The sequence below is a fragment of the Amycolatopsis sp. NPDC049159 genome (genome assembly GCF_040648295.1).
Lineage (GTDB): Bacteria > Actinomycetota > Actinomycetes > Mycobacteriales > Pseudonocardiaceae > Amycolatopsis > Amycolatopsis pretoriensis_A.
This window is the reverse complement of the sequence record NZ_JBEZDL010000019.1, coordinates 167,684-221,515: the sequence shown is the minus strand read 5'-3', so window position 1 is coordinate 221,515 and position 53,832 is coordinate 167,684. Positions and strand designations below refer to the sequence as shown.

At 73.4% G+C, this 53,832-nt stretch carries 60 protein-coding genes (1 of these 60 running past the window's edge); 34 read left to right on the top strand and 26 right to left on the bottom strand.

The annotated features are described in order from the left end of the window. From AB0B33_RS32425 to AB0B33_RS32390, 8 genes are all read left to right on the top strand, one after another. Nucleotides 1–90 carry the final stretch of an Asp23/Gls24 family envelope stress response protein gene (locus AB0B33_RS32425; protein WP_247022141.1) on the top strand. 378 nt of this gene lie to the left of the window's left edge, so the window shows 90 of its 468 coding nt (coding positions 379–468); its start codon lies off the left edge, out of view; it ends in the stop codon at nt 88–90. Beyond that, entirely contained in the window at nt 87–395 is a 309-nt protein-coding gene (locus AB0B33_RS32420) for a hypothetical protein (protein ID WP_360778667.1), read from the top strand. The genes AB0B33_RS32425 and AB0B33_RS32420 overlap by 4 nt, the downstream gene beginning before the upstream one ends. After that, on the top strand, nt 392–568 hold the full coding sequence (locus tag AB0B33_RS32415; protein WP_247022143.1) for a hypothetical protein: 177 nt from the start codon (nt 392–394) through the stop codon (nt 566–568). The genes AB0B33_RS32420 and AB0B33_RS32415 overlap by 4 nt, the downstream gene beginning before the upstream one ends. Nucleotides 569–573: 5 nt before the next feature. Further along, on the top strand, nt 574–954 hold the full coding sequence (locus AB0B33_RS32410) for an Asp23/Gls24 family envelope stress response protein (RefSeq protein WP_247022145.1): 381 nt from the start codon (nt 574–576) through the stop codon (nt 952–954). After that, entirely contained in the window at nt 951–1,481 is a 531-nt protein-coding gene (locus tag AB0B33_RS32405) for a DUF6286 domain-containing protein (protein WP_360778663.1), read from the top strand. Before AB0B33_RS32410 ends, AB0B33_RS32405 begins: the two co-directional genes overlap by 4 nt. Beyond that, nucleotides 1,478–2,050, top strand: a complete 573-nt coding sequence (locus AB0B33_RS32400) for an alkaline shock response membrane anchor protein AmaP (protein WP_360778660.1) — start codon at nt 1,478–1,480, stop codon at nt 2,048–2,050. The genes AB0B33_RS32405 and AB0B33_RS32400 overlap by 4 nt, the downstream gene beginning before the upstream one ends. A 362-nt stretch (nt 2,051–2,412) precedes the next feature. Continuing rightward, nucleotides 2,413–6,495 (top strand): CshA/CshB family fibrillar adhesin-related protein, encoded by a 4,083-nt coding sequence (locus tag AB0B33_RS32395; RefSeq protein ID WP_360778657.1) that lies wholly within the window; start codon nt 2,413–2,415, stop codon nt 6,493–6,495. A 406-nt stretch (nt 6,496–6,901) separates the two neighbouring features. Beyond that, nucleotides 6,902–7,201, top strand: a complete 300-nt coding sequence (locus tag AB0B33_RS32390) for a hypothetical protein (RefSeq protein WP_360778654.1) — start codon at nt 6,902–6,904, stop codon at nt 7,199–7,201. Between the two features lie 307 nt (nt 7,202–7,508). Here AB0B33_RS32390 and AB0B33_RS32385 read toward each other — a convergent pair whose 3' ends face one another. Together AB0B33_RS32385 and AB0B33_RS32380 are read right to left on the bottom strand one after the other, a co-directional pair. Continuing rightward, complete coding sequence (locus tag AB0B33_RS32385; protein WP_360778651.1) at nt 7,509–8,111, bottom strand: DUF305 domain-containing protein; 603 nt, start codon at nt 8,109–8,111, stop codon at nt 7,509–7,511. A 54-nt stretch (nt 8,112–8,165) separates the two neighbouring features. Next, nucleotides 8,166–8,549, bottom strand: a complete 384-nt coding sequence (locus AB0B33_RS32380; protein ID WP_360778648.1) for a hypothetical protein — start codon at nt 8,547–8,549, stop codon at nt 8,166–8,168. Between the two features lie 120 nt (nt 8,550–8,669). Here AB0B33_RS32380 and AB0B33_RS32375 point away from each other — a divergent pair, with 120 nt between their 5' ends. The 4 genes from AB0B33_RS32375 to AB0B33_RS32360 all read left to right on the top strand — a co-directional run bounded on the left by AB0B33_RS32375 (nt 8,670) and on the right by AB0B33_RS32360 (nt 12,263). Then, on the top strand, nt 8,670–8,918 hold the full coding sequence (locus AB0B33_RS32375; protein WP_360778645.1) for a hypothetical protein: 249 nt from the start codon (nt 8,670–8,672) through the stop codon (nt 8,916–8,918). Nucleotides 8,919–9,259: 341 nt separating this feature from the next. Beyond that, entirely contained in the window at nt 9,260–10,465 is a 1,206-nt protein-coding gene (locus tag AB0B33_RS32370) for a cation:proton antiporter (protein ID WP_360778642.1), read from the top strand. A 39-nt stretch (nt 10,466–10,504) separates the two neighbouring features. Continuing rightward, the gene (locus AB0B33_RS32365; RefSeq protein WP_360778639.1) at nt 10,505–10,951 is read left to right on the top strand and encodes a CBS domain-containing protein; all 447 of its coding nucleotides are present in this window, start codon (nt 10,505–10,507) and stop codon (nt 10,949–10,951) included. A 16-nt stretch (nt 10,952–10,967) separates the two neighbouring features. Further along, nucleotides 10,968–12,263 carry an ArsB/NhaD family transporter gene (locus tag AB0B33_RS32360; protein ID WP_360778636.1) on the top strand — a complete coding sequence of 432 codons (1,296 nt, stop codon included), beginning with the start codon at nt 10,968–10,970 and terminating at the stop codon, nt 12,261–12,263. A gap of 138 nt (nt 12,264–12,401) precedes the next feature. On the opposite strand, the gene AB0B33_RS32355 is transcribed toward AB0B33_RS32360, so the two are convergent. Genes AB0B33_RS32355 through AB0B33_RS32330 form a run of 6 tightly spaced genes read right to left on the bottom strand, consistent with a single transcriptional unit; the run spans nt 12,402 to nt 17,712 of the window. Then, complete coding sequence (locus tag AB0B33_RS32355) at nt 12,402–12,938, bottom strand: DUF2231 domain-containing protein (RefSeq protein WP_360778633.1); 537 nt, start codon at nt 12,936–12,938, stop codon at nt 12,402–12,404. 45 nt (nt 12,939–12,983) lie between these two features. Beyond that, nucleotides 12,984–13,679: an FAD:protein FMN transferase gene (locus AB0B33_RS32350; protein WP_360778630.1), complete on the bottom strand. Its 696-nt coding sequence runs from the start codon at nt 13,677–13,679 to the stop codon at nt 12,984–12,986. Between the two features lie 41 nt (nt 13,680–13,720). Then, nucleotides 13,721–14,194 carry an FMN-binding protein gene (locus AB0B33_RS32345; RefSeq protein WP_360778627.1) on the bottom strand — a complete coding sequence of 158 codons (474 nt, stop codon included), beginning with the start codon at nt 14,192–14,194 and terminating at the stop codon, nt 13,721–13,723. 13 nt (nt 14,195–14,207) lie between these two features. Beyond that, nucleotides 14,208–15,590, bottom strand: coding sequence for a ferredoxin reductase family protein (locus AB0B33_RS32340; RefSeq protein WP_360778624.1), 1,383 nt, complete (start codon nt 15,588–15,590; stop codon nt 14,208–14,210). A 47-nt stretch (nt 15,591–15,637) separates the two neighbouring features. Beyond that, nucleotides 15,638–17,017 (bottom strand): HAMP domain-containing sensor histidine kinase, encoded by a 1,380-nt coding sequence (locus AB0B33_RS32335; protein ID WP_360778622.1) that lies wholly within the window; start codon nt 17,015–17,017, stop codon nt 15,638–15,640. Then, entirely contained in the window at nt 17,014–17,712 is a 699-nt protein-coding gene (locus AB0B33_RS32330; RefSeq protein ID WP_281506326.1) for a response regulator transcription factor, read from the bottom strand. Before AB0B33_RS32330 ends, AB0B33_RS32335 begins: the two co-directional genes overlap by 4 nt. Nucleotides 17,713–17,823: 111 nt before the next feature. Here AB0B33_RS32330 and AB0B33_RS32325 point away from each other — a divergent pair, with 111 nt between their 5' ends. Both AB0B33_RS32325 and AB0B33_RS32320 read left to right on the top strand, forming a co-directional pair. Continuing rightward, nucleotides 17,824–18,255, top strand: a complete 432-nt coding sequence (locus tag AB0B33_RS32325; RefSeq protein WP_360778619.1) for an HPF/RaiA family ribosome-associated protein — start codon at nt 17,824–17,826, stop codon at nt 18,253–18,255. A 63-nt stretch (nt 18,256–18,318) separates the two neighbouring features. Then, nucleotides 18,319–18,618: a DUF2267 domain-containing protein gene (locus AB0B33_RS32320; protein ID WP_360778616.1), complete on the top strand. Its 300-nt coding sequence runs from the start codon at nt 18,319–18,321 to the stop codon at nt 18,616–18,618. Nucleotides 18,619–18,803: 185 nt separating this feature from the next. Here AB0B33_RS32320 and AB0B33_RS32315 read toward each other — a convergent pair whose 3' ends face one another. The 7 genes from AB0B33_RS32315 to AB0B33_RS32285 form a co-directional block, all read right to left on the bottom strand. Continuing rightward, nucleotides 18,804–19,436 carry a DUF4232 domain-containing protein gene (locus tag AB0B33_RS32315; RefSeq protein ID WP_360778613.1) on the bottom strand — a complete coding sequence of 211 codons (633 nt, stop codon included), beginning with the start codon at nt 19,434–19,436 and terminating at the stop codon, nt 18,804–18,806. Then, nucleotides 19,385–19,666 (bottom strand): hypothetical protein, encoded by a 282-nt coding sequence (locus tag AB0B33_RS32310; RefSeq protein WP_360778610.1) that lies wholly within the window; start codon nt 19,664–19,666, stop codon nt 19,385–19,387. Before AB0B33_RS32310 ends, AB0B33_RS32315 begins: the two co-directional genes overlap by 52 nt. A gap of 12 nt (nt 19,667–19,678) precedes the next feature. Further along, entirely contained in the window at nt 19,679–19,903 is a 225-nt protein-coding gene (locus AB0B33_RS32305) for a hypothetical protein (protein ID WP_360778607.1), read from the bottom strand. Between the two features lie 158 nt (nt 19,904–20,061). Continuing rightward, complete coding sequence (locus tag AB0B33_RS32300) at nt 20,062–20,967, bottom strand: NAD(P)H nitroreductase (RefSeq protein ID WP_360778604.1); 906 nt, start codon at nt 20,965–20,967, stop codon at nt 20,062–20,064. Nucleotides 20,968–20,996: 29 nt separating this feature from the next. Further along, the gene (locus AB0B33_RS32295) at nt 20,997–21,329 is read right to left on the bottom strand and encodes a hypothetical protein (RefSeq protein ID WP_360778601.1); all 333 of its coding nucleotides are present in this window, start codon (nt 21,327–21,329) and stop codon (nt 20,997–20,999) included. Continuing rightward, nucleotides 21,326–21,763: a pyridoxamine 5'-phosphate oxidase family protein gene (locus AB0B33_RS32290; protein ID WP_360778598.1), complete on the bottom strand. Its 438-nt coding sequence runs from the start codon at nt 21,761–21,763 to the stop codon at nt 21,326–21,328. Before AB0B33_RS32290 ends, AB0B33_RS32295 begins: the two co-directional genes overlap by 4 nt. Before the next feature lie 153 nt (nt 21,764–21,916). Further along, nucleotides 21,917–22,558, bottom strand: coding sequence for a phosphoribosyltransferase family protein (locus tag AB0B33_RS32285; RefSeq protein WP_360778595.1), 642 nt, complete (start codon nt 22,556–22,558; stop codon nt 21,917–21,919). Between the two features lie 405 nt (nt 22,559–22,963). Between AB0B33_RS32285 and AB0B33_RS32280 the strand changes: the two genes are divergently transcribed. Together AB0B33_RS32280 and AB0B33_RS32275 are read left to right on the top strand one after the other, a co-directional pair. Then, a complete protein-coding gene (locus AB0B33_RS32280) occupies nt 22,964–23,224 on the top strand; it encodes a hypothetical protein (RefSeq protein ID WP_360778592.1) in 261 nt (86 codons plus the stop codon). Between the two features lie 180 nt (nt 23,225–23,404). Then, nucleotides 23,405–26,035 carry a SpoIIE family protein phosphatase gene (locus AB0B33_RS32275; protein ID WP_360778589.1) on the top strand — a complete coding sequence of 877 codons (2,631 nt, stop codon included), beginning with the start codon at nt 23,405–23,407 and terminating at the stop codon, nt 26,033–26,035. Here the strand turns inward: AB0B33_RS32275 and AB0B33_RS32270 are convergent. After that, nucleotides 26,007–26,258: a hypothetical protein gene (locus AB0B33_RS32270; RefSeq protein ID WP_247022177.1), complete on the bottom strand. Its 252-nt coding sequence runs from the start codon at nt 26,256–26,258 to the stop codon at nt 26,007–26,009. The two genes, AB0B33_RS32275 and AB0B33_RS32270, sit on opposite strands and share 29 nt — an antisense overlap. Nucleotides 26,259–26,681: 423 nt before the next feature. Between AB0B33_RS32270 and AB0B33_RS32265 the strand changes: the two genes are divergently transcribed. Further along, nucleotides 26,682–27,188, top strand: coding sequence for a MarR family transcriptional regulator (locus tag AB0B33_RS32265; protein ID WP_360778586.1), 507 nt, complete (start codon nt 26,682–26,684; stop codon nt 27,186–27,188). Nucleotides 27,189–27,195: 7 nt separating this feature from the next. On the opposite strand, the gene AB0B33_RS32260 is transcribed toward AB0B33_RS32265, so the two are convergent. After that, a complete protein-coding gene (locus tag AB0B33_RS32260) occupies nt 27,196–27,555 on the bottom strand; it encodes a spore germination protein GerW family protein (protein ID WP_360778583.1) in 360 nt (119 codons plus the stop codon). Nucleotides 27,556–27,714: 159 nt separating this feature from the next. On the opposite strand from AB0B33_RS32260, the gene AB0B33_RS32255 reads away from it, so the two are divergent. Genes AB0B33_RS32255 through AB0B33_RS32215 form a run of 9 tightly spaced genes read left to right on the top strand, consistent with a single transcriptional unit; the run spans nt 27,715 to nt 37,620 of the window. Continuing rightward, nucleotides 27,715–28,608, top strand: a complete 894-nt coding sequence (locus tag AB0B33_RS32255; RefSeq protein ID WP_360778580.1) for a fructose-bisphosphate aldolase — start codon at nt 27,715–27,717, stop codon at nt 28,606–28,608. Beyond that, the gene (locus AB0B33_RS32250) at nt 28,605–29,201 is read left to right on the top strand and encodes a 2-oxoacid:acceptor oxidoreductase family protein (RefSeq protein ID WP_360778577.1); all 597 of its coding nucleotides are present in this window, start codon (nt 28,605–28,607) and stop codon (nt 29,199–29,201) included. The genes AB0B33_RS32255 and AB0B33_RS32250 overlap by 4 nt, the downstream gene beginning before the upstream one ends. Continuing rightward, complete coding sequence (locus tag AB0B33_RS32245) at nt 29,185–30,423, top strand: transketolase C-terminal domain-containing protein (protein ID WP_360778573.1); 1,239 nt, start codon at nt 29,185–29,187, stop codon at nt 30,421–30,423. The genes AB0B33_RS32250 and AB0B33_RS32245 overlap by 17 nt, the downstream gene beginning before the upstream one ends. Before the next feature lie 4 nt (nt 30,424–30,427). Continuing rightward, on the top strand, nt 30,428–31,423 hold the full coding sequence (locus AB0B33_RS32240) for a thiamine pyrophosphate-dependent enzyme (protein ID WP_360778571.1): 996 nt from the start codon (nt 30,428–30,430) through the stop codon (nt 31,421–31,423). Between the two features lies 1 nt (nt 31,424). Next, the gene (locus tag AB0B33_RS32235) at nt 31,425–33,047 is read left to right on the top strand and encodes an NAD(P)-binding protein (RefSeq protein ID WP_360778568.1); all 1,623 of its coding nucleotides are present in this window, start codon (nt 31,425–31,427) and stop codon (nt 33,045–33,047) included. A gap of 10 nt (nt 33,048–33,057) precedes the next feature. Further along, on the top strand, nt 33,058–33,327 hold the full coding sequence (locus AB0B33_RS32230; protein ID WP_360778565.1) for a DUF1876 domain-containing protein: 270 nt from the start codon (nt 33,058–33,060) through the stop codon (nt 33,325–33,327). Nucleotides 33,328–33,338: 11 nt separating this feature from the next. After that, a complete protein-coding gene (locus AB0B33_RS32225) occupies nt 33,339–33,845 on the top strand; it encodes a flavodoxin domain-containing protein (protein ID WP_360778563.1) in 507 nt (168 codons plus the stop codon). Between the two features lie 5 nt (nt 33,846–33,850). Further along, on the top strand, nt 33,851–34,960 hold the full coding sequence (locus AB0B33_RS32220; RefSeq protein WP_360778560.1) for a glutamate--cysteine ligase: 1,110 nt from the start codon (nt 33,851–33,853) through the stop codon (nt 34,958–34,960). Beyond that, nucleotides 34,957–37,620: an HAD-IC family P-type ATPase gene (locus AB0B33_RS32215; RefSeq protein ID WP_360778557.1), complete on the top strand. Its 2,664-nt coding sequence runs from the start codon at nt 34,957–34,959 to the stop codon at nt 37,618–37,620. Before AB0B33_RS32220 ends, AB0B33_RS32215 begins: the two co-directional genes overlap by 4 nt. A 109-nt stretch (nt 37,621–37,729) precedes the next feature. Here AB0B33_RS32215 and AB0B33_RS32210 read toward each other — a convergent pair whose 3' ends face one another. From AB0B33_RS32210 to AB0B33_RS32190, 5 genes are all read right to left on the bottom strand, one after another. Then, nucleotides 37,730–39,385: a SulP family inorganic anion transporter gene (locus AB0B33_RS32210; RefSeq protein WP_360778554.1), complete on the bottom strand. Its 1,656-nt coding sequence runs from the start codon at nt 39,383–39,385 to the stop codon at nt 37,730–37,732. Continuing rightward, the gene (locus tag AB0B33_RS32205) at nt 39,382–39,792 is read right to left on the bottom strand and encodes a metalloregulator ArsR/SmtB family transcription factor (protein ID WP_360778552.1); all 411 of its coding nucleotides are present in this window, start codon (nt 39,790–39,792) and stop codon (nt 39,382–39,384) included. Before AB0B33_RS32205 ends, AB0B33_RS32210 begins: the two co-directional genes overlap by 4 nt. A gap of 265 nt (nt 39,793–40,057) precedes the next feature. Beyond that, nucleotides 40,058–41,011 carry a magnesium transporter CorA family protein gene (locus AB0B33_RS32200; RefSeq protein ID WP_247022196.1) on the bottom strand — a complete coding sequence of 318 codons (954 nt, stop codon included), beginning with the start codon at nt 41,009–41,011 and terminating at the stop codon, nt 40,058–40,060. A 7-nt stretch (nt 41,012–41,018) separates the two neighbouring features. Continuing rightward, complete coding sequence (locus AB0B33_RS32195) at nt 41,019–41,450, bottom strand: hypothetical protein (RefSeq protein ID WP_360778549.1); 432 nt, start codon at nt 41,448–41,450, stop codon at nt 41,019–41,021. A 139-nt stretch (nt 41,451–41,589) separates the two neighbouring features. After that, nucleotides 41,590–42,465, bottom strand: coding sequence for a universal stress protein (locus tag AB0B33_RS32190; RefSeq protein ID WP_360778546.1), 876 nt, complete (start codon nt 42,463–42,465; stop codon nt 41,590–41,592). Between the two features lie 170 nt (nt 42,466–42,635). Between AB0B33_RS32190 and AB0B33_RS32185 the strand changes: the two genes are divergently transcribed. After that, nucleotides 42,636–43,637, top strand: coding sequence for a zinc-binding alcohol dehydrogenase family protein (locus AB0B33_RS32185; RefSeq protein ID WP_360778735.1), 1,002 nt, complete (start codon nt 42,636–42,638; stop codon nt 43,635–43,637). 20 nt (nt 43,638–43,657) lie between these two features. Here the strand turns inward: AB0B33_RS32185 and AB0B33_RS32180 are convergent, their stop codons facing one another. Next, nucleotides 43,658–44,005 carry a hypothetical protein gene (locus AB0B33_RS32180; RefSeq protein ID WP_360778544.1) on the bottom strand — a complete coding sequence of 116 codons (348 nt, stop codon included), beginning with the start codon at nt 44,003–44,005 and terminating at the stop codon, nt 43,658–43,660. Nucleotides 44,006–44,154: 149 nt separating this feature from the next. Here AB0B33_RS32180 and AB0B33_RS32175 point away from each other — a divergent pair, with 149 nt between their 5' ends. Continuing rightward, nucleotides 44,155–45,039, top strand: coding sequence for a universal stress protein (locus AB0B33_RS32175; protein ID WP_360778541.1), 885 nt, complete (start codon nt 44,155–44,157; stop codon nt 45,037–45,039). 2 nt (nt 45,040–45,041) lie between these two features. Continuing rightward, nucleotides 45,042–45,674 (top strand): CBS domain-containing protein, encoded by a 633-nt coding sequence (locus AB0B33_RS32170; protein WP_360778538.1) that lies wholly within the window; start codon nt 45,042–45,044, stop codon nt 45,672–45,674. A gap of 119 nt (nt 45,675–45,793) precedes the next feature. Here the strand turns inward: AB0B33_RS32170 and AB0B33_RS32165 are convergent, their stop codons facing one another. Further along, entirely contained in the window at nt 45,794–46,819 is a 1,026-nt protein-coding gene (locus tag AB0B33_RS32165) for a hypothetical protein (protein WP_360778536.1), read from the bottom strand. Between the two features lie 170 nt (nt 46,820–46,989). On the opposite strand from AB0B33_RS32165, the gene AB0B33_RS32160 reads away from it, so the two are divergent. Next, nucleotides 46,990–47,433 carry a DUF2267 domain-containing protein gene (locus AB0B33_RS32160; protein WP_360778534.1) on the top strand — a complete coding sequence of 148 codons (444 nt, stop codon included), beginning with the start codon at nt 46,990–46,992 and terminating at the stop codon, nt 47,431–47,433. Continuing rightward, the gene (locus AB0B33_RS32155) at nt 47,423–49,687 is read left to right on the top strand and encodes a heavy metal translocating P-type ATPase (protein ID WP_360778531.1); all 2,265 of its coding nucleotides are present in this window, start codon (nt 47,423–47,425) and stop codon (nt 49,685–49,687) included. The genes AB0B33_RS32160 and AB0B33_RS32155 overlap by 11 nt, the downstream gene beginning before the upstream one ends. 312 nt (nt 49,688–49,999) lie before the next feature. On the opposite strand, the gene AB0B33_RS32150 is transcribed toward AB0B33_RS32155, so the two are convergent. Continuing rightward, nucleotides 50,000–51,130 carry a site-2 protease family protein gene (locus tag AB0B33_RS32150; RefSeq protein ID WP_360778528.1) on the bottom strand — a complete coding sequence of 377 codons (1,131 nt, stop codon included), beginning with the start codon at nt 51,128–51,130 and terminating at the stop codon, nt 50,000–50,002. Nucleotides 51,131–51,259: 129 nt separating this feature from the next. Here AB0B33_RS32150 and ppk2 point away from each other — a divergent pair, with 129 nt between their 5' ends. Beyond that, entirely contained in the window at nt 51,260–52,066 is an 807-nt protein-coding gene (gene ppk2 / locus AB0B33_RS32145) for a polyphosphate kinase 2 (RefSeq protein WP_360778526.1), read from the top strand. 16 nt (nt 52,067–52,082) lie between these two features. Further along, on the top strand, nt 52,083–52,274 hold the full coding sequence (locus tag AB0B33_RS32140; RefSeq protein WP_360778523.1) for a hypothetical protein: 192 nt from the start codon (nt 52,083–52,085) through the stop codon (nt 52,272–52,274). Here the strand turns inward: AB0B33_RS32140 and AB0B33_RS32135 are convergent. Further along, complete coding sequence (locus AB0B33_RS32135) at nt 52,265–52,882, bottom strand: hypothetical protein (protein WP_360778520.1); 618 nt, start codon at nt 52,880–52,882, stop codon at nt 52,265–52,267. The two genes, AB0B33_RS32140 and AB0B33_RS32135, sit on opposite strands and share 10 nt — an antisense overlap. A 127-nt stretch (nt 52,883–53,009) precedes the next feature. Here AB0B33_RS32135 and AB0B33_RS32130 point away from each other — a divergent pair, with 127 nt between their 5' ends. Beyond that, nucleotides 53,010–53,816 (top strand): universal stress protein, encoded by an 807-nt coding sequence (locus AB0B33_RS32130; protein WP_360778517.1) that lies wholly within the window; start codon nt 53,010–53,012, stop codon nt 53,814–53,816. Nucleotides 53,817–53,832: the final 16 nt, after the last annotated feature.

Below are 53,832 nucleotides of genomic sequence, written 5' to 3'. Positions count from 1 at the left end.
GAGGTGGTCGAGGTCAACATCAACGTCGGCGACCTGCACATCCCATCCGAGGACGAAGACGGGGCCGGCGAGACCGGCCGGGTGCAGTGACGCCCGAACCGGACGCCGTCCGGATCGCCGATGCCGTGCGGGCCGTGCCCGGGGTGAGTGGCCTGCACGGCGGGCGGTTCGGCGAGATCGCCACCCTCCTCCCGCCCCGGCGGGTCACCGGCGTCCGTGTCCGCGACGAGGACGTCACCATCGCGATCGCGGCGCGCTACCCGGTGGTGGTCGCCGACGTGGCCGCGGACGTGCGGGCCGCCGCCGGAGTCGACGGGCGGCCCGTGCACGTCGTCGTCGCCGACCTGGTCGAACCGTCGACCGTGGAAGAACAACCGAAGGAGAAGGTCTCGTGAACTCGACTCAACTCGGTCTGCTCACCGGCCTCGTGCTCGGGCTGGCCGTCGCGATCGGTGGCTTCGGCGCGTTCGCGATCGTCGCCGTGCTCGGCGTCATCGGCTTTCTGGCCGGCCGCTACCTCGATGGCAAGCTCGACCTGTCGCAGCTCAGTGGCCGCGGTCGGGGCTGAGTGCCGTGACCACGACACTGACCGCCCCGAGCGCCGAGCGCGGGGCACTGACCATCGCCGACCAGGTGGTCGAACGACTGGCCGTGCACGCGGTGCGGGAGGTCGAGGACGTCGGCGGCGCGGCCGGGCGCGTCCTCGGGCTGAGCGTCGGCGGGGAGGATCTCGACCGCTCCGCGAAGGTGAGCGTCCGCGTCGACGGCGAGGCCGTCACGCTCGACGTGCGACTCTCGATCGTGTACCCCGCCTCGGTCGCGCGGACCACCGGCCGGGTGCGTGAGCACCTGCGACAGCGGGTGGCCGAGCTGACCGGGTTGACGGTGACGCGCGTCGACATCACCGTCACCGCGCTGCACACCACGGCGGCGACACCCCGGAGGGTGGCGTGAAGCGCCGCCCGCGCCGCAGCCTCGCGGCCACGCTGACCGCGCTCGTGCTGCTGGCCGGGTGCGTGCTCGTCGCGGTGGTCGCCGTCCAGCTGATCCTCGGGAAGCGGCCGTGGATCAGCGTCGAGGCCGTCGCGTCATGGCTGCACGGGCAACGCTGGACGGACCTGCTGCCGGCCGCCGCCGGTGGGATCGCCGCGCTGCTCGGACTGGTTCTGCTGCTGGCCGCCGCACTGCCGGGTGCCGCCACCGTGCTGCCCGTCGAGGGTGGTCCGTTCGAGGCGGGGGTCGCTCGCGCCGGCTACCGCTCGACGCTGCGGGCCGCGGCGGCCGCGGTCGACGGTGCCTCCGCCGCCGCGGTCAAGCTCACCGCTCGCCGAGTCAAGGTCCGCGTCACCACCGCCCGTACCCGGCCGGACGGCCTCGCCGACGCGGTCCGCGAGGCGGTCGGTCACCGGCTCGACCAGATTCGCCCGGCCAATCGGCCCACCGTCTCGGTTCGGGTCCGCGCACCCCGGAGGTCGTCGTGACGAACCTGAACCGCCCGGCCCGGCTCAACCGGCTCCTGCTCGGCCTGTTCGGGCTCGTCCTGCTGGCGGCGGGCGGGTTCGCAGTCGCCACCCACTTCGGGCGGCTGGGCGTCCTCGACCCCGCGTCGCCGCTGGTGCCGGGGACGGCAGGGCCGCCGACCTGGGTGCTGTACGTGGCCGCTGCATCGGCGCTCGTGCTCGGGCTCCTGGTGCTGCGCTGGCTGCTCGCCCAGCTCGCCCGCCGGCCCCGAACGCAGATCTGGCGGTTCGAAACCGACCCGGAGCACGGCCGGACGGAGCTGACGGCCGACGCCGCGGTCGTGCCGTTCGCCGAGGAGCTGCGGGCCTACCCCGGCGTGCACGGCGCTCGCGCGACGCTGGCCGGGCCCCGCACGGATCCCGGCCTGGCGCTGGTGATCTCGGTGGCGCAGGACGGCGATCCCGCGCGGATCCGGGAGCGCGTGGAAACCGAGGGACTGCCGCGGCTGCGCCAGGCCTTGGACTTGGACGAGCTGCCGGTCGCGGTCGAATTCCGCTTCAGCTCGGCGACCGGCCCCCGGGCCCGCTGACGCGACCGGCTCCTCAGCGCCCGCATCCGTGGCCGGGTGGCCCTGGGGTGAACGATCCACGGGCCTGGTCGCGCGAGAACGCCGATCACGAGGGGCCGGTGGGTGGGCCGCAGTGCACGACGTCGCCCGTCGTGTCGAGGGCAAGCACTGGCCCCGGCGCTGTGGTGCTGCGCGGCGAGGGCGTCCCAGCGGAACGGCGGTTCGCGGGCCACCCGATCGGCCCGCAGTGGAATCGGGTGGCAGACCAGTGCGTCTGGCACGGCGCGCCCGGACCAGGCTCGGCCTGGGCGAAGGCATCCGGGTCACCACGATCGATTGAATGATCATCTTTCTGCCAGCTGTTTTCCGCGCGGGCACGCACGATGACCGGAGCAACAGCCGAGGTGGAGGTGTCCGGTTCGATGGGTGGCTGGTCGCGGCGGAAAGTGCCGGTGCTGGTGGTGGTGGCGTTGCTCGTGTGGTGTGTGTCCGCGTTCGGGCCGGCGGCGCGGGCCGCCGCCGCGACCCACGACTGCGGGTTCGCCTCGGCGGGCACCGGTACCTACGCGCGGACGCTGTGCTGGTTCGACCTGTCCGGGTACGACGCCGCGGAGGCCACCTCCGCGGCGGGCCAGCGGCTGACCTTCGCGCTGCCCGGCGGGTACCGCCTCGCGGTCACGCTCAAGGTGTCCGGCGGTCCCGTGGCCGCGAACCGGCTGCCGACGTACTCCGCGGCCTACCTGGGCAACTCCGGGCACTACACGGGGGTTCCGGGGCGGCCGGCGCTGTACCAGACCTCCTTCGGCTCGACGACGGTCGCCGCGCTGACCGACATCGTGGCCACCGACAGCACCGGGGCGGTGGTGCAGGGCTACGCGCTGGTCGGCGCCGACGCCGAATCGACCGACGCCGGCGAGTCGATCGAGTGGACCTCGTCCTCGCGGCTCGAGTCGCTGACCGCCACCGGGACCGATCCGGGGATCGGCAACGCCTGCGGCGGCGCGTACACCGGGATCGGCACGCGGACGGTGCGGTGCACCGGGCGCACGGGCGCCAACAAGACCGGCACCGCGATCATCTCCGCCGAAGACCCCACGTCGTTCAGCCAGCGCATGGTGGGTGGCGGGCGCCAGGCGGTGGGGTTCGGCGTGCTGGTCTCCAGCCTCCAGCTGACCAAGAAGGTCGTGCGGGGCTTCCCCGGCGACTCCTTCGCCGTCTCGGTCGCCGCGCCGGGCGGGAGCGTGCTCGGTGCCGCCGACACCGGCGGCGGCACCTCGGCGAGCACCGGCGAAGTCACGGTGCTGGCCGGTGCCCGCGGGGGCGACTACACCCTGCGGGAGACGGCGACCTCGGGGCTGGAGTCCAATTACGACAGAGCCTGGTCCTGCACGCGCAACGGCGAGTCGGACGGGGAACTGCCCACCGGCGACGCCGGCGGCTCGGCGCGGGTGCACGTCGGCATCGGCGACTTCGTGTCCTGCACGGTCACGAACACGGCGAAACCCGCGACGCTGAAGCTGGAGAAGCACGCCGCCGCACCGGTCGACGTGAACCGCAACGGGATCACCGACGCGGGTGACACCATCGGGTACACCTTCACCGTCACCAACACCGGCGCGCTGGAGCTGCACGACATCACCGTGACCGACGCCAAGGCCGGCTCGGTCGCGTGCCCTCGGCCGAGCCTCGCGCCGGGGGAGTCGCAGACCTGCACCGCGCGTGCCCCGTACGTCGTCAGCCCGGCCGACGAGAACTCCGGGGCGGCGGTCAACACCGCGACGGCCTCCGGGCTCCCCCCGGGCAGCGCCACCCGGGTGACGTCGGACCCCTCGTCGACCCGCACCCCGACCGCGAAGCCGGCGCCGGCCCTGACGCTGAAGAAGTCGGTCTCGCCCGACAACCCGGACGCTTACACCGCCGGCCGGCCGATCACCTACTCGTTCCGGGTGACCAACACGGGCAACGTGCCGCTGAACGAGGTCGGCGTCGACGAGACCGCGTTCTCCGGCAGCGGCGTCCTGTCCACCACGCTGTGCCCGGTCGCTACGCTGGCTCCTGGCGCGAGCACGACCTGCACCGCCACCTACGTGCTGACCCAGGCCGACGTCGATGCGGGCCGGCTGGACAACACCGCCACGGCGCACGGCAAGCAGCCCGGCTCGACGGTCCCGACCACGTCGAACCCCTCGAGCGTCTCGATCCCGACACCCGCGCACCCGGCGATCACCCTGGTCAAGACCGCCGACCCGACCACCGTCGACCGCGCCGGCCAGCCCGTCGGCTACACGTTCCTGGTCACCAACACCGGCGACGTGACGCTGCGCAACGTCGGGGTCGCCGAGACCCGGTTCACCGGCTCCGGCCCGGAGCCCGTCGTGTCCTGCCCGTCCGGGGCCCTCGCTCCCGGTGCCGCGCGGACCTGCCGGGCGACCTACCCGGTCACGCAGGCCGACATCGACGCGGGCGCGGTCGAGAACACCGCCGTCGCGCACGGCACGGCACCGCGCGCGGCGGAACCGACCACGTCGGCGCCGTCGTCGGCGAAGGTGATCGTCACCCGCGCGGCCGCGTTGACCCTGGCGAAGTCCGCGGACCCGGCCACCGTCGCTTCCGTTGGCGAGCCGGTCCGCTACTCGTTCACGCTGCGGAACACCGGCAACGTGACGCTGACCGGGGTGGCGGTCACCGAAGGCGCGTTCAGCGGCCGTGGAACGCTGTCACCCGTCGCCTGCCCGGCCGGGAGCGAGGTGCTGGCCCCCGGTCAGGTCGTCACCTGCACGGCGGACTACGCGGTGACCCAGGCCGACCTCGACGCCGGCCGGATCACCAACAGCGCCACCGCGGCGGGAACCCCGCCCGCAGGGTTGCCGGCCGTGACCACGCCGCCGGCGACCGCGGTCGTCACCGCCGGCGGCGGCCCCGCGCTCACCTTGGTCAAGTCCGCCGAACCGGCCACTGTCGCCGGTGCCGGGGAGGCTGTGACCTACCGGTTCGCCGTGACCAACACCGGGAACCGCACCCTCACCTCGGTGGCCGTGCTCGAGACGGCGTTCAGCGGCTCCGGCCCGGCGCCGGTCGTCGAGTGCCCGTCGCGGACGCTGGCGCCCGGGCAGGCACAGACCTGCACCGCTGCCTACACCCTGACCCAGTCGGACGCCGACGCCGGAGCGGTGACCAACACGGCCGAGGCGACCGGCACCGGTCCCGGCGGCGAACCGGTCACCTCGAGTCCGTCGCAGGCGAAGGTGACCGTGCCCGGAAAGCCGGGACTGTCACTGGTCAAGTCGGCGGATCCAGCCGACGACGGCCACTTCCGGGCCGGGCAGGCGGTCACCTACACCTTCGTGGTCACCAACACCGGGAACCGCACGCTGACCGCGGTCGAGGTGCGCGAGACAGCGTTCTCGGGCACCGGCCGCCTTTCCCCGCCGGCCTGCCCGGGCGGCGGCGCGACGGTGGCCAGGCTGGCGCCGGGGGAGCAGGCGATCTGCACCGCCGGCTACGTGCTCACCCAGTCCGATGTGGACGCCGGGAAGGTCGTCAACACCGCGGTCGCCACCGGTACCCCGCCCGAAGGCGAACCGCCGGTCTCGGATCCGTCGACGGTTGTCGTGCCGACGCCGCCGGACGCCGCGCTCGGCCTGGCGAAGACGGCTTCGCCGGAGACGGTTTCCGCGGCCGGACAGGAGGTCGCCTACTCGTTCGTCGTCACCAACACCGGCAATGTGACGCTCACCGCGCTGTCGGTCCGCGAAACCCACTTCACCGGTAGCGGCGGGCCACCGGCTCCGGTCTGCCCCGCCGGCGCGTTGGCGCCGGGACAACATGTCACGTGCACAGCCACCTACCGCGTCACACAGTCCGATGTGGACGCCGGGCGGATCGACAACACGGCCGTCGCGGCCGGCACCCCGCCCTCGGGCGGGCCACCGGTGGAGTCGGCGCCCGCGAGCGCGGCGGTGCGGATCACCGCGGCCGCGGCCCTCACGATCACCAAGGCGGCCCGGCCGATCGACGTGAACGGCGACGGCTCGATCGGTGCCGGCGACCGGATCGAGTGGACGATCACCATCACCAACACGGGCGCGGTCACCGTCCGGGAGATCCGGGTCGACGACCCGTCGGCGGGCGCGGTGACCTGCCCTGCGAAGGCACTGGCGCCGGGGCAGGCGATGACGTGCACGGTGCCCGCGCACACCGTCACCGCCGCCGACGTGGCCACGGGTCGGGTGCGCAACGTAGCCACCGCGGCCGGCACCGGATCCGACGGATCGGCGGTCCCCGCCGGGCAGGCGGTCGCCGACGTCCCGGTCACTCCCGCACCGGCACCGGCACCGGCCCGGAGCCCGCACCGGCTACCCGACACCGGCATGGACGTGGGCAGGCTGCTCGGCCTGTCGGGCGTGCTGCTCCTGGCCGGAGCGGCGCTGTGCGCGGCCGTCAGGCGACGCGACGCGGGCCGGTGAACCGGTGCGGAGTCGTTCGGGCCGTTCCGTTCTTGCGCCCGACGAAGCCGAGGGTGTTCTGCAACGCCGTGTTCGGGCCGACGCCCGGGGGACCCGGCCGCGGGCGGCTGGGCGGTCGCCCTCGTCGTCGCGCCGGGCATGCCCGCCGCCCGGTTCAGCATCAGCGCCGTGGAACGCGAGAGATCGCCGGCTCGCCTTCGTTTCCTCGCTGGCGTCGCGGCGATGGGGTTGTGGCGCCACGCGGTTCACCCGCGGCGCGGGCAGTGGAACCGGCCGGCGTCGGAACGTGAGCGCTCCCGCCGGGCATCGTCCTGGGCGGCCGAGAGTCCGAAGCCCGGTAATCGTGCGGTAAGGATCATCGGGCGGGAACCGTGTGAGACTGAGGTGATCCGACGAGGAGGTCACCATGACCCGCAGTCACCCGCACGCTGCCTCGACCGGCGGCGCGACCTGGAACCGGTGGAGCCGCACGGGAATCTCGGTCGTGTTCGCACTGATCGTGGCCGGCGGCGCGAAAGTCGCGTTCGACCTCAGCAGCACCATGATGACGCACCTCGCCGCCGTGGGTGCCTGGATGATCCTCGCGCTGGGGCTGGCCTACGCGGGAGTCCGGATTCGGCCTGGCCTCGGCGGCGCGCTCTTGACGGGCTTCGGAATCGGGGCCTTGCTGGTGGTGTTCTTCGGCGGTATGCAGATGTTCGCCTGACCGCCGTACACCCGATACCGGACCGCCCGCAAGGGAACGGTCAGCGGCCCACCGGCGATCGAACGCTCGGGCGTGGACAGTCGCGTCCGCAGGAACGTGTCCGAACACGGAGAAACCCGGCATCGTCATCGGTAACCACGAACATCCATGACGTCTTCGACGAGCTGAACCTGGGTGGGAGTTGCCGCAACTCGCCGAACTGCTGCTCGGCCCCCGGGGCGGCGTGGCCGGGATGGAGCGACGGTCGGGGCGAGTCTGTGCAACTGCGTCACGTAGTTGCACAGACTCGCCCGGCGGCCGGAAAGAATCAGCTCTGCTGCAGCAGGCTCTGCATCTCGGTGATCTCCGCCTGCTGGGCGTCGATGATCTTCTGGGCGAGCGCCTTCGCTTCGGGGTTGCTGCCCTTGCTCAGTTCGTACTCGGCCATGCCGACCGCGCCCTGGTGATGTTTGATCATCATGGCGAGCCACGCCCTATCGAACTCGGTGCCGTTGGCGGCATCGAGCTTCGTCATGTCGTCGGCCGACATCATGCCGGGCATCGACTCGGAGGTCATTCCCGGCATGGTCGACGTCGCGCTCGCGCCCCAAGTGGACAGCCACCCCTGCATCAGCTTGATCTCGGGGTCTTGCGCCTTCTCGATCCGTCCGGCGAGATCGACGACCTTCGGGTTGGTGCTTCGCGTGGGCACCAGTTTCGCCATGTCGAGGGCCTGGCTGTGGTGCGGGATCATCTGCCGGGCGAACGTGACGTCGTCCGCGTTGTGCCCCGCCCGCGGACCGGAGGCGGGTGCTGGAGCCGGCGCGGAGGAATGCGACTCCATGCCGGACATCGAGTCGTTGCTGCTGCACGCGCCGAGGACGGCAGCTGAGGCGACGGCGAGCGCGCCGAGGAACAGTTTTTTGCGCACGACAAAACCTTCTCTGGGAGGTGGGTGTGACAGTGGCCGGTGTGGTCCGGCACATCACACCCGCAACACGCAGAGAACGTTCAGAACGGTCCGCCCAGGTCTGTCCGGTGGTCGCTCCGGAATTGACGAGCCGCGCGGGTAACTCCGTGGGACGGGGTTTCCGGCCTCCGGGCGCCGTACGAACAAAAGCCGGGCCAGCAGGAGCGCGCCGATCGCGGTCAAGACGGCGAGGCACAGGTGGAGCGTGTCGTGCGCGCCATCGGGGCCGGGAGCGTGGTGTTCGCCCGAGCCCGTGCCGGCGCTCATGCTTGTGGAAACGGAGGTTGCCACGGTGTGGGGCTCGTCGTCGGACGCCGACACGTGGTGCATTGCGGTCACGCACAGCGCGAGCAAGCACAGCAGGATGACCTGCTGCACTCGGCCGATGCGCTCCGCCATGTCTCCACTGTACTCAGCTGTGGCTCGCAGCCGCCCGAGGGCGTGCCCGGCGCAGCGAACCTACTCGGTGCCCCGTAGTGCGCGTAGCGCCCGTCTTCCCGCTGTTCTCGAGCAGCAGTGATGCTGCTCTCCGACCTGCCGCCGATCCGGACTCGCGCCGAGGCCCTCGACGCGTTGTGCATTGCGGCCTGGGAGGAGTTCCGCTTGCACGGACTGCGTGTCGTCCAGCTCGGTGAGGGCACCGGTGTCGTCCGCTACGGCATCGCGGCGACGCGCTCCGCGCTGCCGTATTGGGCGCAGGTGAGCAGTGTCTACGCGCGCCGGCCCAGCGGCTGGAAGCTCACCTTCCCCCAGCGGACCCGCCGGTGAGACGTGCGGCCGCCACCGGCGCGTGGCGGTGGTCGCACGAACCTCAGCGGCCGGTGAAGGCCTGGTCGACGAACGCCGTGTGCTGCTCGATGCACTTCTGCGCGGAGACCTGCTCCTGACCCTTGGGCGCCTGCTGGATGGCAAGACGCTTTCGACGACGAGCGCCATCGTCGGACGCAGCAGGGCGAGGTCCCCGCGCAGGGCCCGCAGCGCGGTTTCGATCGCGTCTCCGGTTTGCCCCCGGCCGGTCTTTGCGGCATCTTTACGCGTGGAGTGCCGGGAAGTCTGGTCGGCCCTCCGCCCGGAGCGGGCGGAGGTGGCGACTCGAGGACGGATTTTCCATGGCGCTCGTGCTGGCGTTCGGCGTCGTTCTGCTCATCAGTGTGTCCCTGTCCGGTGTCGCGGCGCGGACGGTGCTGTCGACGGCGTTGTTGTTCCTGCTCGCCGGTGCGCTGATCGGCCAGGGCGGTTTCGGCCTGGTGAAGATCGCGCCGCACGACCCGCTGGTGACCGCGCTGGCCGACATCGCGCTCTTCACGGTGTTGTTCACCGACGGCCAGCGAGCCAACGTCCGGGCGTTGCGGGAGGGCTGGCGGCTGTCGGGCCGGGCGCTGGGCCTGGGCATGCCGCTGACGATGATCGGGATCGCGGTCCCGGCGCACTTCCTGGTCGGCCTGGACTGGCCGACGGCCCTGCTGCTCGGCGCGATCCTCTCGCCGACGGACCCGGTGTTCGCGGCGGCGATCGTCGGCCGCGACGACGTGCCGCTGCGGCTGCGGCGGCTGCTCAACGTCGAGTCCGGGCTCAACGACGGGCTCGCGCTGCCGTTCGTGCTGATCTTCCTGGCCACCGCCGCGCACGCCGACTCCGACCTGGGAAAGGTCGGGATCGAGCTGGTGCTGGGCCTGGTCCTGGGCATCGCCATCCCCGCGCTGGTGACGCTGGCGTGGCGGTTGAAGGTGTTGACCGCCGAGCCGCGGCTGCAGGCGCTCGGTCCGCTGGCGATCGCGGTGATGCTGTACGCGGCGTGCCACCTGACCCACGCCAACCCGTACCTGGCCGCGTTCGCGGCGGGGTCGACGCTGGCCACGATGGACAAGGTGGCCGCCGAGCACTTCGAGCCGCTGGGCGACCTGCTGTCGGAAATCACGAAGTTCGCGGCGCTGCTGGTCTTCGGCGCGCTGGTCACGCCGGAACGCCTGGGGCACCTGAGCGTGGGTGGCTGGGTGCTCGCCGTGCTGGCGATCGTCCTGGTCCGCCCGGCCGCGATGGCGTTGTCGCTGCTGCGGACGAAGATGTCCGGCCGCGAGCGGGCCGCGGCCGCCTGGTTCGGGCCGAAGGGGTTCGCCTCGGTGGTCTACGGGCTGCTGGCCCTGCAGTCGGGCATCCCGGACGCCGAGCTGGTGTTCGACCTGGTCACCGTCACGATCGCGCTGTCGATCGCGCTGCATTCCTCGACCGACGTCCCGGTGGCGAAGGCGCTGAGCTTCGAGCCACCGGACAACCTGCCCACCGGCCGTCAAGAAACCGGAAGGAGCACCGGATAGTGCGCCGCGACCCCGCTCCGCCCGCCGTACGCTGGGTGGATGCACGCTGTGGAGATGGCCGAGGAGTACCCGGTCGTGGACGTCGACTCCGACGCGCTCGCCGCGGCGAAGCTGCTGGCCGAGCGGCGGCTGCCGGGCCTCGTCGTGACCGACGCGTCCGGGTGCCCGTGCTCGATCCTGCCGGCGTCGCAGGTGGTGCAGTTCCTGGTGCCGCGGTACGTGCAGGACGACCCGTCGCTGGCCGGTGTCCTGGACGAGTCGATGGCCGACCGGATCGCGGACAAGCTGGGCGGCAAGACCGTCCGGTCGCTGCTGCCCGAGAAGCCGTCGGAGCTGCCTCGCGTGCAGGGCGACGACACGATCGTGGAGGTCGCGGCGATCATGGCCCGCCTGCGCTGCCCGCTGGTCGCCGTCATGGAGGACAAGCGGCTGCTCGGCGTCATTTCCGCGTCGCGGCTGCTGGAACTGGCACTCTCGCACGGCTGAACCCGGGAGCGGCGCGATGAGCACCGTCCTCGCCGTCGCGGTCTTCGTCGTCGCATACGTCTTCATCGCCACCGAGAAGATCCCGAAGATGGTCGCGGCCCTCGTCGGTGCCGGGGTCGTGCTGGCCTTCGGGGTGACCGGCTCCGAGGACGCGTTCTACTCCCACGACACCGGCATCGACTGGGACGTCGTCTTCCTGCTGCTCGGGATGATGATCATCGTCGGCGTGCTGCGCCGCACCGGCGTGTTCGAGTACGTCGCCATCTGGGCGGCCAAGCGGGCCAAGGGCTCGCCGCTGCGGATCATGGTCCTGCTGGTGCTGATCACCGCCGTCGCGTCGGCGTTCCTCGACAACGTCACCACCGTGCTGTTGATCGCCCCGGTCACGTTGCTGGTGTGCGACCGGCTCGACATCAAGCCCACGCCGTTCCTGATCGCGGAGGTGCTGGCGTCGAACATCGGCGGTGCGGCGACGCTGATCGGTGACCCGCCGAACATCATCATCGGCAGCCGCGCCGGCCTGTCGTTCAACGACTTCCTGCTCAACATGACGCCGATCGTCGCGATCGAACTCGTCGCGTTCACGCTCGCGCTGCGCTGGGTCTTCCGGGGGTCCTTCGCCGTGGACCCGGCGCGGGTGGCCGACGTGATGCGGCTGAACGAACGGGAGGCGATCCGCGACCGCGGCCTGCTGGTCAAGTGCGGGGTCGTGCTGCTGGCGGTGTTCGCCGGGTTCGTGGGTCACTCGCTGTTCCACATCGAGCCGTCCGTGGTGGCCCTGCTGGGTGCCGGCGTCCTCGTGCTGATTTCGCGCGCCGAGCCGAAGGACTTCCTGGCCGGGGTCGAGTGGGAGACGCTGCTGTTCTTCGCCGGCCTGTTCGTGATGATCGGCGCGCTGGTCAAGACCGGCGTGATCGGGGACCTGGCGAAGCTGGCGGCCGACGCCACCGGCGGCAACGCGCTCTTGGCGGTGATGCTGATCCTCGTGGTGTCGACGGTGCTGTCCGGGGTGATCGACAACATCCCGTACGTGGCGACGATGAGCCCGCTGGTGCTGGCGCTGACCCAGGACATCCCGGATCCGGGGCACTCGGAGGCGCTGTGGTGGTCGCTGGCGCTGGGCGCGGACTTCGGCGGCAACATGACGGCGATCGGCGCCAGCGCCAACGTGGTGATGCTCGGCATCGCGGCGCGGTCGGGCAGCCCGATCTCGTTCTGGGAGTTCACCCGCAAGGGTGCACAGGTCACGCTGCTCACCGTGCTGATCGCGGCGCCTTACCTCTGGCTGCGTTACTTCGTGTTCGGCTGGTGAAGCCCTTGGCAGTGGCCGTCGGCGCGGCCAGGGAGCTGCCGGCGTTGCGGCCGCGCCGGCCTCCTCCGTCGTGGTGTGCCTGCCGAAGGTGTCCACTTCGGCCCCGGGATGCTCGGCGAAGGCTGACCGGCGGCTGCGTCAACGTTCGGGACCCCGCGGTGCCGGGGTCGAGCTGTACTGGCCTTGCCAGGTGGCTTGGGCGCCGGAGTCGCCGATGCGGTAGACGTCGTAGACCGCCGCGCCCGCGGCCACCACGGCGAGGGCCGAGAGCACCACCGTCACCGCGGTGGACGCCGGGGCCAGGAACGTGCGGCGGCCGGTCGCGTTCGCGGTGCCGGCGGCTGGGGTCCGCAGGCTCTCGCGGCGGCGCCACCACACCAGGAGTGCGAGCACGGCCACCGGGATCGCGACCCACAGCGCCGTGTCGCCGAGTTCGGTGTGGGTGCGGACCAGCGGGGTCGACGCGACGCGGCGTTCGAGCCATTCGCCGGCGTCGGTGGTGATGGGGACCAGGATCACGACCAGGGCGGCCAGGATCGCGTTGGGGCCGGCCAGTTTGGCGCGCGCCGCGGGCCAGAGTGCGCTCAGCACCAGCAGGAGCGCGGACAACGGCAGCAGGACGACGATGGCGTGCACGAGCAGGATGTGGGCGGGCAGGCCGCTGACGGTGGTCATGGTGTCCTTTGTGGAGTGTGGTGGGATCGGTCGCGGGAGCGGGTTTCAGGGAGCGCGAGCGAGCGCCGCCACCTCGTAGCCCGGAGCACAGGTGGCGACCCACTCTTCGACGTCTTCGCCGCCGCGGGCGAACGCGGCCGTGGCGAAGACGTCGGCCCACAGGAGGCTCGGGCCGGTGACCGTCACGGCGAGCAGATCGCCGGGATGGCGGCCGGTGTGCGGGTCGATGATGTGCTTGCCTCGTTCGGCCGAGCCGGATGTGGCGACGCCGCCGCTGCGCAACTCGAGGATGGTGAGGAAGGCGTTGGTGTTCTGCGGGTCTTGGACGGCGACCTGCCACGCCGGGCACCGGGAGGCCACGCGGCCGGTGACGTCGCCGCCGGCGTTGAGGTAGTGGTCGAACCCGCGCAGGCGGGCGAGCTGGGTGGCGGCGCCTTCGGCCGCCCAGCCCTTCACGAGGCCGGACGGGTCGAATCCGCCGGGGAGCCACGCGTCGAAGTACCCTCCGGTCCGCTGCCGGGCTTTCTCGCACAGCGCCACGACCTCGGTGACCCACGGGTGGGCGTCGCCGGGGGAGAGCTCCCGGCGGCGGATCGCGCTGACCTGGCTGTCCGGGCGGTAGGTGCTGAACAGCTCGTCGGCGGCGCGCAGGTGCCCGAACACCGCGGCCACGGCCGGTTCCACGGCCGGGTCGCTGTCCACCCGGGGGCCGCGCAGGTGCAGGCTCATCTCGGTGCCCATGATCGACCGGGTCCAGGACCGGCGCTGTCGCTGCGGGCTCGTCATCCGTGGGCCGCGTCGATCGCGGACTGCAGGGACTGCTGGTAGCCCTCGGAGGTGTAGGTCGCGCCGCTGACGGTGTCGATCTGCGCGCTCTGCGCCTGCAGCGCCTCCTGGTTCAGCTCGGGCACGGCTTCGGAGTTGATCCGGACGTCGCGGCCGCTTTCCTGGGGGTACTCGATGGCCTGGGCGTCGGTGATCCGGCCGCCGGCGACGGTGATCCGCACCTGCACCGGGCCGTAGCGGGTGTCGGCGGCGTCGCCGGTGAAGGTGCCGTCGCCGCCCGAGGCGCCACCGGACGTCGTCGGGCTGGATGCCGCCGGGCCGGACGTGACCGGGGCGGACGTGCGGGACGGCTGGCCGCCGCCGAGCGGCCGCCCGGCGGCGACCGGGGTCTGGTCGGTGCTGGTGCGGTAGCTGAACAACAGCACGACGATCGAGACGGTCGCGGCGAGGGCGATGGCGATCCTGCGCATCGGAAGTCCTTTCCTACCAGGCGAACCGCTCGGCGTGGACGCGGCCGGCGGGGACGCCGGCGCGGCGGGCGCTCTCGAGCACGGCGGCGGTCCAGGTGTCGGGGCCGCAGACGTAGACGTCGTGGTCGGCGATGTCGGGCACCAGGTGGCGCAGCACCTGCTCGTCGGGCACCGGGGCGTAGCCGGCGGGCAGCCACGACGCGCGGGCGCGGGAGCGGCGGCCGAGCAGGTAGTGGAGCCGGACCCCGCGCCGGGCGGCGAGGTCGTCGAGTTCCTGGCGGAACAGCAGGTCGGCCGCGCGGCCGGCGCGCTGGAACAGCACGGCTTCCCCCGGGTGGTAGGGGAGTTCGTCGAGGAGCGCACGCAGGGGCGTGATCCCGATGCCGGAGGCGAACAGCGCGAGCTTCCGTCCTTTTCGGACAGTCGAGGTCAGCCGGCCGTACGGGCCCTCGAAGAGCGCCGGCGTACCGGGCCGCAGGGTGGCCAGCCGGCGGCTGCCCGCACCGAGGTCCTTCGCCGTGATCCGCAGCCGCTGCCCGTCGGGGGCGGCCGAGAGGGAAAACGGTTTGCCGCGTGTCCAGCCGGGCCCGGAGCGGAATCGCCAGATGAAGAACTGGCCCGCGGCCACGGGAAGCCGGTCGAGGTCGCGGCCGCGCAGGTACACCGAGACGACGCCGCGGCCTTCCGGCACGACCTGCTCCACGACCAGCCGGTGCCGGAGGTTCAGCCACCCCGGCAGCCCGAGCCGGAACACGAGCACGGCGCCGGCCGCCACCGCGTAGGCGGTCCACCAGAAGACCGTGGCGAGCGGGGACGCGGTGAAGTCGGCGCCGGTCCACAGCTGGTGCGGCAGCGCCAGGCCGGCACCGAGGTAGGCGTAGAGGTGCAGCAGGTGCCAGGACTCGTAGCGCAACCGTCGGCGGGCCGCGCGCACCGACGTCACGGCGACCATGCCCAGCGCGGCCGTCCCGGCGGTCGCCAGGAGCATGCCCGGGTAGGTCGTGACCAGCGCCCACGCCTCGGCCACCAGGCCCGAACGGTCGGCCGCCGCGTAGCCGAGGGTGATGAGCACGATGTGCGCGGCGAGCATGGTGATCGAGGTGAAACCGGCGAGCCGGTGCCGGCGGGCGAGTTCGTCCTGGCCGTAGCTGCGTTCGACCCACGGGATCCGGGCCATCAGCAGCAGCTGCAGGAGCAGGAGGTCGGCCGACACCAGGCCGGTCAGCCGTCCGGTGGAGGTGAAGAAGTCCGTGCGGAGATCCTGCAGGCCGCGGCCGGACACCCAGAGCGCGACCACGAACAGCATGCTCAGCCAGGCCGTCGAGCCGGCGACGTCGCGCCACCACGCGCGGACCGCGGGCCGCGAGACGCGGCTGGTGACGAGAGTGGCGGACATCGGGCTCCTCGGGTGATCGCTCCGGGATCCACCCTTCCGGAGCCCGGTTAGCCGCCGACGTGACCAGGGTGAGAACTCGGTAAGAGAAGATCGGCGCCGACGGTGAACCCGACCACCGCGCCGCCGCCCGGCCGCGGCTCGGCGAACACCGACCCGCCGTGGGCGAGGGCGATCTCGCGCACGATGGCCAGCCCGAGGCCGGAGCCGGGCAGGCCGCGGGCCCCGTCCGCGCGGTGGAAGCGGTCGAACACGCGGGCCGCGTCCTCCTCGCCGATGCCGGGGCCGCGGTCGAGCACCCGGACCCGCCCGTCCCGCACCTCGACCTCGATCGGGCCGTCCGGAGCGAACTTCACGGCGTTCTCCAGCAGGTTCGCCACCGCGCGTTCGAGTGCTTTGGCCTGACCGGTCAGGGTCGTCGCGTCGGCTTCGACGGTGATGGTGCGTCCCGAGCGGTGCCGGACGCGACCGGCGGCGTGGCCGGCGATCTCGCCCAGCTCGACCGGGGCGGGCTCTTCGGCTTCGTAGCGGCGGGTGGCGAGTTCGACCAGCTCGTCGATCAGGTGGGTCAGCTCGCGGGCTTCGCCGTCGACGTCGTCGAGCAGCCGGGCGCGGGCGTCGGGGCCGAGCTCGGCGAAGCGGCGCAGGACGCTGGCGTTGGTGCGCAGGCTGGTCAGCGGGGTCCGCAGCTCGTGCGCGGCGTCCTGGACCAGGCGTTCCTGGTCGGCGCGGGCGTCGGCGAGCCGGCCGAGCATCCGGTCGAAGGACGTCGCGAGCCGCCCGACCTCGTCGCGGCCGCCGGTGGGGACGGCGACGTCGTCGAGGCGGCCGTCGCTGACCTGCTCCGTGACGTCGGTCAGCCGGACGAGCCGGCGGGTGATCTGCCTGGCCAGCAGCCAGCCGGCGAGCGCCGCGGCGGCCAGGACCAGGGCGCTGACGCCGGTGATGCGGGCGGCCAGCTCCTTCAGCACGTGGCGGGACTCGTCCACGTCGATGCCGAGCTGAACGGCTCCGCGGCCGGGGCCCAAGGCGACGGTGATCACGCGGTAGTCGTCGCGGCCGGCGGCGACGTCCCAGTAGCGGTGGGCGCCGAGGGAGCCGGTGGCGGCCAACGTCCGATCGGCGTCGGCGACGTCCAGGTGCACCCGGCGGCCGCCGATCGGGCGGGCGGTCCCGTCCGGGGCGATCGACTGGGCGACCATCGGCTGGGCTTCGTCGTGGTCGTCGTCATCGGGGCCGCGGGTGACCGGGCTCGGTGCGAGCACCTGCGTCGCGCCGGCCGCGACTTCCGCCGAGGTGGTGAGCAGCGAGCGGTCCAGCTCCGCGTCGATCCGCTGGGAGGCCGCCTGGTAGCTGAACACCCCGACCAGGATGGCCGCGGCGGCGCCGACGCCGGCGAACGCGATCGCGAGCTTGCTGCGCAGGTTCACGAGGGCCGCACCGAGTAGCCCACGCCCCGCACGGTGTGGATGAGTCCGGTGGCGCCGGCCTGGTCCAGCTTGCGCCGGAGGTAGCCGATGTAGACGGCGAGGTTCTTCGAGTCCGAACCGAACTCGTAGCCCCAGATCCGCTGGTAGATGGTGGAGCGGTCGAGCACGATGCCGGCGTTGCGGACCAGCAGCTCCAGGAGGTCGAACTCGGTCTTGGACAGGGTGATCTCGGTGCCCTGCCACCAGACGCGGCGGGCGGCGGGGTCGACCGCGAGCTCGCCCAGCCGCAGCGTCCTCGCGGTGGCGGTGCCGGGTTCGGCCGAGGTGCGGCGCAGCAGGGCCCGCAGCCGGGCGAGGAGCTCGTCGAGTTCGAAGGGCTTGGACAGGTAGTCGTCGGCACCGGCGTCCAGGCCGGCCACCCGATCGGGGGTTTCGACCCGGGCGGTGAGCATGAGGATCGGGGTCTGGTCGCCTTCGGCGCGCAGCACGCGGCACACGCCGAGCCCGTCGACGCCGGGCATCATGACGTCGACGATCAGCACGTCGAACTCTTCGCGCCGGGCCGTGGCCAGCGCGCTCACACCGTCGGTCACCTCGGTGACGTCGTAGCGTTCGAGCTCGAGCGCGCGCACGAGCGATTCGCGGATGGCGCGGTCGTCGTCGGCGAGCAGGACGCGGTGCGGCATGCCCGCCATCATGCCCGCCCGCCGGGAGCGCGGCGGATCGGCGGGCGCAAGCGGTCGAGCACGGACTGGAGCCGCGTCGCCGCGACAGGTTTCGTCGTCGGCCCGCGATACCAGGGGCCGGTGAACTGCTCGAGGCGTCGGTGGGTCCTCTCCGGCGGCGAAGCACTCACCCGGCGCCTCGAAGGTGAGCTGGCCCGCTTCGCCGACCGGATCACCCGCTGGGAAGTCCACCTCGGCGACGAAAACGCCGCGGGAGCGGACCGGCGATGCGTGCTCGAGGCTCGTCCTGTCGGCCGCCGGCCGGTTTCCGTCACCCACCACGCGGGGTCGGTGGCCGAGGCGTGCCACGGCGCCGCCCGCAAGCTCTACGACCTGCTGGACCGCGTGTACGACCGCGCGCACCACCACAAGGGCGGCCGGACGATCCGGCACCGGGAAGCAGAGGCGGACGAAGGCTGGCGCGGCCGCCGTCGCGAGCCCGGCGGCCACAACGCTCCTCGGCGGGGAACCCGGCCTCGTGGAATCCGGCGCCCGAGGGGCCGGAAGGCCTGACCGCCGGTGACTTCCGGCCACAGCCCCGGCCGGGGCTCCGCCGGAGGAGAACCTGAGTTCGTCGTGGGAAGATGGCCCACCGCGTGCTGCGCGCGTGGCTGCGCGTCGTCCGCGACCGGCTGCCCGGCGGTGCTGCTGCGCGGCGAGTTCTTCGACGGCTGGAACCCCGGCCGGGTCCCGGTGGCCTACGACGTCGCGGAGTTCTGCGAACGGTTCGCCGCTGAGGCCGGGATCCACCAGAGCCAGGTCGCGGACGCGGCCGTCGCGGTCAGCACCGCGCTGGACACCTTGTGCTCCGCCGGGAACCTCGATCACGTCCTCGCTCGGGATCCCCTCGGCAGCCGCCGCCGCGAACGGTGGTGACCGCCGGGTGGCGGGGAGGGGAGGTCGGCCCGCGCCGTCACCACCGTTGCGGGGGAGGGGTTCGCCGCCGATCGTGCGGAGGCGGCTGGTGTCCCTCACCCCTGACGCTCCTCGCGTCCGCCGGTCCGGGGCAGAGCCGGAAGTCCTTGCCGGTCAAGCACAAAGGCCTCACCGGGAGCCGTGCTTCACGGTGCGCCGGTGTCGCGGCGCACGGCTTGGACGGCCAGGGTTCGTCGGCCGGGCAGGTGCTTGGCACAGGCGCGGGCTCCGGGCTCGGGCAGCAGCACCGGCGCGGTGCCGCCGGGCGGGTACACGCGCAGACCGGTCACCGGAGTGGGACCGCACACGGCCGGGTCGTAGTTGTCGGGATTGACCTGGTCGACCCAGGCCACGGCGGATTGCCCGCGCCGCAGGACGAGCACCGGCGTGGCGCCGGGGTCGCGGACGGCGGCCTCGCCGACTTGGTGGTGGTCGCCGCCGGCGAAGTAGGAGACCCCCGGGTAGCCGGTGATCGTGCAGGCGCGCCCGGTGTTGGTGAACGAGACGGGCACGTAGAGGTGCCCGGCGGCGCCGTCGCCCGGCCCGAGGCTGACGCGCAGCGCGGCCGTGGCGCACCGGGTGATCGGGGGCGTGCTGTTCCCCGGCGTCGGGCGGGGAACCGGGGAGGGAGTCGCGGTCACGGCCGGCACCGGCGGCGCCGCGGTCGCGCTCGACGCGGAGGGCGGCGACGCGGTGTTCGCTTCGTGGTCGCAGGCGGCGACCGTGATCAAGAGGAGGCCGGCGGCCGCGGCCGTCCGCCTCGTGCCGGATGTGGACATGCTCCACCCCTGTTCTTCGTGGTTGCCCGTTCGGCGGCGACCGGCGCCAGCATCGCCCGCAGTTCGGCTTGCGACAGCGGGCCGTGCGGCCGGTGCGCCGGCGGTGCCGCTTCGGTGTGGTCCAGGCCGAGCATCGCGAGCAGTTCGGCCTCGTCCCGGCGGTCGCGGGCGCGCCGCTTCACCAGCCGGGTGGCGAAGTCGCGCTGTTCGGACGTGGGCTCGTCGAACACGGCGGTACCCCTTCAGTCGTCCGGCTCGGCGACGTCGAGCCGGTAGCCGGGTACGAGCCGCGCGTCCCGGGGGCTGAACTCGACCCAGACCGAGCCGGGGCGGAGGTCGGGGACGCGGCCGACCACGACGCCGGTCCGGCCGGTGAACCGGCCACTGTGCGCGCGCACCCGCAGGCCGCTGGGGAACCCGCCGGTCCGCGCGGGCCCCGGGTTCCGGTCTTGGTGGGCGAAAGTCATCTCGGCTCCGGTCCGGGGGAAGTGCCGGGCGTTCTGCCGGCCCTGCGAGGTTCCCGCACGGTGGGGGAACGCGGCGAGAGGCGGAAGCCAGGTCCGGGTGAGTCGTTCCTCCTGTGCCGCCGGGCATTTGTGCCCACGGACGGCGCACGACCCGAGCATCAGTCCGCTGCGGACGCCGTGGTGCTCGGGTCGACGCCGAGCGCGGGAAGCCGGTGGTGGTACTTCGGCGGCGCCTGCAGCGGCTCCAGGACGTGGCCGAGGGGACGCCGCGGGGTCGGCGGCGGCGGTTCGGTGCCGGGTGGCGCCCAGCCGACCCGTAGCAGGATCTGCGGGTGCTGTCCCGGAGCCGCGAACGCGAGTGCGGCCCGGCGCAGCTCCGGGTTCTTCAGCGGATCGGTCAGCGGGCACGACGACAGCCCGAGCGCGGTCGCCGTCAGCAGGACAGCGCTCGTCGCCTCGCCGGCGCGCAGCCGGTCCACCCGGTCGTCGGCGGCGGTGCTCAGCACCAGCAGTTCACCGCCGCTCGCCAGGGGCCGGGTGAGCAGGGTGCCGGGCCGGTCCCGGCTTCCGGCGGCCACCGCGGCTCGCCGGAGCCCGCGGGCGGTGTCCGCGATCTGCCCGAGCTCGGCTCCTTCACACGCCGCGACGTGCGCCAGCCTGGCGAGGTGGTCGCGGGGAACCGGCCAAACGCCGTGGCGGCGGCGGTCGGAGCGCCGGCGGGGGATCGCCGCCGCCAGGGCGACGGTTTCCTCCGACGGACCGGCCGGGTGCGGTGTCACCACCGCGAGGTGGGCCGGGTCGCCCGGGTCGGGCAGCCGGCTGACCTCCGTGCGCCACCCCAGCGCGGCGAAGCCCACGCGGACGTGGTGCAGCGCCGCGCCGCAGCCGAGCAGCAGGTCGCGGTCGCCGGGGTCGGGCGGCCGGCGCTCCTGGTCGGTGAACAGGTGCACCGAGCTGTACCCGATCCGCCAGCGCCACGGCTGGGAATTGCCGGCGGACGGCGCGCGAAGGGCCAAGGCGACCGCCGCTTCGATGGTCGCGGTGGCCGGGATTCGTCGGTTCATGTCCGTGCCTCCGTCGCACCGGCGGTGGGTCAGCGGCCGGGGGAACGCCGGGTCCGCCTGCGCCGCGTGTAGCCCGGGCCGTGGAAGACACCGGCCGCCAGGACGATGCCGAACACGAACCCGAAGTCGTACAGGTGACCGCTGTTGTGCACCTCGTAGACCCCGACGTGGTCGTTGAACAGCGAAACCACGAAGCTGATCGGGCAGATGAACCCGTGCCACAGACCCAGCCAGAAGCCGGGCTGCGAAGCGGAGCCGGCGAGGACGTCGGCGGCCGGAGCGCACGCCGCCAGGAGCAGCGCGAGACCGGCAGCCAGGAGCGCGAAGGCAGTGCGGCGGCTCAGAAAGCGTGGTGTCGTCATGGTGGTCCCGATTCCGTCGCGTCGTCTGCGTCCGGGCGGGGGGCGAGCAGGCGGCCTTCGATCCGGTCGACGCCGATCCGCAGCAGCCGGTCGCGCGGTGGGGGAGCCCACGAGCGCAGGCCCGCGCCGAGCTGGGCGGCCACGGTTCCGACGTCGGTCGTGAGGGTGGCGACCCCGGTGACGATCACGCTCCAGCCCGTGCGGCGGCCGGAGTCGTAGGCATCGGCTTCGAAGGTGACCGGTTGCCCGTCGAGCCGGTCGGCCCAGGAGTTCCGGCCCGCCCGCAGCCAGATCGCGTCGTCCGCCAAGGTGAAGTTGACGGGCCGGATCGAAGGCCTCCCGTCTCGGACGAAACCCAGCCGGCCGAGCGGGACGGAGGCGAGCAGCGACCGGCAGCGCGCCGGCCCCAACTCGCTCAGCTCCGATGTGCTCACTGGTCATCTCCGGTCTCGGATTCCTGTCGACAGAAGAAAATCCTTCGCCGGCGGCGGAGGCGGTCCCAGGGGACGAGGTCACCCGCCGTCGGGACCGAAGTCACCGCGGCCGGTTCGGCGTTTCACCGGGCGCGGGCCTGGTGCCGCCCCCGATCAGGGCTGCGCGTGCTCCCGCGGCAGCAGGCTGAGCACGTCGGCCTCCGCCACGTCCCGGAAGTCGTGGTACCACGGCGCGACCGCGGTCCGCCGGCGCAGCGGCAGGGGGCAGACGGTCTGGTCGACGTGGCGGGACACCGCGCGCAGCACGTCGAGCGGAGCGACCGGCACGGCCAAGACGATGCGCGCGGCGCTCCGGGCCCGAAGCACGCGGATCGCCGCGCGCACGGTGACGCCGGTGGTGATGCCGTCGGCCACCAGGATCACCGTCTGCCCGCCGACTGCGACGGGCGAGCTCCACGGGTGGTAAGTGGCGGCCCGGCGGGCGACCTCGGCCTTCGCGTGGCCCGCGGCGCGGCCGAAGTCGCCGGGTGAGATGCCCAGCTTGCGAACGAGAGCGGGATTGCTGACCACGACGCCGTGTTCACCGACGGCCCCGATGACCGCCCGGGGCCTGCGAGGCGCGACGATCTCGCCGATCAGCAGTGCGTCCAGCGGAGCGGCCAAGGCTTCGGCGATCTCGTCGGCGACGACGACACCTCCGTGGGGCAGGCCGAGCACGACCGGCCGGTGCGCCTTCAGGTACCGGAGCCGGGGGACCAGCATCCGGCCGGCCTCCCGTCGGTCGCGGTAACGCATGGGGCCTCCCGCTCTCGGCGTCCCCGCCAGGATCCCGGGCGCGCGCCGCCGCCGGCAGGGCCGGAAGTCACCGCGGTCCGCGGCCCGAAGTCCCTCGCCGCGGACACCGACGGAGTCACGGCCACAGGCGGCGGTCCGGCCGGCTCGTCGCCGACGTCCCGGCGCCCGCCCGTCCGCCCTTCCGAAATCGCCGGCTCCCGGAATTCTCCGGTTCCGCTCGGTGTGATCCCCTCTCGTTTTCCGAAAATCTCCGGTGGATCCTCGTCCGTTCGGTGGCTCCGCCGGGCCGGCGCGGGCTGTCAGCCTGGACGGGTCGTCCTGGGCTCCGCCGCCCTCGGGTCCGGGGTGACACACCCAGGGAAGCGCCGCCGGCGGCGCTGTGGTCCGGATTGGACGGTGCGGGCGATGGATGTACCCGAGCTGATGCTCTGCGAGCACTGCTGGCACCCGATCAGCGCGGACGGCGGTTTCGTGGTGCGCGGGATCCGTGACGAAGCGCACCCGCTGCTCGCCACTTTGTTCAGCTACACCCACCCGGACGGTGACCCGGCCTGCCAGGCCGCCCGGCCGTCGCGGGTGCGGGTGGTGCACGAGCGGCCGGCCTCGCCGGTCGTCGTCGACCCGCCTGCGGAGGAGGAGCCCGGGGCCGGCGGGCCGGCGAGCTGACCACAGCCCGGCTCCGCGGGCGGAAAATCGCCTTCGCCGCGCTGGTTCGAAGGATTTCTCCCGGCGGCGCGGGACTTCCGGCGGCGAAGGTACTCCGCTGCGAACGGGGGATTGCCTCGCACGACGCCGGTCCAGCAGAGTGGTCCGCGCGCTGCGCGAGGGCGCGGGGGAGTGACAGTGGTGCGCGAGAGACTGCGAAGGCTGGGCAAGCCGGCGCTGTGGGGTGTGGCGGCCGGGGCGGGGTACGCGGCCGGCTCCCAGCTGGCTTTCACCGTGCTCGACTCCGCCGGGGCGGGCCCGACCTTCTTCCCGTCCGCGGGATTCAGCCTGGCCTTGTTGTGCCTGCTGCCGCGGCGGGTCTGGCCGTTCGCCTGCGCCGGCATCGCGACCGCGGAGTTCCTCGTCGACGTCGCAGAAGGGCTCGGTCCGTTCGCCGCGGCCGGGTTCGCCGTCGCGAACACCGCCGAACCGGTGCTGGGCGCGCTCCTGCTGGGGACGGCCCGGCCGGGCGGCACCTGGCGCGGACTCGCAAGGTTCGTGGCCGCTGCGGTGCTCGCGGCTCCGGCGGTGGGTGCGGTGGCCGGGGCGACGACCGCCGTGCTCGCGAGCGACGGTGGTGCCGCCTGGTGGGCCGTGGCCGGCCGGTGGTGGCTCGGCGACGGGCTCGGGGTGCTGGTGGTCGGCACCGCCCTGCTCGTGTGGGGCGACCGCGAGCCGGCTCCGGCGCGACGCGGCGGGGCCATCGCGGCCACGGCCGCGATGGGCGGGCTCGCGCTCCTCGTGTTCTGGGCGGACGTCTCCGTGGCCGGGTACGCCGGGGTGGTCGCGCTCGGGTGGGTCGCCTTGTGGTGGGGGCTGCGCGTCGTGACGGCGGCCGGTGTGGTGATCGCGTTCGTGGCGACGACCGCCACGGCCGCGGGGCGGGGACCGTGGGCCGGCGACGCCCCGGCGGCGGGGCTCGTCCACTTGCAGGTGCTGCTGGCGGTGGTGCTGCTCACGATGCTTCTGCTCGCGGTGACCGGCAGCGAACGGGACGCCGCGGTGCGCGGTGCGGTGGTGGCGGAGGAGCGGCGGCGCCGCGCCGAGTCGGTGGCCGCGGCCGAGCACGCGGCGCACGTACGGGCGCGGCTGCTGCAGGCCGTCGCGGGCGAACTGGGGGCCGCGAACGGGATCGACCGGATCGTGACCGTCTTCGTCGAGGTCCACGACGGTGCGCTGGCCGCGGCGGCGGTGGGGTTGCTCGGCGACGGCGGAAGCCCGCAGGTGTGGACCGGCACCGGTGCCGGTCCGGTGACCCGCACGGTGGTCGTGGCCGGGACCGCCGAAGCCGCCGTGGTGCGGGACGGGCGGCCGCGCTTCTTCGCCGGCGGGCACCCGGTCCCGGGCGGGACCGCGGCCGGGCACGCCGCGGCGGTCTTGCCGCTGCGCACGGCGGGGGACGTCTTCGGCTACCTCGGGCTGTACTTCCGCGAGCCGGGCGCCGACCCCGGTGCCCAGCGCACCCTGCTGCTCACAATGGCCTCACAGGCCGCCCAAGCCGTGCACCGGGCCCGGCTGTACGAGGCCGAGCGGCGCTCGCGCCGGAGGGCGGAGGACGGCGAACGGCGGCAGCGGCTGCTGGGCGACCTCGTGGCGGCGCTGAGCACGCCGGGAAGCACGGCCGAACGCGCGCAGCGACTGGTCGACGCGCTCGTCCCGGCACTTGCGGACTTCGCGGTCGCCGAGTTCGGCGAAGACGGCGACACGGTTGTCGTCTCGGCGTCGCGCGACGCCGGCGGAACCGCGGCCTCCGCCGCGCGGAGCTCGGGCGTCCCCGCACTGAAGACCGTGCTGGTGACCGGGGAGCGGCACGTCGCCGGGCAGCCGCCCTCGACGGTCGGCGTGCCGCTGGCCGCCGAGGGCGGCGTGCGCGGCGCACTCGTGCTGGGGCACGCCGGCTCCGGCCGGTGCTTCACACCGGACGACCTCGCTCTGGTGGCCGACCTCGCCGTCCGCGCCGGGCTCGTGCTGCACGCGGCGCGGGTCGCCGATCACGAGCACTCGATCGCGTGGACCCTGCAGACCAGTCAGCTGCCCCGGCACTTGGCCGTCCCCCGCGGTGTGGCGGCTGCCGCCCGGTACCGGCCGAGCGAACGCGGCCTTTCGATCGGCGGCGACTGGTACGACCTGGTCACGCACCCGGACGGGCGCGTGACGGTCACGATCGGGGACGTCGTGGGGCACGGGCTGTCCGCCGCCGCGGCGATGGGGCAGATGCGCAGCGCCGCGACGGCGCTCATCCTCGCCGAACTCCGCCCGGCCGCCGTGCTGGACCGGCTGGACCTGGTTGCCGGGCGCACCGCCGGCGCTGAGCACGCCTCCGCGCTGGTAGCCGAACTCGACCCGGCGACGGGCCGGTTCTGCTACGCCGCGGCCGGGCACCCGCCGCCGGTGCTCGTCGCACCGGACGGGACGGTCGCGCTGCTCGACGGGGCCCGGTCACCGCTGCTGTGCCTGCCGCCCCGGCGCGGCCGCCCGGAGGCCGAACACACCGTGCTGCCGGGATCCGCGCTCGTCTGCTACACCGACGGGCTGATCGAACAGAACCGGCTGCCCCTGCACGAGGCGTTCGCCGACCTGCTGTCGGCGGCGACCCGGTACGCCGGGGCAGACCCGGAGGACCTGTGCGACGGTCTCATCGACGTCCTGGTGGGAGACACCCCCGCACGGGACGACATCGCGCTCGTCTGCCTGCGGTACGCACCCGTCCAGGCGTCGCACGCCGCGCAGCCGGCGCCGGGCCTCAGTTCCGGTCTCGGTGCGGCCGGGTGAGATCGGCGAACGACCCGATCACCGCGGGGCGCTGTTCGATGACCGCCAATGCGTAGGTGAGCACCAGGTGGGCGGTGCGGGCCTGTTGCGTTTCGGGCTCGTCCGCCCGGGTGCGTCCCAGGACCAGGTTCGCTTCGTGGCGCAGCCAGCGGTTGCGCTCGCGGCGCAGGAGCGCGACCTCGGGCTGCGGTGCGGGGGCTTCGGGAAAGAGTGCGTCGGGCATCGGTGAATCTCCTCGAAAACGTCGTTCCTGGTCGAGGATAACGAGGCTTCGGGCAATTCACCGCTCGGTGCGTACGGGGAATTTCTCCGTTCTCCGGTATCTCCGCGTTGATTCCGGCCGAGTGTTCGACGGAGTCGGAAAGTGGCTGGCTGGTCCCGGCGTTTTCCTGCGAGGCAACCGAAGCCGGGGCGGACGGTGCCGTGATTCTCGGCTATGGCTTATTTCGGGATCCGAGAATCTTCGGGTGGTCGCGGGCGGCGGGTGCGGCGTTTTTCCTCGATCGGCGTGGCGGACGCGAGCGGATGTGGCCGCTGCCCTATCTTTGCGCGAACGATGCGGAAAATCGGCCGAGCTGCAGGAGCCTAGATGGGCTAGTATCTAGTTAAGCTAGTTATCTCGACTGCGATCTTGTGGGTTGTGAGTATGGAACGTCTGGCTGAGCAACTGAGAGCGGTGATCGTGGCCACCGACGAGTACCGGCGCGCGGTGGCGTCCGCTCTCGGGATCGGCGTCCACGAGGCCGCAGTGCTGGGCGAGCTGCTGCACGAGGGGCAGTTGCCGCCGTCGGCGCTGGTGAAACGGCTGGGCATCGCGTCGGCCAGTGTGACCGCGCTCCTCGACCGGCTCGAGGCCGCCGGGTTCACCCGGCGCGAACGGCACCCGACCGACCGGCGCAGCGTTCTGGTCGTCCTGACCCCCGTCGGCCGCAGGGCGATCGAAGCCTCGTTCGCACTGTTCCGCGAGGACGTCTACGAGTCGGTCGCGCGCTCTGAACCGGCTCACATCCGCGAATTCACCGTGGTGCTCATCAAGATCGCCCAAGCGCTGCGGGAGCGGGCCGCCCAGCCCGCGTCGATCGGCGAAGCGCTCACCGACCGGGTCCGGACGGCCGGTGTGGAAGAAAACCGGTCCGCCGAACCGGCCGGGTAGGCCGCGCTCAGGATTCGCCGGCCGCAGGCTGCGCGCGGTACTTGATCTTGGCCAGCCGCGTCGCGGCGAAGAGCGCGGCCACGGCGATCGCGCCGAGGGTGGCCAGGAGGCGGTTCACGTCGACCGCCGGCTCCCAGCGGAGCTTGCCGTCCTTGATGACGTACGCCCCGACCGGTTTGGCGGACAGCCCGAAGCCGCCCCCTTCGCCGGAGCGGCCGTTTTCGTCGCGGCCGTCCCCGCCGCCACCGCCGGTGCCGACGGACGAAGCCACGATCACCGTGACGCCGTCGACCTCGTACGGCTCGCCGTAGACCATCCTGGTTTCCAGACCGTCTTTCGCCTTCGCGATCAGTTCGTCGACCTTCATGCCGTGGAGTCTCCGCACCGCGAGCCCGCGAGCGGCAGTGCCGATGGTCCTCGCGGCCGGTGACCGAGGGCCCCGGTGCCGGTGGCGTTCGCCAGCGGTGACGGCCGTCCCCGCGCGATTTGCTGGGCTCGTCACGCATCAGCGACTCCGGAGGCCGCCATGGCGCACCGTCCCCCGCTGGCCGAGCTCGGGCTGAACACCGGCAAGAAGACCCGGCTGCACCGCATCCTGCACGAGCACGGCTTGCGCAACGGCACGGCGTTCTTCCTGCCGTATGACCAAGGATTGGAGCACGGGCCCCGTGACTTCTTCGCCAACCCGGCTGCGGGCGATCCGAAGTACATCCTCAAGCTGGCGCTCGAGGGCGGCTTCAACGGCATCGCGATCCAGATCGGGCTGGCCGAGAAGTTCTACTGGGACTACGCGGGCGAACTGCCGCTGGTGCTGAAGCTCAACGGCAAGACCGAGATCCCGTCCGACGCCGAGGCGCTGTCCCCGCTGCACGGCAGCGTCGAGGACGCGGTCCGGCTCGGCGCCGACGCCGTCGGCTACACGCTCTACGTCGGGACGCCCGCGCAGGAGCAGGACTTCGCGCAGCTGCGCCGGGTCCGCGCCGACGCGCACCGGTTCGGCATGCCGCTGATCGTCTGGGCCTACCCGCGCGGCTCGGCCATCGAAGCCAAGGGTGGCCGTGACTCGTTCTACGCGGTCGACTACGCCGCCCGGACCGCGTCCGAACTCGGCGCCGACGTCGTCAAGGTGAACTTCCCGCACCCGGCGAAGATCGACAACGTTCCCGGCGGCTACGCCCGGGAAACGACCAGCCAGCAAGCGATCGACGCGGTCGTGCGCTCGGCCGGCCGCACCCTGCTCCTGGTCTCGGGTGGCGGCAAGGCCGGTGACGACGCGATGCTCGAGAAGGCGCGCGAGTCGATGGAAGCCGGCGCGACCGGGCTGATCTTCGGCCGCAACGTCTGGCAGCGCGACCACGACGAGTCCCTGCGGTTCGTCTCGGCGCTGCGCGAAATCCTCGCCAAGTATTCGAGCTCATGACCACGACCGAGGTTCGCATCCACGGGCGCGGTGGCCAGGGCGTGGTGACCGCGGCGGAACTGCTGTCGGTCGCCGCGTTCACGGAGGGACGGCACGCGCAGGCGTTCCCCAGCTTCGGCTCCGAACGCACGGGCGCGCCGGTGGTCTCGTTCTGCCGCATCTCCGGCGCGGTGATCCGGACGCGCGAGCCGATCACCGCGCCGGACGCGCTGATCATCCAGGACGCCACCCTGCTGCACCAGGTGAACGTCTTCGAGGGGCTGAAGCCCGACGGGTACCTGCTGGTGAACTCCGCGCACGGCTTCGAAGAGCTGGGCCTGGGGGAGTTCGTGCGCGGCTTCCGGCGTGAGCGGCTCCTCGTGGTGCCCGCGACCGAGCTGGCGCAGAAGCACCTCGGCCGCCCGATGCCGAACGCGGCGCTGCTCGGCGGGTTCGCCGCTTTGACCGGCGTCGTCGAGCTGCGTTCGGTGATCACCGCGATCTCCGGCCGGTTCACCGGGGCCAAGGCCGACGGCAACATCGCCGCGGCGACCGCCGCGTACGGGTTCGTCCGCGCCGAACGGGAGGAGCTGGCCCGTGCTCAGGCAGATTGAGGGTTCCCGGGCCGTCGCCGACGCGGTCGCGCTGTGCCGCCCCGAAGTCATCTGCGCGTACCCGATCTCGCCGCAGACCCACATCGTCGAAGGCCTGGCGGAGCTGGTGAAGTCCGGCGCGCTCACGCCGTGCGAGTTCGTCAACGTCGAGTCGGAGTTCGCGGCCATGTCGGTCGCCATCGGCGCGTCCGCCGCCGGTGCGCGCGCTTACACCGCCACGGCCAGCCAGGGCCTGCTGTACATGACCGAGGCCGTCTTCAACGTCGCCGGGCTCGGCCTGCCGATCGTGATGACGGTGGCGAACCGGGCGATCGGCGCGCCGATCAACATCTGGAACGACCAGAGCGACAGCATGGCCCTGCGCGATGCCGGCTGGATCCAGCTCTACGCCGAGACCAACCAGGAAGCGGCGGATCTGCACGTCCAGGCGTTCCGGATCGCCGAGGAGCTGTCCACGCCGGTGATGGTCTGCATGGACGGCTTCGTGCTGACCCACGCCTGGGAACCGGTGGACACGCCCACGCAGCAGGAGGTCGACACCTTCTTGCCGCCGTACGAGCCGCGGCAGGTCCTCGACCCCGACGAGCCGTCGTCGATCGGCGCGATGGTCGGGCCCGAGGCTTTCACCGAGGTGAAGTACCTCGCGCACGCCCGATTGGTGGAAGCGCTCGACGTCGTCCCCGACGTCGCCGATCGCTTCGCCGAGGCGTTCGGCCGGAATTCCGGTGGCCTGACCCGGTCCTACCGCACCGAAGACGCCGAGACGATCGTGCTCGCCCTCGGCTCGGTGCTGGGCACGCTCAAGGACACCGTCGACGAGCTGCGAGCGGACGGCCTGCGGGTCGGCGTGCTCGGGCTGACCTGCTTCCGGCCGTTCCCGGCCGAGGCCGTCCGGGCGGCCATCGGGCACGCGCGGCGCGTGGTCGTCCTGGAGCGGGCCTTCGAGCCCGGCGTCGGCGGGATCGTCACGCAGAACGTCGTCACGGCGGCGCCCGCGACCGAGGTCCACACGGTGGTGGCCGGGCTGGGCGGCCGTGCGATCACGAAGCGTTCCCTGTCCGGGGTGTTGCGAGCGGACCGGCTGCCGCCGTTGACCTTCCTCGACCTCGACCGCTCGCTGATCGACCGCGAGCTCGGCCGCCTCGCCGCGGCCCGGCGCTCGGGTCCGACAGCCGAAAACATCCTGCGCGACCTCGGTGCGGTCGCCTCGGGAATCGGGTGACGACATGGCCGTGATGCCCATCAAGTTCTACCAGACCGGCAGCTTCGCGATCGGGGGCCGGCTGCTGGGTGAGGACCAGCGCAGCGTCCAGTCCGACCGGATGCGGATCAACTCGATCGACTGCGGGCACCGGGCCTGCCAGGGCTGCGGTGAAGCACTGGGCGCCCGGTACGCGCTCGACGCCGCCATGCGCGCCACCGGCAACCGGATGGTCGCGGTCAACGCGACCGGCTGCCTGGAGGTCTTCTCGACACCGTACCCCGAGACGTCGTGGCGGATCCCGTGGCTGCACTCGCTGTTCGGCAACGCGCCGGCCGTGGCCACCGGCGTCGCCGCCGCGATGAAGGCCAAGGGCCGCGACGACGTCCGCGTGGTCGGGCAGGGCGGGGACGGCGGGACCGTCGACATCGGGTTCGCCTGCCTGTCCGGGATGTTCGAGCGCGACGACGACGTGCTCTACATCTGCTACGACAACGAGGCCTACATGAACACCGGCGTCCAGCGCTCCGGGGCGACCCCGGCCGCGGCGCGCACGGCGACGACCCCGGCCGTCGGCCCCGATCCCGGCGCGGTGTTCGGCCAGGGCAAGGACCTGCCGCGGATCGCGATGGCGCACGAAATCCCGTACGTGGCCACGGCGACCGTCGCGGACCTGCGCGACCTGGAGGCGAAGGTCACGCGGGCGATGGAGTTCCACGGTGCCCGGTACCTGCACGTGCTGGTGCCGTGCCCGCTCGGCTGGGGCAGCGCGTCGCACGACACCATCCGGATCGCCCGGCTGGCCAAGGAAAGCGGGCTCTTCCCGGTGTTCGAGGCCGTGCACGGCGAGGTCGTCGCGACCTCGAAGATCCGGCAGCGCGTGCCGGTCGAGGACTACCTGCGGCTGCAGACGCGGTACGCGCACCTGTTCGGCGACGAGCCGCGGACCGGCGTGATCGCGGGGATCCAGGCGCAGGCCGACCGGAACATCCGTCGTTACAACCTGCTCGGGGAGGTCTGAGGTGGAGCACGAGAAGCCGTTCGCGATCACGCTCGACGTCGGCTCGAGCCGGGCGAACAAGACCGGCGCGTGGCGCACCGAGCGGCCGGTCTACGTCGACCTGCTGCCGCCGTGCAACCAGGCCTGCCCGTCCGGGCAGGACATCCAGAAGTGGCTCTACCACGCCGAATCCGGCGACTACCAGGACGCGTGGCGGGGCATCATGGCCGACAACCCGCTGCCCGCCGTCCTCGGCCGGATCTGCTACCGGCCGTGCGAGAGCGCGTGCAACCGCGGCCAGCTCGACGAAGCCGTCGGCATCAATTCCGTCGAGCGCTTCCTCGGCGACGAAGGGATCAAGCAGGGCTGGACGATCCCGGTCGCGGCGCCGTCCGGCAAGCGGGTGCTCGTCGTCGGCGCCGGCCCGGCGGGGTTGTCGGCGGCCTACCACCTGGCCCGGCTCGGGCACGCCGTGACCGTCCGCGACGCCGAGGCGGCGCCCGGCGGGATGATGCGCTACGGCATCCCGCGCTACCGGCTGCCGCGCGACGTCATCGACGCCGAAATCGGCCGGATCCGGGACATGGGCGTGGTGTTCGAGCAGCACAGCCGGGTCACCGACGTCGTTTCCGCGAAGGCCGATTTCGACGCCGTCTTCCTCGCGGTCGGGGCGCAGGTGGGCAAGCGGGCCTACATCCCGGCCGGCGATTCGGCGCGGGTGCTCGACGCGATCACCCTGCTGCACGACCTGGAAAGCGGGGAGCGGCCGCTGCTCGGCCGCCGCGTCGCGGTGTACGGCGGGGGCAACACCGCGATGGACGCCGCCCGTACGGCCAAGCGGCTCGGCGCCACCGACGCGGTGGTCGTCTACCGCCGCACCCGGGACCGGATGCCCGCGCACGAATCCGAGGTGGCCGAGGCGGTCGAAGAGGGCGTCGCGATGCGGTGGCTGTCGACGATCAAGGAGGTCGACGGCGAGGGCATCACCGTCGAGAAGATGAGCCTGGACGAGTCCGGGTTCCCGCAGCCGGCCGGCGAGTTCGAGCGGCTGGCCGCCGACAGCGTCGTGCTGGCCCTCGGCCAGGACGCCGATCTGTCCCTGGTGGACGGACTGGCCGACGTCGAAACCGCGGACGGCGTGGTGCGCGTCGGCCCCGGCCTGATGACCGGGCACCCGGGCGTTTTCGCCGGCGGTGACATGGTGCCTTCGGGGCGCACCGCGACCGTCGCGGTGGGGCACGGCGCGAAGGCGGCCCGGGAGATCGACTCCTGGCTGCGCGGGACCGCCGTCGACGCACCACGGGACCCGCGCCCGGCGACGTTCGAGAACCTCAACACCTGGTACTACAGCGACGCCGACCGCAAGGTCCGCCCGCACCTCGACCTGTCCCGGCGCGTGTCGACGTTCGACGAGATCAAGGGCGGCCTCGACGCGTCGACCGCGCTGTTCGAAGCCCGCCGCTGCCTCTCCTGCGGCAACTGCTTCGAATGCGACAACTGCTACGGCGTCTGCCCGGACAACGCCGTCATCAAGCTCGAGCCGGGCGACAAGTACGCGATCGATCTCGACTACTGCAAGGGATGCGGGATCTGCGTCGCCGAATGCCCCTGCGGCGCCATCGAAATGGTGCCCGAAGAATCCTGAGGAGGAAGTCATGCACGAGAAGCGCTGGCACGTCGAAGTGCACATCGACGAAGACGATGACGGCCGGACCCGCGCCACCGCCCGGCTGGAGACCGCCGACGACACCCGCATCTCCGGGGTGGGGGTGGCGCGGCTCAACCCGGTCGACCGGGACGTGCCCGAGATCGGCGACGAGCTCGCCACGTCGCGCGCGCTGAGCGACCTGGCCCACAACCTGTTCGAGTGCGCCGCCGGCGACATCGAAGCGCTCACGCGCAAACCCGTGCGGCTCGAGCACTGAAAGGAACGGACATGCGGATCCTCGTCGTCTTCGAATCGATGTTCGGTGCCACCGAAGAGGTGGCCGAGGCGATCGGCAAGGGGCTGGCCGGGTCCGCCCCGGTCGAGGTGGTCAACGTCGACAAAGCGCCACGGGACCTGACGGGCGTCGATTTGCTCGTCGTCGGCGGCCCGACCCACGTGCACGGCATGAGCCGCGCCGCGACGCGGAAGTCGGCCGAGGACCAGGCCCACGACCCCACCCGCTCGCACACCGGGGTTCGCGAGTGGCTGGACTCCGTCGGCACCGTGCCGGCCGGGCTGCCGGCCGCGACCTTCGACACCCGGATCGACAAGGCGCGCGTGCTCACCGGGGCGGCGTCGCTGGGCGAGGCCAAGCGGCTGCGCCGGCGCGGGTGCCGGCTCGTCGTGCCCGCGGAGAGCTTCTTCGTCGGGACGGCACCGGAAGACGGCTTGAAGCCCGGAGAGGCCGAGCGCGCCGAGGCGTGGGGTGCGGCACTGGGCCGCATCGTGTCCTGACCGCCGTGGGGGGCCAGCCGGCGGTCGGGGTGGAGGAGGAGTTCGTGCTGCTGGACGCGCGGACGGGGGTGGCCGTCCCGGCGGCGCCGCGGGTCCTCGGCGCGCTGGGCGGTGAACCCGGTGTGGTGCCGGAGTTCCTGCGCTTCCAGGTCGAGACGATGACGGGGGTCTGCCGGTCGCTCGCCGAGATCCGCGCGGACCTGGCCCGGCTGCGCGAGCGGCTGGGCGACGCCGCGGACGAGGCGGGCTGCGTGGCCGTGGCCACCGCGGTCGCGCCGTTCGGCGCCGTGCCGCTGGTCACCGCCGACGCGCGGTACGAGCGGCTGGCGGCCCGGTTCCCGGCACTGGTCGAGCGCGCGGGCACCTGCGCCTGCCACGTCCACGTCGGCATCCCGTCCCGGGCGGCGGGGATCCGGGCGCTCGCCGGGCTGCGGCCGTGGCTCGGCGTGCTCTTGGCGCTGAGCGCGAACTCGCCCTACGTCGACGGTCTCGACTCGGGCTGGGCGAGCGCCCGGTACCCGCTCTGGTCGCGCTGGCCGACGGCCCGGCCGCCCGCCGCGTGGCGCGATGTCGCCGAGTACGACGCGGCGATCGGGGAAGCGATCCGGAGCGGGGCCGCGCCGGACGTCCGCGGCGTGTACTTCTACGCCCGGCTGTCGCCGCGGTACCCGACGGTGGAGGTCCGGATCGCCGACGTCTGCCTGGACGCCGGGGACGCCGTCGTGCTCGCCGGGCTGGTGCGGGCGCTCGTGGTCACGGCGCTCGGCGAAGACGCTCCGCCGCGGCGCACACCGGACTCGGTGGTCCTGCGGTCGCTCCGGACCGCTGCCCGGTACGGCCTGGCCGGACCGGGCCTGGACGTCACCACCGGATCGCCGGCCCCGGCCGAGAAGCTCGTCGAAGACCTGCTGGCGTACGTCCGGCCGGCGCTGCGGGCCGCCGGCGACCTCGACGAGGTCCGCCGCGGGTGCCGCGAACTCGAGACCCTGGGCGGTGGCGCCGGCCGGCAGCGGGTGCTGCGGGCGGCGGCGGCGACCCCGGCGAGGTTCGCCGCCCGGCTGGCCGCGGCGACCAGGGGAACGGACGACGGCCAGAACGTGGAGGCGGCACAGTGAACTCGGGAACAGCGACCGGCACGGGCGAGTTCCACGCGTTGCCGGTGGCCGCCGTCGCCGAGCGGCTCGGCGTCGATCCGCGACGCGGGTTGAGCGCCGCCGAGGCCGGGACGCGGTTGAGCCGGTTCGGCGCCAACACCGTCAGCGTCCCCGCCGGACCGGGGCCGCTGCGGCGGTTCCTCGTCCAGTTCCACAACCCGCTCATCTACGTCCTGCTGCTCGCCGGCGTCGTGACGTGGGTGTTCGGCGGGCACGTGGACGCCGGGGTGATCGGCGGGGTCGTGCTGCTGAACGCCGTCGTCGGGTTCGTGCAGGAGTCCCGGGCGCAGCGGGCGCTGGATGCCTTGTCCACCATGGTCCCGGTGACGGCGACCGTCGTCCGCGACGGCGTCCCGCGGCGGATCCCGGCGGCCGAGCTCGTGCCGGGTGACGTCGTGGAGCTCGCCGCGGGCGACCGGGTCCCGGCCGACGTCCGGCTCGCCGAAGTGCACCTCGCCGAGATCGACGAGTCCGCGCTGACCGGCGAGTCGGTGCCCGTGGTGAAGTCCGTCGATCCGGTGGCCGCGGCGGCCCCGGTCGCCGACCGCGCCGGCTCGGCGTACTCGGGAACGCTGGTGACCCGCGGCCAGGCGCGCGGGCTGGTCATCGCGACCGGCGGCGCCACGCAGCTGGGCGACATCCAGCACCTGGTGGCCACGGCCGAAGCCGTCACCACACCGCTGACGCGCAAGCTGGCCCGGTTCTCCCGGCAGCTGAGCTTCGTGATCGTCGCGGTCTCGGCGGGCGCGTTCGTGCTCGGTGTCGTGCGGGGAACGCCGGCCCCGGAGGTGTTCACGGCCGTGGTCGCCCTCGCCGTCGGCGCGATCCCCGAAGGGCTGCCGGCCGCGGTCGCGATCGTGCTGGCCATCGGCGTCGTGCGGATGTCGCGGCGCGGCGCGATCGTCCGGCACCTGCCCGCCGTCGAGACCCTCGGGGGGACGACGGTGATCTGCACCGACAAGACCGGCACCCTGACCCGCAACCGGATGACCGTGACCACCCTCGCGGCGGCCGGCGAGCTGGTCCCCGTCGCCGGCGCCGAGCTGCGCGAATGCCTGGTCGCCGGGGTGTTGTGCAACGACGCGGAGCTCGACGAGGGCGACCCGACGGAGATCGCGCTGCTCGGCTCCGCGATCGAGGCCGGGCTGGACCCCGCCGCGCTCCGGGCCGCCGCGCCCCGCACGGAAACCGTCCCGTTCGAGTCGGAGACGCGGATGATGACGACGGTGCACGGCTCGGTCGGCTACCTCAAGGGCGCGGTCGAAGAGGTCGCGGCCCGGTGCGTGACCGAGGTGCTGCCCGGCGGCGGTGAGCGTCCGCTCGACCGGGAGGCCCTCGACCGGCTGCACCGGACGTTGACCGCGCAGGGCCTGCGGGTGCTCGCGTTCGCCCGCCTCGCGCCGGAGCCGGTTCTGCTGGGCCTGCAGGCGATGCAGGATCCACCGCGGCCGGAAGCGATCACCGCGATCGAGGCCTGCCGGAGCGCGGGGGTCGATGTCAAGATGATCACCGGCGACCACGCGGGAACGGCGGTCGCCGTCGCGGGCGCCGTGGGGCTGGCCGACTCGCCGCGGGTCCTCACCGGGGCCGAGCTGGCGGAGCTGCCGCCCGCGGAGTTCGACGACGCCGTGGCGGGCACCCAGGTGTTCGCGCGGGTGTCGCCGGGCCAGAAGCTCGAACTGGTGCAGGCGTTGCAGCGGCGCGGTCACGTGGTCGCGATGACCGGCGACGGGGTGAACGACGCGCCGGCGTTGCGCCGCGCGGACATCGGGGTGGCGATGGGCGCGGGCGGGACCGACGCCGCCCGCCAGGCCGCGGACATGGTGCTGACCGGTGACGACTTCGCGTCGATCGAGGCGGCCGTGCGGGTGGGCCGCGGGGTGTTCGACAACCTGCGCAAGTTCATCGCCTGGACGCTGCCGGCGAACATCGGCGAGGGCATGGTCGTGCTGGTCGCGATCCTGTTCGGCGCGACGCTGCCGATCGTGCCGGTCCAGATCCTGTGGATCAACATGACCACAGCGGTCTTCCTGGGCTTGACGATGGCGTTCGAGCCGACGTCGCCCGGCGTCATGCGGCGTCCGCCACGACCTCCTTCACGACCGTTGTTCACGGCGGCGTTGCTGCGCCGGGTGGTGCTCGTCTCGCTCCTGCTCGTGGTGGCGGCGTTCGGCGCGTACCGCCTGCAACTGGGCTTGGGCGAGCCGGTGGCGGAGGCGCGGACGACCGCGATCAACGTGTTCGTCGGGGTGCAGGCCGCCTACCTGCTCAGCTGCCGTTCGCTGGACCGCCCGGTGCTGCGCGCGTGGCCGGGGCGCAGCCGGATGTTCGCGCTGGGCATCGGGTTGACGGCCGGGCTTCAGCTGCTGCTGACCTACGTGCCGGTGATGAACTCGTGGTTCCACACGGCACCGGTGGGCGCCGGGTCGTGGCTGTGGGTGCTGGGGGCCGCGGTGGCGGCGTTCGCGGTGGTGGAGGCGGACAAGCTCCTCTGGTCGCGGTTCACCGGGGGAGCCGCGGGGGAAGACCGGCCGCGCCCAGGGCCTCCCAGAGCGGCTTCGCGTCGAACCGGCGGGATGCGAGTCCTTCGAGGAACTGGCAGCCGTAGCTTTCGGCGGTGAGGGTTTCGCCCGGCGTGCGTCCGGGGGCGGAGCGGCCACCTGCGGCGACACCAGCAAGAGCAGGACGGGGCGACCCGTGCGCCGGGTTGCCCCGGAACCGCGGGGACGGTCAGCCGGGCGACGGAGCCGAGACGGTCCGGGCGTGGAACCGGGCGTGGGCGACGGCGTCGTCGAGGTCCGCGAAGAGGTGGTCTTCGTGCCCGAGCCGGCCGAGTGCGCCGGTGGCGGCGAGCACGTGGTGATGGCGGTCCTGCACGCCCTTGACGAGAACCGTGACTCCGCTCGCCTCGAGTTCCTCGATGGTGTCGCCGAGTGCCTTCGCGCCGGTCGCGTCGAGCAGGTGCAGGCGCGAGAGCCGGAGGATCACGACGCGGACGTCGCCGGCGGCGGCGGCGATCTCGGTCAGGACGCGCTCGGAGGCGCCCCAGAACATCGCGCCTTCGAACCGGAACAGCGCGATGTGCTCGTCACCGTCCTCGGCGGCACCGGGGAGCGGCTCCCGGCTGGCTCCGGCGGCCCGGGCGACGGTCCGCAGGGCGAAGAACGCCGCGACGACGAGGCCGATCTCGACGGCGAGGATGAGATCGGCGGCCACCGTGACGACCGCGGTGACGGCGAAGGTCACCGCGCTGGACCGGCTCGCGCGGACCACGTCGCGGATCGTGCGCGCGGGCGCCATCCGCAGGCTCGTGACCATGAGGACGCCGGCCAGCGCGGCCAGCGGGATCCGGGACACCAGCCCGGTGGCGGTGTAGATCACCGCGAGCACCACGACGGCGTGCACCAGGGCGGAAAGCCGGGTCCGCGCCCCGGACCGGACGTTGACCGCCGTGCGCGCGATCGCGCCGGTGGCCGGCATCCCGCCGAACAGGCCACTCACGATCGAGGCGAGCCCCTGTCCGAAGAGTTCGCGGTCCGGCCGCGTCGGCCCGACCGGCGGGCCGCCGCGGGTGAGCGCCACCGCCACCCGGGCCGAAAGCAGGGATTCGATCGCCGCCAGTGCGGCCACCGCGACGGCTCCGCCGGCCAGATCGCCGATCGTGCCGGGTGTGAAGGAGGGCAGGGCGGCGTCGATGGAGCTCGGCAGCGTGCCGATCCGGGGTACGGGGACGTGCAGGACCTCGGCGGCGACGGTCGTCACGGCGACCGCCACCAGCGACGCCGGGATCCCGCGGTGCAGCCGCGGCAGGACGAGCATGATCACCGCGACGACGGCCACGGTGCCCACCGTCCAGCCCACCTCGGCGCCCGCGCCGGCCACGGCTTCGAGCGCGGACAGGAACGGGTTCCGCCCCGGGGTCGCGGTCGTGCCCACAGCGGCCGGGACCTGCTGCAGGAAGATGATGCAGGCGATCCCGAGCGTGAAACCCTCCACGACCGGCCAGGGCAGGTAGCCGACCAGCCGGCCCAGCCGGGCCACGCCGGCCAGGAGCACGAGGATGCCGCCCATGATCGACACGAGCGCCACCGAGGAAGCACCGTGGGCCGCGACGACCGGCGCCAGCACCACGGCCATCGCCCCGGTCGGCCCGGACACCTGGACCGGCGATCCGCCGAAGACCGCCGCGACCACCCCGGCGACGACGGCGGTGACGAGCCCGGCCGCGGCGCCGGCGCCGGAACTGACGCCGAACGCGAGCGCCAGCGGAAGCGCCACGACCCCGACGGTCACCCCGGCGAGTACGTCGGCCCGCACGACCGGCGGGCGGAAGTCGTAGTCGGCTCGGGCGGGAAGCAGGGCCTTGACCACCGAGAGGCCGCTCACACGCGCTCCGCGACGGCGTCGAGAACGGCCTGCGGACTCGCCCCGGGAAGCGGCGGGAGGCGCCGGGCCAGGCGGAGCTGGTCCGATCCCGGCCGGAGACTCGCCAGCAGGAAAGCGCGGGCGACCACGAGCAGTTCGGCGACCACGGGCTGCGCGAGCCAGTACTCCACGGCGTTGCCCGTGCGCGTCGAGGTGACCACACCGCACCGGCGCAGGACGGCGAGGTGCTGGGAGAGCTGAGAGGCCTCGCATCCGGTCACTTCGAGCAGCCGGGTCACGGGAGCGCCCCCGTCGCCCGCGGCCGCCAGTACTTCCAGTACCTGGATCCGGGTCGGGTGCGCCAGGCACTTGAACAGGTCGGCCTTGATCCGGTAGAGCGGCTCGGTCGTCCGGGACCTCGCGGGCATGGGGCTCACCTCCTTGTTTGATGACTCTATCAATCCATCAATCGAGGGTGTGCGGCAGCGCGCTCGAAGGCGGCGACCAGGTGATCGGCCCGGTGACGCAGGCGCGGACCAGTCCGCGTTCACCAGCGCCGACTCGAACGGCGCGTACCTCGGCGGGCTCGGCTTGGTCGCCGCAGGCGGGGTCGGTGCGGTGCCGGCGGCCTTGACCGGCGTCAGGCCGAGGCCGACCGCCGTGACATCCGATTGCCGGAGCGGCGTGCCGCGCTCAGAGCCAGTCCCGGCGCTTGAACAGCGCGTACAGCGTCGCGGAGATGAGCAGGATGGCGAGCGTCGAGACCCACACCCCCGAAGCCTGGCCGAACCCGGGGTACGGGATGTTCTGCCCGTAGAAGCCGGTGATCGCCGTCGGCACCGCGATGATCGCCGCCCAGCTCGTCACCTTCTTCATGATCGTGTTCAGGCGGTTGCCCTGGATGCTCAGCTGGGTTTCGCGGATCGTCGCGATCAGGTCGCGCAGCGACTCCGTCCACTCCGTCACGCGCAGGACGTGGTCGTAGACGTCCTGGAAGTACGGCAGCAGCGTGTCGTCGCGGCGCATCAGCGAGGCGACGATCTCCCGCATCGGCACGGCCAGGTGGCGCAGCCGACTGAGGCTCCGGCGCAGCCGCAGGGACCGGCGCTGCAGGTCGGTGTGGTCGACGTGGTCGGCGAACACCAGGTCCTCGAGGGCCTCGACCTGCTCGTCCAGCACCTGAACGGCGTCCAGGTGCGCGTCGACCAGGTAGTCGAGCAGACCGTGGAGCAGGAACGCGGCGCCGTTCTTCGCCAGTTCGGGCGTGCTGTCCCAGCGGGCGGTGAGCGCGTCGATGTCGGCGGTGTTGTTGTGGTGCACGGTGATCAGCACCCGGTCGGTGACGAAGGCGTCGAGCTCCGACGCCGTCAGCGCGCCGTCGGTCACCCGCACGAGGTACGCGGCGAGGAACGCGTGCCGGTCGTAGCGGACGAGCTTCGGCCGCTGGTGCTCGTCGTCGAGCACGGCCGCGACGGCGAGCGGGTGCAGGCCGAACTCGGTGGTCAGGTCCGCGAGGTCCTGAGCGGTGGGCGCGTCCAGGTCGAGCCACAGGGTCACCGACGGGTCGGCGAGGTGGCGGGCGGCCTCGGCGGCGGGGAAGTCCTCCGCCTCGAGGACACCGCTGCGGTACAACCGGCTGCGCGTCATCGCCGGCTCAGTGGTCGTGCGCGGCGGCGAGACTGGCGCGGCAGGCGCGGACCAGCTGGCGGGTGGCGCGCGTCGCGGGGGTTTCGCCGCAGGACGGGCAGTGCACCGAGACGTCGCCGGCCAGCTGGTCGACCGCGACGTTCAGGGCACATTCGCAGGCGCGGCACCAGCGGGTGCCGGTCACGATGACGACGTGCAGCGGGGAGGCGACGCAGTCGTGCAGCCAGCGGCGGTGGGTGCGGCACGTGACGCGCTCCAGCGCGTCCAGACCGTCCTCTTCGGACTGGTCTTCCGCGGTGAGCGTGCGCGCCAGTCGCTGGTCGGCGACGTCGGCGTAGCGGGCGTCGACGACGCCCGCGGGCCGCAGGGCCAGGCGGTTGCGGCGGGGGGACGTCGGTTCGGCGGTGGTCGCCGGGGCGGATCCGGGCTGGGCGTCCATGGTGTGCCTCACTTTCGTCCGGTCCCAGCCTCCGCCGGGCGGAGCCGGGCGACGAGGGCCGGACCGCCCCGGTCACCGGGGCCTCCCGGCCCCGGTTCCGGTGGGGCGAAGGCCCATCCGCGTGAGGACTTCGGTCGTCTCAGGTGGCGGTGCGCACGAGGTACACCGGGCACGACGCGTTGTGCAGCAGCGCCTGGCCGGTGGAGCCCAGCAGCAGGCCGGGGAACCCGCCGCGGCCGCGGTCGCCGAGCACGACGAGCTGAGCGGTCGTGCTCTGCCCGATCAGCTCACGGCGGGGATGGCTGCGGACCACGACCCGGTCGATGCGGACGTCGCCGGCGTCGTGCTCGCCGGTCAGCCCGGCCAGCAGCCGTTGCCCGGCTTCGGCGGAAGCCTGCGGGTCCAGGTGCGGCTCGGTTTCCGGGCGGGGCGGATCGTCCGCCGACGCGTGCACGACGACCAGGCGGGCGTGGCGCGCCTTCGCCTCCGCGACGGCCGTCGCGAGGATCCGGGTGCTCTGCTCGCTGCCGTCGATCCCGGCGACGACCGGACGGTCTTCCGCGCCGGGCTCGTCCCACGTGTCGCCGCGGACCACCACCACGTCCGAGCACGCGTGCGCGCCCACGGCGGAGGCGACCGAGCCGGCGAGGAGACCGGTCAGCCGGCCGTGCCCGCCGGAACCGACCACGACGAGCGCGGCCTTCCGCGACGCTTCGATGAGAGCTTGTGCGGCCCGGTCGGGGTCGAGCCGGGCCGTCACCACGGGCGCGCCCTGCGCTTCGGCGATCTCGCGGGCGGCGCGCAGGTACCGGTTCCCGTGCGCGCGCAGGACGTCCCTCATCTCTTCCGGCGGGGGGACGACGCCGCCGGCGAGCAGCGCCGGGAAGTCGAGGGCGTGCACGATTTCCAGCGGGGCGTCGTGCAGTCGGGCGGTCCGGCCGGCCCAGCGGACGGCGTCGAGCGCCTCGCCCGACCCGTCCACTCCGGTGACGATCGGGCGATCGGTCGTGGTCATGGCGGCTCCTGAATACGGGTGTCGTGAGCCGGACCGTAGGGGGCACCGCCCTGGGCGGCTGCGGCCGGAAGTCCTCCGGTGGTGGGACTTCCGGCCGCGGTCCGGTGGCGGCATGCTGGGCGGGAGAGTCCCGCGAGCGCAGGAGGCCCGTCGTGAACCTGCCGGCCACCATGGCCGCCTGGCGCGTCACCCGGCCCGGGCCGATCGCCACGGGCCCCCTCGACCGGTCGCGGGTACCGGTGCCGCGCCCTGCGGACGGCGAACTGCTCGTGCGCGTGCTGGTGTGCGGCGTCTGCCGGACGGACCTGCACGTCGCGGAAGGCGACCTCCCGGTGCACCGGGAAGGCGTGACGCCGGGCCACGAGGTCGTCGGCGAGGTCGTCGCGCCCGGCGGCGACGTCACCGGCTTCGCGGCCGGTGACCGGGTGGGGATCGCGTGGCTGCGCGGAACCTGCGGCCGCTGCCGGTACTGCCTGCGCGGGCGGGAGAACCTCTGCCCGGAGTCGCGCTACACCGGCTGGGACGCCGACGGCGGGTACGCCGAGTACGCCGTCGTCCCGGCGGCCTACGCACTGCCGCTGCCCACCGGCTATTCCGATGACGAGCTGGCGCCGTTGCTGTGCGCCGGGCTGATCGGCTACCACGCGCTCGCCCGGGCCGAGGTGCCGGAGAACGGGCGGCTGGGGATCTACGGTTTCGGCGGCAGCGCGCACCTGACCGCCCAGGTGGCGATCGCGCGAGGTGCCACCGTGCACGTCATGACGCGCAGCGCCGAAGCGCGCGAGCTCGCCTTGGCGCTGGGTGCGGCCTCAGCCGGCGACGCCGCCGACCCGGCGCCGGAGCCGTTGGATTCCGCGATCCTGTTCGCGCCCGCCGGCGAACTGGTGCTCCCGGCGCTGGCCGCTTTGGACCGCGGGGGAACGCTGGCGATCGCGGGCATCCACCTGTCCGACGTGCCCGCGCTGAACTACCAGCAGCACCTGTTCCAGGAGCGTCAGGTGCGCAGTGTCACGGCGAACACCCGGGCCGACGCGCGGGAGTTCCTGGCCTTCGCCGGGGTGCACCACCTCGGTGTCAGCACGGTGCCGTACGCGCTGGGCGAGGCGGACCAGGCCCTGGCGGACCTGGCCGCGGACCGGGTCAACGGTGCGGCGGTGTTGCGGGCCGGCTGAGCCGTACCCCAGCCGGACGGTCACGGCCGCCTCACCGGGATCCGGAAGTGCCGGACCGTCGTGACCGCCCACAGCACCGCGATCAGCCCGATGAGCACCGCGAGCACCGGGCGGTCACCCGTGACCAGGGTGAAGACCGCGAGCAGCAGCGCGGCCACGCCGAGCGGGACACCGAGCCACAGCGACGCGCGGGTCCACCGCTGCGCCCCGAGCACGCAGGCGGTCAGGCCCAGCGCGAGCGCCGTCGCGGCCATGGCGCGAGCGCCGTGTACCCACAGCGCCGCTCCGTCGGGCAGGTAATCGACGTACAGGGCGACCGTGACCAGCACCGGCACGGTCGCCGCGGCGTCTCGCCATTCCTGGGGCATCGCGGAACCTCCTCCCGCTCACGATGCCCGCCTGGCCACGTACCAGGAGCGGCCGAAGGTCACCTGGGGCGAGGACGAACGACCGCAGCGGGTGCTTCCGGCGGCGACCTACCGTCGGGTCGACGAACTTGACCCTCGGAGGAAACGTCATGAGCGCAACCGGAAACCCGCCGATCGTGGTGGCCGTGGACGGCTCGGAAACGGCTGCCGCGGCTGCGCTGTGGGCGGCCGGGGAAGCCGCCCGCCGGCACGCTTCGTTGCTCGTCTTCACCGCGTACGGCTACGAAGACGCCGCGTTCGGCGGCAAGCTCTACCCGCCGTCGGACTGGCTCGCGGTCAAGGAAGCGGAAGCCGACCAGCTGGTCCGGCAGACGCGCGCCACCCTCGAAGCCGCCGTTCCCGGGCTGGAGATCGCCACCGAGACCAGTGACCGCGGCCCGGTACCGGGCTTGCTGGAGGTGTCGGGCCGGGCCCGGCTGCTCGTCACCGGGGAGCCCGTCGGCTCGATCGCGGGGTTGTTCAGCGGCTCGCCCGACGTGGACCTCGCCGCCAAGGCGCACTGCCCGGTGGTCGTCGTGCGCGGGAACGAAAACGTCGACGGCCCGGTCATCGTCGGCACCGACGGCAGCCCGCTCAGCGAGGCCGCGATCGCGTGGGCCTTCGAGGAGGCTTCGCTCCGCAACGCCCCGCTGATCGCGCTGTACACGTGGCACGACGGCGACACCGCCGGCTTGTTCAGCGACGGCAACGTCGCGTTCCAGGGCGAAGGTCTGCAGGATTCCGGCCGCCGGCTGCTCGCGCAGCGGCTCGCCGGGTGGCAGGAGAAGTACCCGGACGTGGCCGTCGAGCGCCGGGTCGAGCACGACAAACCCCGCGCCCGCCTGCTTTCGGCGAGTCACGACGCGCAGCTGGTCGTCGTCGGCAGCCGCGGCCGCGGCGGTTTCACCGGCCTCGTCCTCGGCTCGACGAGCCAGGCGCTGCTGCACCACGCGGGCTGCCCCGTCATGGTCGTCCGCACCGAGAAAGAGGTGTGAACATGAACGCCGGCCCGGTGTCCGTGGTGATGACCGCCGACCCGATCACCGTCTCCGCGCAGACGCCGTTCAAGGACATCGCCCAGCTGCTCACCGGCAACGGGATCAGCGCGGTCGGGGTGCTGGACAAGACCGGCGCGCTCGTCGGGGTCGTCTCCGAGGCGGATCTGCTCCCCCACCTGTGGGACCGCAAACCCCGGTGGCGCGACCGCCGGCTCGCCCGCAAGGCGACGGCGTGCGTGGCGAAGGACCTGATGACCAGCCCGGCCGTCACGATCGACGCCGGCGCCACGCTCGCCGAGGCGGCCGCGACGTTCGCGCACAGCGGCGTCCGGCGGTTGTTCGTGCTGCGCGGCGGAAAGGTGGCGGGCGTGCTGTCCCGCCGTGACCTGGTCTCGGTCTTCACCCGCGGCGACGCGGACCTCGAGCGCGAGGTGAGCGACCGGGTGCTGCGCGAGCAGCTGAACCTCGGCCCGGACCGCGTGCGCGTCGAGGTGCGCGCCGGCATCGTGACGGTCGTGGGCCGCGTGGAGCGGCGCAGCGACATCGACCCGGTGACGCGGCTGATCCAGGAGCTGTCCGGCGTCGTGGAGGTGCGCAACCGCCTGGACTACGTCTGGAACGACGTGGCTTGAGCGAGCCTGACGAAGACCTCCGTCCGAAGTGGATGGAGGTCTTCGTCACGCCCGCGAAGCACGCGAGCCACGAGAAAGGCCCTCCGGCAATGGCTGCCGAAGGGCTTTTCCGTGCGGACTCACCGGCCGCGCAGCTGGTCCGGGATCGGCAGGCCCGCGCCGTACGGGTGGGCGACCGGGCGCAGGACCTCGCTGATCGGGCGTCGCGGTGTGGCCGGCAGCGGGGGCGCGCCCGGTGGCAGGTGGCCGACGCGGATGACCAGCTGCGGCTCGAGCCGTCCGTCGAGGACGCAGTCGCGGACCAGGGCGCGCGTGCTGGTGAGCTCGAACGGCTCGGTGTACACGCACGACGCGAGGCCGAGCCGGGTCGCGGTGAGCAGAACCGCGCTGGCGGCCTCGCCGGCGTGGAGGCGGTCGAGGGCGGTGTCGCCCGCGGTGGCCAGCACGGTGAGGGCGGCGCCGTCCGGACCCGCCGTGTCGGGCAAGCGGGCGCCGGCGAACTCGCGGACCCGCAGTTCGTGCGGCGAAACCGGGGCGCGGACCGCGTTCCGCGCGGGTACTCCGTCCGGTGCGTAGTGCCGTCCGCTCCACGCCGCGAGCTCGATCTCGTAGTCCGGGTCCGCCCGGTGGAGGCCGTCGGCTTCGGTGGCCGCGCCCGTGAGCGCCGACCGGCGGGGTGCTTCGGTGACGATCCGCAGAACGGCGTCCCGGTCGGACGCGCTCTTCTGCAGGAAGATCTCGTCGCGCACCGGCAACGGCCCGGCTGCGTAGCGCCGGCGGTCCGAGCGGCGGCGGGGGATGGCCGCAGCGAGGGCGATGTCGGCGTCGCGGGTGTCGTGGGGCACCAGGTCGATGCGGGCGAGCAGGTCCGGCCGCGCCGGGTCGGGCAGCCGGTGGACCTGCGCCGCCCAGCCCATCGCCGCGGCGGCGACCGTGAAGTGGTGCAGGGCGCAGCCGCAGCTGACGAGCAGGTCGCGGCCGTCGGGGTCGGCGTGCCGCAGCCGGCGGCGCGGGTCGGCCCGCAGCTCGACCGTGCGGCCGCTGAAGTGCCACTGCCACGGCTGGGAGTTGTGCACCGATGGGGCCCGCACCGCGAGCGCGACGGCCGCCCTCACGGTGTAGGCGTCGGGCGTCGTGTGGTCCATCGTTCCTCCTCGGATCGCGTGCTCCCATGCTTTCCGGGCCGGGCGGCGCCCCCCAGGGCCGAAGGGCTTCCACGCGGGTACGCCGAGGTGACCCGGTCGAGGCCCTTAGGCCCTTTTCCGGCGGGGTCGCCGGGGCGACCCTGGTGCTTCCGATCGAACGGGAGGTGCGCATGCGGCACCCGGAAGTCCCCTTCGCCGGGGCAGCGGAGATCGCGACCGAATGGCTGGCCGCCGTGGGCGAGCGGCTCGGCACCGGCGACCGCGCGGTCGCCTACCGGATGCTCCGGGCGTGGTTGCACACCGTCCGGGACCGGCTCACCGTCGAGTCCGCCGCCCGCTTCGCCGCGTCACTGCCGGACTTGCTGCGCGGGCTGTTCTACGAAAGCTGGACCCCGCACCACGTGCCCACCCGCTACGACGTGCCGGGCTTCGTCGCGAGGTTCGCCGGTTCGGCGGACACCACCCGCGCCGAAGTCCCCGAAGCGGCGGTGGCCGTGACGGCGGCGCTGGAGAAGCTGTGCGCGCCCGACCGGCTCGAGGACGTTCTCCGCGCGCTGCCGGGCTCCCTGACGGCGCTGCTGACCGGTCACGCGGAGGCACCCCGTGCGTGGTGATCGTGTGCGGGAAGCCGGGCTCCTGGCCACCGTCGTGACGCTCGTCGCGGCCGGCGGCGTCGCGTGGTGGCTGGCCGCCCCGGTCACGGCGAACGCCGTTTGGGCGGCCGCGGACGTGGTCACCCTGATCCCGGCCGCCGCGTGGGTCGTCGCCGACCTGCGGGCCAAGCGCTGGGGTGCCGACCTGCTCGCGGTGCTCGCGCTGGTCGCCACCCTGGTGGTGGGGGAGTACCTCGCGGGCGCGATCGTCGCGGCGATGGTCGCCACCGGACGCGTCCTCGAAGCCGGGGCGCGGCGGCGGGCGAGCCGGAACCTGACTGCGCTGCTCGACCGGGCGCCGCGCGTGGCACACCTGCGCACCGAGACCGGCCAGGAGACCGTCCCGGTCGAGGAGGTGCGGTCCGGGCAGCTGATCGTCGTGCTGCCGGGTGAGGTCGTACCGGTCGACGGCGTGCTGCCCGACGGCGGCACCTTCGACGAGTCCGCGCTGACCGGCGAACCCCTGCCGGTGACCCGGCCCGCGGCCGACACCGTCCACAGCGGAGTCGTCAACGCGGGTGCCGCCGTGGACGTCCGGGCGAGCGCCGCCGCGGCCGACAGCGCCTACGCCGGCGTCGTGCGGCTCGCCGAGCAGGCCGCAGCCCGCACGGCGCGGGTGGCCCGGATCGCCGACCGCGTCGCGATCTGGTTCCTGCCCGCGGCGCTGCTGATCGCCGCACTCGCGTGGCTGCTGAGCGGGGATCCCGGCCGGGCGGTCGCGGTGCTGGTGACGGCGACGCCGTGCCCGCTGCTGCTGGCCGTCCCGATCGCGGTGACCGGGGGCATGTCCCGGGCGTCGAAGGCCGGCGTGGTCGTGAAGGACGGCGCCGCGCTCGAAGCGCTCGGCCGGGCCTCCGTCCTGCTGATGGACAAGACCGGCACCGTGACGCGGGGCCGGCCCGAGATCACCGACGTCGTCTGCGCGCCGGAACACGACGTGGCCGAAGTCCTCGCCGGCGCGGCCGGCGTCGAACAGTACTCGCCGCACGTGCTGGCGGCAGCCGTCGTGCGCGCCGCCGCGTCGGCCGGGGTCACCCCGGCGGCCGCCGAAGACGTCACCGAGCAAGTCGGAGCCGGTGTGCGCGGCCGGGCCGGCGGACGCGAGGTGCGGGTGGGCCGCTCGCGCCGGGCCGGACTGCCGGCGTGGGCGCGGGGCGCCGCCCGGCGCGGCCGGCTGGACCTCGCGTCCGTGCTGTGGGTGGAGTTCGACGGCGAGCCGGTCGCGGCACTGCTCGCGAAGGACCCGATCCGGCCCGACGCCGCCCGCACCATGCGGCGGCTGCGGGCCGCCGGGATCGGCGAGGTCCGGCTGCTCACCGGCGACCGCGTCGACAACGCCCAGGAGGTCGCCGCGATGCTCGGCCTGGACGACGTCGACGCCGAAGTGACGCCGGCGGGGAAGGTCGCCGCGGTGGCGGCCGCCTGCGCCCGGGGCGTGACCGTGATGACCGGCGACGGCGTCAACGACGCGCCCGCGCTGGCGGCGGCCGACGTCGGGGTCGCACTCGGCTCGCGCGGGGCGACGGCGGCCGCGCAGGCCGCCGACGCGGTGATCCTCGACGACCGCCTCGACCGGCTGGCGGACGCGGCGGAGATCGCCCGCCGGTCGCACCGGCTGGCCGTGCAGAGCGCGGTGGCCGGGACTCTGCTGTCGCTGCTGGCGATGCTCGCCGCGGCCGGCGGGTTCCTGGTCCCGGTGGCGGGTGCCCTGGTCCAGGAAGCCATCGACGTCGTGGTGATCCTGAACGCGTTGCGCGCCTTGGGCGACCGGAAGGCACGGGGGCCGGCGCCGGCGGCGATGGTGCGGCGGTTCGAGTCGGAGCACGAACGGCTGCTCCCGGCGCGCGCCGCGGTCCGGCAGGCCGCCGACGCACTGGCCGAGGGCGCGACCCCGGCGGCGGACGCGGCGGTCCGGGCCGCGTGCCGGTCGCTGACCGACCAGCTGCTGCCGCACGAACAGGCCGAGGAGACCGAGCTGTACCCGGCACTGGCCACGGCACTCGGCGGCCCGGAGGGCACGGTGACGATGAGCCGGGAGCACGCGGAGATCGGCCGCCTGGCCCGGCGCCTGCAGCGGCACGTCGCCGAGGCGCCCGGCGGGATCCAGCCCGACCAGGTGGACGACCTGCGGGCGACGCTCTACGGCCTGGACGCGGTGCTGACGCTGCACTTCGCGCAGGAGGAGGAAGCGTACTTCACGCTTCCGTCGACCTGAGCAGCCGAACGTCGGTGACAACTCAGCTGAACCGGCCCGCTGCTCAACGAGTGGCTGCAGAACCAGCTTTCACCGCACTCGCAACGGTAGTGCGCGGTCGCCGGCCTCTTGGCCTCGTCGACGTCCGACCGCAGCGGGAAGTACAACGCGGTGTTGAGTTCCCCAAGCTTCGTGGTCTGCCCGTGAGCTTCCGAGTCCTCCTCGGCGAAGTGGAAGCGGGCGAGTCCACCCAGCCTGGAAGGCGTTGCAGCAGCGGTTTCCGCCAGGTCGTGACGGCCCCGCAGGCGTCACGCCGGGTCGCTGAGCTCCGCGCTACCGGGCCGGGCGGTGGGCTTCGGCGCCCAGCACCGCCAGCTCGAGCGTGCGGGCGACGTCGGCCGGGCTGACCACGCCGGCCAGCACGCCGTCCGAGACCACCAGGACGAGGTCCTGCCCCGGCCGGTTGCCGATCCGGCCGAGGACCGCGCTCAGCGGGGTTTCCGGGGCCGCCAAGAGGCAAGCGGGTGGTCGCGCGCAGACGTCTTCGACCCGGGTCGAGGCCCGTACCTGTTCCGGTACGCGGCCGAGCCGGGCCAGGCTGACCACACCGAGCGGGCGGCCGTCGAACGAAACCACCGGGAACGTGCGGAACCGCGCCGACGCGGCCTGCTCGGCGAACCCCCGGACGGTGAACCAGCCGGGAGCCGTGACCGGGTCGGGCGTCATGATCTCGCCGAGCCGGATCCGGCCGAGGACCTCGCGTGCCGGGCCCGCCGCGAGCTCGGCACGGGCGCTGAAGGCCAGGAACCAGCCGATCCCCGCCAGCCACAGACCGGCGAAACCGCCGAACCACAGCAGCTCGACCAGCCCGGCCACGGCCAGCAGCAGCCCGACGACGTTGCCCGACCGGGCCGCGGTGGCCTGCGCCCGGCGCTTGTCGCCGGTCAGCCGCCAGACGATCGCCTGCAGGACCCGGCCGCCGTCCAGCGGTGCGCCCGGCAGCAGGTTGAACACCGCCAGCGCCAGGTTCGTCCAGCCCAGCCAGGACGCCGTGACACCGGCGATGCCGGGAAGCAGGAGGGAGGCACCGAGGAAGCCCGCACCGGCCAGGAGGCTCGTCACCGGGCCGGCGACCGCGACCGCGAACGCCGTCCACGGGGTCGGGGGTTCGTCGGACATCTCGGTGCTGCCGCCGAGCACCCACAGCGTGACGCGGTCGACGGCCAGCCCGCGGTGCCGCGCGACGAGCGCGTGGCCGAGTTCGTGCGCCAGCAGGGAGCCGAGGAACAGCACCGCGCCGAGCACCCCGGCCGTCCAGTACACCGCCGGGGACCGCCCGGGGACCGCCTCGGGCAGCAGGGATTGCGCCAGCAGTCCGGCCAGCAGGGCCATGATCAGCAGCACGGACCAGTGCGCGCCGACGCGGACACCGGCGGGCCGCCCGAGCGGGAAGGTGGCGTTCATGCCCCGACGGTCCTCCCGCGGGCGCGCGCGGGCGAGGGCCGCACCGCCTCGCGGGGAGTGACCAAAGACCCCTGCGCCGCCGACGTCCGGCCGCAGCCGGGCGGCCACCGCGGTTCGTAGCGTCGGGGTATGGGCAGACGGAAGAAGCTCCCGCGCGAGCTCTACGAGCGCGAGCTGCTGCGGCTGCAGGCCGAGCTGGTCAAGCTGCAGGAGTGGGTGCGCCACGAAGGCGCTCGCCTGGTGGTGGTGTTCGAAGGCCGGGACGCGGCGGGCAAGGGCAGCACCATCAAGCGCGTCACCGAGCACCTGAATCCCCGCGTCGTGCGGATCGCCGCGCTGCCGGGCCCGACCGAACGCGAGCGCACGCAGTGGTACTTCCAGCGCTACATCGAGCACCTGCCGGCCGCCGGCGAGATCGTGCTGTTCGACCGCAGCTGGTACAACCGCGCCGGCGTCGAGCGGGTGATGGGGTTCTGCACGCCCGAAGAGCACAAGCGGTTCCTCCAGCAGTGCCCGATCTTCGAGCGCCTGCTCATCGACGACGGCATCCTGCTGCGCAAGTACTGGTTCTCCGTCAGCCTCGACGAGCAGGAACGCCGGTTCCGCGCCCGCATCGACGACCCGATGCGCCGCTGGAAGCTCTCGACGATCGACCTGCAGTCGGTGACGCACTGGGAGGACTACTCCCGCGCCAAGGACGACATGTTCGTGCACACCGACACCACCGAATCCCCCTGGCACGTGGTGGAAAGCGAGGAGAAGCGGCGCGGGCGGCTGAACATGATCGCGCACCTGCTCGCCAGCGTGCCGTACCACGAAGTGTTCCGCCAGGCGGTCTCGCTGCCGCCGCGGCCCGAGCCGACCGGCTACTTCCGCCCCGACCGGCGGCTGCAGACCTACGTCCCCGACCACGCGGCGACCCTGCTGCCGCGCTGAACCGAGGAGGAGAACCATGGACGACAAGGAAAAGGCGGCCATCGAAGCCGAGGCGCGGCGCGACGTCGCCGAGCGCGGACGGCACGGCCCGGCGCTGGGCCACTACCTGCGTGCCGTCGAACACCACGCGATCAAGGAAAACGAAGCGGACGTCGTGCCGGCTGCCGGGGACACGCCCCGGCAGCCGGCGGCGGAGCCTCAGGGCTGATCGGTCCGCGTGTAGGCCGCGAGCGCCCGCTCCCGGGCGTTCGCGGCCACCGCGCGGATGAGCGCCGTGTGGACGGAACCGAGCGCCGGCCGGGCGATCCGCCAGTAGCGGCGGAACTTCACCCAGCTCTCCGGATCGCTCATCCGGACCCGCGTGTGCACCGTCAGCACCGTGCGGTGCGGGCCGTAGGGGAACGCCGACACCGCCAGCACCAGCTTGCCGTAGCCGGCTTCGTCGAACGCCGCGAAGTCGTCGGCCTCGACCCGCCGCCAGGTGATCACCGGCCGCCAGAACTTGCCGGCGACGCCGAGCGCGAACTCACTGCCCGGCCGGTCGCCGAGGAGGGTCCAGTCCGAGCCCGCGTCCAGGTCGTCCGGGGTCAGCCGGGTCGGCTGCCGGGGTGGGCCGTGGCGGCGGTTGTGCCAGCGCTCGGGCAGCGTGCGCAGCCACCCGGCGGCCGCGACGACGCCGCCCCGGACGTCGGTGAAGTCGAGTTCGCGCGCCGCCGCGTAGGTGTCCTTCACCGGCGCGTCCACGATTTCGTTGCGCACCAGCTCGAAGTGCGGGTGCGGGAGGAAGTGGTCGATGAGCAGATCGGGTGTGGTCATCCTCCCAGCGTCGGCCGGCCCGGCCGCCGGGACAGGCGGATTTGGTCCCCGGCGAAAGGGACTTCGTGCTCTGACCGGCCAGTACCCGCTCCGCTCATCCTGGTTTCCCGACCCCCAGGAGGATCCGATGACCGCACCCGCGCACCGCCCCGTGCTCGCCGGGGTGGACGCCTCGGAGGCGTCCTTCGCCGCCGTCCGCTGGGCGGCGGAAGAAGCGATGCGCCGCGACGTGACGCTGCGGCTGGTGCACGCGTCCGTCTTCGACGACACGCCCCCGCGGGCGCACGAAGAGCTCCTGCTGGAACACGTCCACCGCTGGCTCCGCCGCGCTGCCGACATCGCCCGCGAGCAGGTGCCCGGGGTGCGGGTCGAGACGGCGGTCCGGCTCGGCCTGGCGGTCGACCTGCTGCTCGAAGAGGCGGCCGACGCGGCGCTGGTGGTGCTCGGCTCCCACGGCCTCGGCGGCCTGCGTGGCGCGCTGATCGGTTCGGTGGCCCTGCGCGTGGCGGCGGAAGCGCCGTGCCCGGTCGTCGTGGTCCCCGGCCACCGGCCGGCCCGGAAGGGGCCCATCGTCGTCGGGATCGACCGGACGGAGTCCAGCGAGCACGCGCTGCGGTTCGCCGTCGAGACGGCCGCCGCGACCCGGGCGCGGCTGCTGGTCGTGCACGCCTGGCACGCCGGAGACGGCGTCGCCGAACAGTACGAACTCGAAACGCGGGTCGCGGCCTGGCAGGGCAAGTACCCGGACCTCGAGGTGTTCAGCCAGGTCGTGCGGGACCGGGTACCGGCGCGCGCCGTGCAGCACGTCGCTCCCGACGCCCGTTTGTTCGTCGTCGGCACGCGCGGCCGCGGTCCGGTCGCCGGCGGCGTCCTGGGGTCGACCGGCAACGCCTTGCTCGCGCACGCGGCCTGCCCGGTCGCCGTCGTGCACTGACCTCCAGGGAAGGAGC

Excerpts from the sequence above, each read along its gene's own strand:
- AB0B33_RS32395 (WP_360778657.1), top strand. The coding sequence starts at position 2,413 with ATGACCGGAGCAACAGCCGAGGTGGAGGTGTCCGGTTCGATGGGTGGC.
- AB0B33_RS32390 (WP_360778654.1), top strand. The coding sequence starts at position 6,902 with ATGACCCGCAGTCACCCGCACGCTGCCTCGACCGGCGGCGCGACCTGG.
- AB0B33_RS32380 (WP_360778648.1), bottom strand. The coding sequence starts at position 8,549 with ATGGCGGAGCGCATCGGCCGAGTGCAGCAGGTCATCCTGCTGTGCTTG.
- AB0B33_RS32375 (WP_360778645.1), top strand. The coding sequence starts at position 8,670 with ATGCTGCTCTCCGACCTGCCGCCGATCCGGACTCGCGCCGAGGCCCTC.
- AB0B33_RS32370 (WP_360778642.1), top strand. The coding sequence starts at position 9,260 with ATGGCGCTCGTGCTGGCGTTCGGCGTCGTTCTGCTCATCAGTGTGTCC.
- AB0B33_RS32365 (WP_360778639.1), top strand. The coding sequence starts at position 10,505 with ATGCACGCTGTGGAGATGGCCGAGGAGTACCCGGTCGTGGACGTCGAC.
- AB0B33_RS32360 (WP_360778636.1), top strand. The coding sequence starts at position 10,968 with ATGAGCACCGTCCTCGCCGTCGCGGTCTTCGTCGTCGCATACGTCTTC.
- AB0B33_RS32355 (WP_360778633.1), bottom strand. The coding sequence starts at position 12,938 with ATGACCACCGTCAGCGGCCTGCCCGCCCACATCCTGCTCGTGCACGCC.
- AB0B33_RS32350 (WP_360778630.1), bottom strand. The coding sequence starts at position 13,679 with ATGGGCACCGAGATGAGCCTGCACCTGCGCGGCCCCCGGGTGGACAGC.
- AB0B33_RS32345 (WP_360778627.1), bottom strand. The coding sequence starts at position 14,194 with ATGCGCAGGATCGCCATCGCCCTCGCCGCGACCGTCTCGATCGTCGTG.
- AB0B33_RS32340 (WP_360778624.1), bottom strand. The coding sequence starts at position 15,590 with ATGTCCGCCACTCTCGTCACCAGCCGCGTCTCGCGGCCCGCGGTCCGC.
- AB0B33_RS32330 (WP_281506326.1), bottom strand. The coding sequence starts at position 17,712 with ATGGCGGGCATGCCGCACCGCGTCCTGCTCGCCGACGACGACCGCGCC.
- AB0B33_RS32315 (WP_360778613.1), bottom strand. The coding sequence starts at position 19,436 with ATGTCCACATCCGGCACGAGGCGGACGGCCGCGGCCGCCGGCCTCCTC.
- AB0B33_RS32305 (WP_360778607.1), bottom strand. The coding sequence starts at position 19,903 with ATGACTTTCGCCCACCAAGACCGGAACCCGGGGCCCGCGCGGACCGGC.
- AB0B33_RS32300 (WP_360778604.1), bottom strand. The coding sequence starts at position 20,967 with ATGAACCGACGAATCCCGGCCACCGCGACCATCGAAGCGGCGGTCGCC.
- AB0B33_RS32295 (WP_360778601.1), bottom strand. The coding sequence starts at position 21,329 with ATGACGACACCACGCTTTCTGAGCCGCCGCACTGCCTTCGCGCTCCTG.
- AB0B33_RS32285 (WP_360778595.1), bottom strand. The coding sequence starts at position 22,558 with ATGCGTTACCGCGACCGACGGGAGGCCGGCCGGATGCTGGTCCCCCGG.
- AB0B33_RS32280 (WP_360778592.1), top strand. The coding sequence starts at position 22,964 with ATGGATGTACCCGAGCTGATGCTCTGCGAGCACTGCTGGCACCCGATC.
- AB0B33_RS32270 (WP_247022177.1), bottom strand. The coding sequence starts at position 26,258 with ATGCCCGACGCACTCTTTCCCGAAGCCCCCGCACCGCAGCCCGAGGTC.
- AB0B33_RS32265 (WP_360778586.1), top strand. The coding sequence starts at position 26,682 with ATGGAACGTCTGGCTGAGCAACTGAGAGCGGTGATCGTGGCCACCGAC.
- AB0B33_RS32260 (WP_360778583.1), bottom strand. The coding sequence starts at position 27,555 with ATGAAGGTCGACGAACTGATCGCGAAGGCGAAAGACGGTCTGGAAACC.
- AB0B33_RS32255 (WP_360778580.1), top strand. The coding sequence starts at position 27,715 with ATGGCGCACCGTCCCCCGCTGGCCGAGCTCGGGCTGAACACCGGCAAG.
- AB0B33_RS32250 (WP_360778577.1), top strand. The coding sequence starts at position 28,605 with ATGACCACGACCGAGGTTCGCATCCACGGGCGCGGTGGCCAGGGCGTG.
- AB0B33_RS32240 (WP_360778571.1), top strand. The coding sequence starts at position 30,428 with ATGGCCGTGATGCCCATCAAGTTCTACCAGACCGGCAGCTTCGCGATC.
- AB0B33_RS32230 (WP_360778565.1), top strand. The coding sequence starts at position 33,058 with ATGCACGAGAAGCGCTGGCACGTCGAAGTGCACATCGACGAAGACGAT.
- AB0B33_RS32225 (WP_360778563.1), top strand. The coding sequence starts at position 33,339 with ATGCGGATCCTCGTCGTCTTCGAATCGATGTTCGGTGCCACCGAAGAG.
- AB0B33_RS32205 (WP_360778552.1), bottom strand. The coding sequence starts at position 39,792 with ATGCCCGCGAGGTCCCGGACGACCGAGCCGCTCTACCGGATCAAGGCC.
- AB0B33_RS32200 (WP_247022196.1), bottom strand. The coding sequence starts at position 41,011 with ATGACGCGCAGCCGGTTGTACCGCAGCGGTGTCCTCGAGGCGGAGGAC.
- AB0B33_RS32195 (WP_360778549.1), bottom strand. The coding sequence starts at position 41,450 with ATGGACGCCCAGCCCGGATCCGCCCCGGCGACCACCGCCGAACCGACG.
- AB0B33_RS32190 (WP_360778546.1), bottom strand. The coding sequence starts at position 42,465 with ATGACCACGACCGATCGCCCGATCGTCACCGGAGTGGACGGGTCGGGC.
- AB0B33_RS32185 (WP_360778735.1), top strand. The coding sequence starts at position 42,636 with ATGGCCGCCTGGCGCGTCACCCGGCCCGGGCCGATCGCCACGGGCCCC.
- AB0B33_RS32180 (WP_360778544.1), bottom strand. The coding sequence starts at position 44,005 with ATGCCCCAGGAATGGCGAGACGCCGCGGCGACCGTGCCGGTGCTGGTC.
- AB0B33_RS32175 (WP_360778541.1), top strand. The coding sequence starts at position 44,155 with ATGAGCGCAACCGGAAACCCGCCGATCGTGGTGGCCGTGGACGGCTCG.
- AB0B33_RS32170 (WP_360778538.1), top strand. The coding sequence starts at position 45,042 with ATGAACGCCGGCCCGGTGTCCGTGGTGATGACCGCCGACCCGATCACC.
- AB0B33_RS32165 (WP_360778536.1), bottom strand. The coding sequence starts at position 46,819 with ATGGACCACACGACGCCCGACGCCTACACCGTGAGGGCGGCCGTCGCG.
- AB0B33_RS32160 (WP_360778534.1), top strand. The coding sequence starts at position 46,990 with ATGCGGCACCCGGAAGTCCCCTTCGCCGGGGCAGCGGAGATCGCGACC.
- AB0B33_RS32150 (WP_360778528.1), bottom strand. The coding sequence starts at position 51,130 with ATGAACGCCACCTTCCCGCTCGGGCGGCCCGCCGGTGTCCGCGTCGGC.
- ppk2 (WP_360778526.1), top strand. The coding sequence starts at position 51,260 with ATGGGCAGACGGAAGAAGCTCCCGCGCGAGCTCTACGAGCGCGAGCTG.
- AB0B33_RS32140 (WP_360778523.1), top strand. The coding sequence starts at position 52,083 with ATGGACGACAAGGAAAAGGCGGCCATCGAAGCCGAGGCGCGGCGCGAC.
- AB0B33_RS32135 (WP_360778520.1), bottom strand. The coding sequence starts at position 52,882 with ATGACCACACCCGATCTGCTCATCGACCACTTCCTCCCGCACCCGCAC.
- AB0B33_RS32130 (WP_360778517.1), top strand. The coding sequence starts at position 53,010 with ATGACCGCACCCGCGCACCGCCCCGTGCTCGCCGGGGTGGACGCCTCG.